The organism is Devosia sp. Z11_6, assembly GCF_058133665.1.
Window position 1 is genome coordinate 1 of sequence record NZ_JBYUNQ010000009.1, and the last position, 57,671, is coordinate 57,671.

The 57,671-nt window shown below is 61.2% G+C and carries 50 protein-coding genes and 1 pseudogene (1 of these 51 running past the window's edge); 15 read left to right on the forward strand and 36 right to left on the reverse strand.

Annotation, left to right across the window (positions count from 1 at the left end; all coding sequences use genetic code 11):
* A pseudogene (locus AC3YMN_RS18195) lies at window positions 1-218 on the reverse strand (integrase); the annotation flags it as partial.
* Window positions 219-526: 308 nt separating this feature from the next.
* Here AC3YMN_RS18195 and AC3YMN_RS18200 point away from each other — a divergent pair.
* The gene (locus tag AC3YMN_RS18200; RefSeq protein WP_489891122.1) at window positions 527-1,102 is read left to right on the forward strand and encodes a DUF1349 domain-containing protein; all 576 of its coding nucleotides are present in this window, start codon (window positions 527-529) and stop codon (window positions 1,100-1,102) included.
* A gap of 416 nt (window positions 1,103-1,518) precedes the next feature.
* Entirely contained in the window at window positions 1,519-2,946 is a 1,428-nt protein-coding gene (locus AC3YMN_RS18205; RefSeq protein WP_489891123.1) for an aspartate ammonia-lyase, read from the forward strand.
* A 283-nt stretch (window positions 2,947-3,229) separates the two neighbouring features.
* Here AC3YMN_RS18205 and AC3YMN_RS18210 read toward each other — a convergent pair whose 3' ends face one another.
* Together AC3YMN_RS18210 and AC3YMN_RS18215 are read right to left on the reverse strand one after the other, a co-directional pair.
* On the reverse strand, window positions 3,230-6,256 hold the full coding sequence (locus AC3YMN_RS18210) for a trifunctional glycosyltransferase/class I SAM-dependent methyltransferase/polysaccharide deacetylase (protein ID WP_489891124.1): 3,027 nt from the start codon (window positions 6,254-6,256) through the stop codon (window positions 3,230-3,232).
* On the reverse strand, window positions 6,253-8,049 hold the full coding sequence (locus AC3YMN_RS18215) for an ABC transporter ATP-binding protein (RefSeq protein ID WP_489891125.1): 1,797 nt from the start codon (window positions 8,047-8,049) through the stop codon (window positions 6,253-6,255). The genes AC3YMN_RS18210 and AC3YMN_RS18215 overlap by 4 nt, the downstream gene beginning before the upstream one ends.
* 296 nt (window positions 8,050-8,345) lie before the next feature.
* On the opposite strand from AC3YMN_RS18215, the gene AC3YMN_RS18220 reads away from it, so the two are divergent.
* The 6 genes from AC3YMN_RS18220 to mazG all read left to right on the forward strand — a co-directional run bounded on the left by AC3YMN_RS18220 (window position 8,346) and on the right by mazG (window position 14,550).
* The gene (locus tag AC3YMN_RS18220; RefSeq protein WP_489891126.1) at window positions 8,346-9,494 is read left to right on the forward strand and encodes a glycosyltransferase family 2 protein; all 1,149 of its coding nucleotides are present in this window, start codon (window positions 8,346-8,348) and stop codon (window positions 9,492-9,494) included.
* 797 nt (window positions 9,495-10,291) lie between these two features.
* Window positions 10,292-10,846, forward strand: coding sequence for a DUF992 domain-containing protein (locus AC3YMN_RS18225; protein WP_489891127.1), 555 nt, complete (start codon window positions 10,292-10,294; stop codon window positions 10,844-10,846).
* A gap of 230 nt (window positions 10,847-11,076) precedes the next feature.
* Window positions 11,077-11,664: a TetR/AcrR family transcriptional regulator gene (locus AC3YMN_RS18230; RefSeq protein WP_489891128.1), complete on the forward strand. Its 588-nt coding sequence runs from the start codon at window positions 11,077-11,079 to the stop codon at window positions 11,662-11,664.
* A gap of 170 nt (window positions 11,665-11,834) precedes the next feature.
* The gene (locus tag AC3YMN_RS18235) at window positions 11,835-12,851 is read left to right on the forward strand and encodes a transposase (protein ID WP_489891129.1); all 1,017 of its coding nucleotides are present in this window, start codon (window positions 11,835-11,837) and stop codon (window positions 12,849-12,851) included.
* Complete coding sequence (locus AC3YMN_RS18240) at window positions 12,838-13,209, forward strand: transposase (RefSeq protein ID WP_489891130.1); 372 nt, start codon at window positions 12,838-12,840, stop codon at window positions 13,207-13,209. Before AC3YMN_RS18235 ends, AC3YMN_RS18240 begins: the two co-directional genes overlap by 14 nt.
* 531 nt (window positions 13,210-13,740) lie before the next feature.
* On the forward strand, window positions 13,741-14,550 hold the full coding sequence (mazG, locus tag AC3YMN_RS18245; RefSeq protein WP_489891131.1) for a nucleoside triphosphate pyrophosphohydrolase: 810 nt from the start codon (window positions 13,741-13,743) through the stop codon (window positions 14,548-14,550).
* On the opposite strand, the gene hflX is transcribed toward mazG, so the two are convergent.
* The 7 genes from hflX to dusB all read right to left on the reverse strand — a co-directional run bounded on the left by hflX (window position 14,547) and on the right by dusB (window position 23,774).
* Window positions 14,547-15,923, reverse strand: coding sequence for a GTPase HflX (gene hflX, locus AC3YMN_RS18250; protein ID WP_489891132.1), 1,377 nt, complete (start codon window positions 15,921-15,923; stop codon window positions 14,547-14,549). The two genes, mazG and hflX, sit on opposite strands and share 4 nt — an antisense overlap.
* A 3-nt stretch (window positions 15,924-15,926) precedes the next feature.
* Window positions 15,927-16,178, reverse strand: coding sequence for an RNA chaperone Hfq (hfq, locus tag AC3YMN_RS18255; protein WP_046138466.1), 252 nt, complete (start codon window positions 16,176-16,178; stop codon window positions 15,927-15,929).
* 181 nt (window positions 16,179-16,359) lie between these two features.
* Entirely contained in the window at window positions 16,360-17,739 is a 1,380-nt protein-coding gene (ntrX, locus tag AC3YMN_RS18260) for a nitrogen assimilation response regulator NtrX (protein WP_127753137.1), read from the reverse strand.
* Entirely contained in the window at window positions 17,739-20,072 is a 2,334-nt protein-coding gene (locus AC3YMN_RS18265) for a sensor histidine kinase NtrY-like (protein WP_489891133.1), read from the reverse strand. Before AC3YMN_RS18265 ends, ntrX begins: the two co-directional genes overlap by 1 nt.
* A gap of 155 nt (window positions 20,073-20,227) precedes the next feature.
* Window positions 20,228-21,676, reverse strand: coding sequence for a nitrogen regulation protein NR(I) (gene ntrC / locus AC3YMN_RS18270; RefSeq protein WP_127753139.1), 1,449 nt, complete (start codon window positions 21,674-21,676; stop codon window positions 20,228-20,230).
* Window positions 21,673-22,794: a two-component system sensor histidine kinase NtrB gene (locus AC3YMN_RS18275; RefSeq protein WP_127753140.1), complete on the reverse strand. Its 1,122-nt coding sequence runs from the start codon at window positions 22,792-22,794 to the stop codon at window positions 21,673-21,675. The genes ntrC and AC3YMN_RS18275 overlap by 4 nt, the downstream gene beginning before the upstream one ends.
* Window positions 22,791-23,774: a tRNA dihydrouridine synthase DusB gene (gene dusB / locus AC3YMN_RS18280; RefSeq protein WP_489891212.1), complete on the reverse strand. Its 984-nt coding sequence runs from the start codon at window positions 23,772-23,774 to the stop codon at window positions 22,791-22,793. Before dusB ends, AC3YMN_RS18275 begins: the two co-directional genes overlap by 4 nt.
* A gap of 195 nt (window positions 23,775-23,969) precedes the next feature.
* Here dusB and AC3YMN_RS18285 point away from each other — a divergent pair, with 195 nt between their 5' ends.
* Both AC3YMN_RS18285 and AC3YMN_RS18290 read left to right on the forward strand, forming a co-directional pair.
* Window positions 23,970-25,163, forward strand: a complete 1,194-nt coding sequence (locus AC3YMN_RS18285) for a bifunctional 2-C-methyl-D-erythritol 4-phosphate cytidylyltransferase/2-C-methyl-D-erythritol 2,4-cyclodiphosphate synthase (RefSeq protein ID WP_489891134.1) — start codon at window positions 23,970-23,972, stop codon at window positions 25,161-25,163.
* Complete coding sequence (locus AC3YMN_RS18290; RefSeq protein ID WP_489891135.1) at window positions 25,163-25,666, forward strand: CinA family protein; 504 nt, start codon at window positions 25,163-25,165, stop codon at window positions 25,664-25,666. Before AC3YMN_RS18285 ends, AC3YMN_RS18290 begins: the two co-directional genes overlap by 1 nt.
* Here the strand turns inward: AC3YMN_RS18290 and AC3YMN_RS18295 are convergent.
* The 13 genes from AC3YMN_RS18295 to aspS all read right to left on the reverse strand — a co-directional run bounded on the left by AC3YMN_RS18295 (window position 25,654) and on the right by aspS (window position 41,113).
* Entirely contained in the window at window positions 25,654-26,094 is a 441-nt protein-coding gene (locus AC3YMN_RS18295; protein ID WP_127753144.1) for a type II toxin-antitoxin system RatA family toxin, read from the reverse strand. The two genes, AC3YMN_RS18290 and AC3YMN_RS18295, sit on opposite strands and share 13 nt — an antisense overlap.
* Window positions 26,094-27,047, reverse strand: a complete 954-nt coding sequence (gene lipA, locus AC3YMN_RS18300; protein WP_489891136.1) for a lipoyl synthase — start codon at window positions 27,045-27,047, stop codon at window positions 26,094-26,096. The genes AC3YMN_RS18295 and lipA overlap by 1 nt, the downstream gene beginning before the upstream one ends.
* A gap of 89 nt (window positions 27,048-27,136) precedes the next feature.
* Window positions 27,137-28,183 carry a Gfo/Idh/MocA family protein gene (locus AC3YMN_RS18305; RefSeq protein WP_489891137.1) on the reverse strand — a complete coding sequence of 349 codons (1,047 nt, stop codon included), beginning with the start codon at window positions 28,181-28,183 and terminating at the stop codon, window positions 27,137-27,139.
* A gap of 48 nt (window positions 28,184-28,231) precedes the next feature.
* Window positions 28,232-29,671, reverse strand: coding sequence for a dihydrolipoyl dehydrogenase (gene lpdA / locus AC3YMN_RS18310; RefSeq protein ID WP_489891138.1), 1,440 nt, complete (start codon window positions 29,669-29,671; stop codon window positions 28,232-28,234).
* A gap of 30 nt (window positions 29,672-29,701) precedes the next feature.
* Window positions 29,702-30,352, reverse strand: coding sequence for an SGNH/GDSL hydrolase family protein (locus AC3YMN_RS18315; protein WP_489891213.1), 651 nt, complete (start codon window positions 30,350-30,352; stop codon window positions 29,702-29,704).
* A 5-nt stretch (window positions 30,353-30,357) separates the two neighbouring features.
* Window positions 30,358-31,749, reverse strand: coding sequence for a pyruvate dehydrogenase complex dihydrolipoamide acetyltransferase (locus AC3YMN_RS18320; protein ID WP_489891139.1), 1,392 nt, complete (start codon window positions 31,747-31,749; stop codon window positions 30,358-30,360).
* Window positions 31,750-31,760: 11 nt separating this feature from the next.
* The gene (locus AC3YMN_RS18325) at window positions 31,761-33,158 is read right to left on the reverse strand and encodes a pyruvate dehydrogenase complex E1 component subunit beta (protein ID WP_489891140.1); all 1,398 of its coding nucleotides are present in this window, start codon (window positions 33,156-33,158) and stop codon (window positions 31,761-31,763) included.
* On the reverse strand, window positions 33,159-33,512 hold the full coding sequence (locus AC3YMN_RS18330) for a hypothetical protein (RefSeq protein ID WP_489891141.1): 354 nt from the start codon (window positions 33,510-33,512) through the stop codon (window positions 33,159-33,161). It lies immediately after the preceding gene.
* Window positions 33,513-33,519: 7 nt separating this feature from the next.
* Window positions 33,520-34,515, reverse strand: coding sequence for a pyruvate dehydrogenase (acetyl-transferring) E1 component subunit alpha (gene pdhA, locus AC3YMN_RS18335; RefSeq protein WP_248305332.1), 996 nt, complete (start codon window positions 34,513-34,515; stop codon window positions 33,520-33,522).
* A gap of 138 nt (window positions 34,516-34,653) precedes the next feature.
* Window positions 34,654-35,052: an FtsB family cell division protein gene (locus tag AC3YMN_RS18340; protein WP_172123381.1), complete on the reverse strand. Its 399-nt coding sequence runs from the start codon at window positions 35,050-35,052 to the stop codon at window positions 34,654-34,656.
* 167 nt (window positions 35,053-35,219) lie between these two features.
* Window positions 35,220-37,514 (reverse strand): NADP-dependent malic enzyme, encoded by a 2,295-nt coding sequence (locus AC3YMN_RS18345; protein WP_489891142.1) that lies wholly within the window; start codon window positions 37,512-37,514, stop codon window positions 35,220-35,222.
* A gap of 109 nt (window positions 37,515-37,623) precedes the next feature.
* On the reverse strand, window positions 37,624-39,198 hold the full coding sequence (locus AC3YMN_RS18350; RefSeq protein ID WP_489891143.1) for an EAL domain-containing protein: 1,575 nt from the start codon (window positions 39,196-39,198) through the stop codon (window positions 37,624-37,626).
* A 136-nt stretch (window positions 39,199-39,334) separates the two neighbouring features.
* Window positions 39,335-41,113: an aspartate--tRNA ligase gene (gene aspS / locus AC3YMN_RS18355; RefSeq protein ID WP_489891144.1), complete on the reverse strand. Its 1,779-nt coding sequence runs from the start codon at window positions 41,111-41,113 to the stop codon at window positions 39,335-39,337.
* Window positions 41,114-41,301: 188 nt separating this feature from the next.
* Here aspS and rnd point away from each other — a divergent pair, with 188 nt between their 5' ends.
* Window positions 41,302-42,474, forward strand: a complete 1,173-nt coding sequence (rnd, locus tag AC3YMN_RS18360) for a ribonuclease D (protein ID WP_489891145.1) — start codon at window positions 41,302-41,304, stop codon at window positions 42,472-42,474.
* Here rnd and AC3YMN_RS18365 read toward each other — a convergent pair whose 3' ends face one another.
* The 4 genes from AC3YMN_RS18365 to AC3YMN_RS18380 are packed head-to-tail and all read right to left on the reverse strand — an operon-like array spanning window position 42,475 to window position 47,998.
* Window positions 42,475-44,013 (reverse strand): Ppx/GppA phosphatase family protein, encoded by a 1,539-nt coding sequence (locus tag AC3YMN_RS18365; RefSeq protein WP_489891146.1) that lies wholly within the window; start codon window positions 44,011-44,013, stop codon window positions 42,475-42,477.
* The gene (locus AC3YMN_RS18370; protein WP_489891147.1) at window positions 44,010-46,181 is read right to left on the reverse strand and encodes an RNA degradosome polyphosphate kinase; all 2,172 of its coding nucleotides are present in this window, start codon (window positions 46,179-46,181) and stop codon (window positions 44,010-44,012) included. The genes AC3YMN_RS18365 and AC3YMN_RS18370 overlap by 4 nt, the downstream gene beginning before the upstream one ends.
* Complete coding sequence (locus AC3YMN_RS18375; protein ID WP_489891148.1) at window positions 46,174-46,923, reverse strand: P-loop NTPase family protein; 750 nt, start codon at window positions 46,921-46,923, stop codon at window positions 46,174-46,176. The genes AC3YMN_RS18370 and AC3YMN_RS18375 overlap by 8 nt, the downstream gene beginning before the upstream one ends.
* Complete coding sequence (locus tag AC3YMN_RS18380) at window positions 46,907-47,998, reverse strand: AI-2E family transporter (RefSeq protein WP_127753159.1); 1,092 nt, start codon at window positions 47,996-47,998, stop codon at window positions 46,907-46,909. Before AC3YMN_RS18380 ends, AC3YMN_RS18375 begins: the two co-directional genes overlap by 17 nt.
* A gap of 134 nt (window positions 47,999-48,132) precedes the next feature.
* Here AC3YMN_RS18380 and purM point away from each other — a divergent pair, with 134 nt between their 5' ends.
* Window positions 48,133-49,209 carry a phosphoribosylformylglycinamidine cyclo-ligase gene (purM, locus tag AC3YMN_RS18385; RefSeq protein ID WP_489891149.1) on the forward strand — a complete coding sequence of 359 codons (1,077 nt, stop codon included), beginning with the start codon at window positions 48,133-48,135 and terminating at the stop codon, window positions 49,207-49,209.
* Window positions 49,206-49,820 (forward strand): phosphoribosylglycinamide formyltransferase, encoded by a 615-nt coding sequence (gene purN / locus AC3YMN_RS18390; protein WP_489891150.1) that lies wholly within the window; start codon window positions 49,206-49,208, stop codon window positions 49,818-49,820. The genes purM and purN overlap by 4 nt, the downstream gene beginning before the upstream one ends.
* Here the strand turns inward: purN and AC3YMN_RS18395 are convergent.
* Window positions 49,798-50,709, reverse strand: coding sequence for a 5'-methylthioadenosine/S-adenosylhomocysteine nucleosidase (locus AC3YMN_RS18395; RefSeq protein ID WP_489891151.1), 912 nt, complete (start codon window positions 50,707-50,709; stop codon window positions 49,798-49,800). The genes purN and AC3YMN_RS18395 overlap by 23 nt on opposite strands.
* A gap of 173 nt (window positions 50,710-50,882) precedes the next feature.
* Here AC3YMN_RS18395 and AC3YMN_RS18400 point away from each other — a divergent pair, with 173 nt between their 5' ends.
* Both AC3YMN_RS18400 and AC3YMN_RS18405 read left to right on the forward strand, forming a co-directional pair.
* Complete coding sequence (locus tag AC3YMN_RS18400; RefSeq protein ID WP_489891152.1) at window positions 50,883-51,800, forward strand: DMT family transporter; 918 nt, start codon at window positions 50,883-50,885, stop codon at window positions 51,798-51,800.
* A 25-nt stretch (window positions 51,801-51,825) separates the two neighbouring features.
* Window positions 51,826-52,026 (forward strand): hypothetical protein, encoded by a 201-nt coding sequence (locus tag AC3YMN_RS18405; RefSeq protein WP_127753164.1) that lies wholly within the window; start codon window positions 51,826-51,828, stop codon window positions 52,024-52,026.
* Between the two features lie 17 nt (window positions 52,027-52,043).
* Here the strand turns inward: AC3YMN_RS18405 and AC3YMN_RS18410 are convergent, their stop codons facing one another.
* The 8 genes from AC3YMN_RS18410 to AC3YMN_RS18445 all read right to left on the reverse strand — a co-directional run.
* A complete protein-coding gene (locus tag AC3YMN_RS18410; RefSeq protein WP_127753165.1) occupies window positions 52,044-52,577 on the reverse strand; it encodes a YqhA family protein in 534 nt (177 codons plus the stop codon).
* The gene (gene gatB / locus AC3YMN_RS18415) at window positions 52,574-54,076 is read right to left on the reverse strand and encodes an Asp-tRNA(Asn)/Glu-tRNA(Gln) amidotransferase subunit GatB (RefSeq protein ID WP_489891153.1); all 1,503 of its coding nucleotides are present in this window, start codon (window positions 54,074-54,076) and stop codon (window positions 52,574-52,576) included. Before gatB ends, AC3YMN_RS18410 begins: the two co-directional genes overlap by 4 nt.
* 106 nt (window positions 54,077-54,182) lie before the next feature.
* The gene (locus AC3YMN_RS18420; protein ID WP_489891154.1) at window positions 54,183-54,695 is read right to left on the reverse strand and encodes a GNAT family N-acetyltransferase; all 513 of its coding nucleotides are present in this window, start codon (window positions 54,693-54,695) and stop codon (window positions 54,183-54,185) included.
* Window positions 54,696-54,706: 11 nt separating this feature from the next.
* Window positions 54,707-55,015 (reverse strand): chorismate mutase, encoded by a 309-nt coding sequence (locus AC3YMN_RS18425; RefSeq protein ID WP_172123395.1) that lies wholly within the window; start codon window positions 55,013-55,015, stop codon window positions 54,707-54,709.
* A gap of 75 nt (window positions 55,016-55,090) precedes the next feature.
* Window positions 55,091-55,408, reverse strand: coding sequence for a hypothetical protein (locus AC3YMN_RS18430; protein ID WP_489891155.1), 318 nt, complete (start codon window positions 55,406-55,408; stop codon window positions 55,091-55,093).
* Between the two features lie 100 nt (window positions 55,409-55,508).
* On the reverse strand, window positions 55,509-56,993 hold the full coding sequence (gene gatA / locus AC3YMN_RS18435; protein WP_489891156.1) for an Asp-tRNA(Asn)/Glu-tRNA(Gln) amidotransferase subunit GatA: 1,485 nt from the start codon (window positions 56,991-56,993) through the stop codon (window positions 55,509-55,511).
* Complete coding sequence (locus tag AC3YMN_RS18440) at window positions 56,990-57,463, reverse strand: hypothetical protein (RefSeq protein WP_489891157.1); 474 nt, start codon at window positions 57,461-57,463, stop codon at window positions 56,990-56,992. Before AC3YMN_RS18440 ends, gatA begins: the two co-directional genes overlap by 4 nt.
* Window positions 57,460-57,671, reverse strand: partial view of a GNAT family N-acetyltransferase gene (locus AC3YMN_RS18445; RefSeq protein ID WP_489891158.1) — the 3' portion only. It continues 271 nt past the right edge of the window; only the last 212 of its 483 coding nucleotides appear in the window; its start codon lies beyond the right edge, outside the window; its stop codon occupies window positions 57,460-57,462. The genes AC3YMN_RS18440 and AC3YMN_RS18445 overlap by 4 nt, the downstream gene beginning before the upstream one ends.

The following is a 57,671-nucleotide window of genomic DNA, read 5'->3' on the forward strand; positions in this document are numbered from 1 at the left end:
AGGGTGCCGATCTTGATCTTCACCAGGTCGCAGCCTCGAAGCTTGCTGTCGATCGCGAGGTCAAACAGTGCCCGGTCCCTCATCCGACCTTCTCGGTCAAGAAAGAACCGGTTTGACCAAATCTGCCTGACCTTCAAGGCGCGCTTGGCGCCAACTTGCCTGCCCGCATTCCAGGCGGGCCTACCTGCAGCAGCAGGATCATATTGTGAGACACCCATTACATTTCTCCTTCGGCCGAACCGGCCGTGAGAGAAACGGTTGTGGCGATGTCACCAGCGGCAAGTGCCGACCCTCTTCCGGTCATCCGGAGGCTATAATGTGCATCCACGAAAGCCGCCTCCCGCGTTCAGTTAACGACAGCAAATGGGAAATATGTTGCGTTGATCATGTTGTCTGTGCCGGCATGGGCAATGGCGTCCATTGCCCGTTGAAGTCGCTCAGCTGGGATCCTTCCTTAGGGCGATGCCGGCCCCGTCACCGAAGCAGGCTGGGTTCTTGAGATCGTTTCTAACAATAAGGAGCAGTCGTGTTTGAATCCTGCATATGGCATAATGAGCCGCGACAGTGGTCGCTAAACGAACACGCACTGACTGTTCGCTCCGATGGAAAAACGGACTTCTGGCGCGACACCTACTACGGCTTTACTCGAGATAGCGGCCATTTCTTCGGCCAACCCTGGCAGGGTGACTTCACCGCATCGTTGCGAGTCCAAGGGCGCTACGAAGAGCTCTACGATCAAGCGGGGATGATGGTTCGTATTGACGAGAACAACTGGATAAAAGCAGGTGTCGAAATGTCTGATGGCGCTGCATGCATCGGCAGTGTGATGACGGTCGACCGGTCCGACTGGTCCACCTCGCATTATGCAGCCGACCCTTTAGATTTCTATTTGCGCGTCACTGTGCAAGCCGGCGTTCTGCGTTTGCAATCATCCGCAGACGGCCTCCGCTGGCCGTTATTGCGACTATGTCCTTTTCCCGAGGCGCCCACTTATTCGGTGGGCCCGATGCTGTGCACGCCAGAGCGCAGTGGACTGGAAGCGACGTTCTCGAACTTCGAGATCGGCCCGCCCAATGGCAAAGCGCTTCACGATCTGACGTAGCGCACTATTTCCCTGATCTGCGTCCGCCTATTGGTTCTGTGTCCAAAAGCCGCCGGTCCGCAAACCACCCCATTTCTTACGAGCGGCAAAGAAAGCTGAAGAGCAGGGTAGGGGCCCGGGAGCGGTGGTCGAGTTTAGCGGCATCAGCCGGTAAGCCGCCGTTCCGACTGCGTTGATGCCGCGGGCCGGTATGGGGGCCGACAAGTGACCGGCAGCTTACGTGACCGATCAAACCCGCCGTTCGCATGGCGACGTGCCCCGCTGCTGTTGCTTACTGTTCCTGCTATCCTCATTTATACAGCTGACGTGGCTGGGAGCTGATCTGCATGCGCAGTGTCACCGTCTCGGAACAAAACAGCCGGAGAGCCAAGTGTCGGGGAGAGCGGCAGGCGGCGGCCAAGCCTACAGGAAAATGTATGAGCAAGCGCGTCGAGCACGATTCGATCGGGGAACTGCCCCTTCCAGCCGATTCCCTTTATGGTATCCACACGGCGCGGGCGCTGACCAACTTTCCCATCACGGGCGTGAGGCTGTCGCACTTCCCTGAGCTACCGCGCGCACTGGCCATGGTGAAGAAGGCGGCGGCGCTGGCAAACGCCCAGGTGGGAGCGCTGGCACCCGAGCTCGCCGAAATCATCGCCGCTGTCTGCGACGAGATCATCGACGGGAAGCACCACGAGCACTTCGTCGTCGACATGATCCAGGGCGGGGCCGGCACGTCGACCAACATGAATGCCAATGAGGTGATCGCCAATCTTGGGCTTGACCGGCTTGGCCGCGCGCGTGGTGACTATCGGCATCTGCATCCCAATGACCACGTCAACTGTTCGCAGTCGACCAACGACGTTTACCCGACCGCCGCACGGCTTGCCATTCTGCTCGCCTCCCGACCGCTGATGGGCGTGCAGCGCCACCTCAGCGAGGCTTTCGCCGAGCGGGGCCGTGCCTTTGCCGGGATAGTGAAGGTTGGCCGCACCCAGCTGATGGATGCGGTTCCCATGACCTTGGGTATGGAGTTCTCCGCCTTCGCGGCGACAATCAATGAGGATATCGAGCGCCTGGGTCAGGTTTCAGACCTACTGCGCGAAACAAATCTTGGCGGCACTGCAGTGGGAACTGGCATCAATGCTCCGGCGGGCTACCGGGAGGCCGCAGTGTCTCAACTATCCGACATATTTGGCATGCCGCTGATCCCGGCAACCGACTTGGTAGAGGCCTCTTCGGACCTCGGTGCTTTCGTGACCTTCTCGGGGGTGCTGAAGCGCATTGCGGTCAAGCTCTCGAAGATCTGCAACGACCTGCGGCTGCTCGGCAGCGGACCGCGGGCTGGGATCGGCGAGATCATCCTGCCGGCAGTGCAGGCCGGATCATCCATCATGCCGGGCAAAGTCAATCCGGTGATCCCCGAGGTCGTTAACCAGACAGCCTACCAGGTGATCGGAAACGACCTCACGGTGACCCTCGCCGCTGAAGCAGGGCAGCTTCAGCTCAACGTGATGGAGCCGGTTGTTATCTTCAACATCCTCCAGTCGATCCGTATGCTGGAAGCCGCCATGACGGTGCTGACAGAGCGATGCGTGACAGGGATCGTTGCCGACGAGACGCGAATTGCGAGCCTTTTGAGCAACAGCCTCGTTGCGGTAACAGCTTTAGTGCCTCGTATCGGCTACGAGAACGCGGTCGCCGTTGCGAAGGCGGCCCAGGGGAGCGGACACTCAGTCGAGGCGACGGCGGTCGCGCTAGGTTTTCTAACTCACGAGGAGTTCGCCGCCCTAATGCGGCTCGAACCTCTCACAGAGTCCGCGGCTAGAGCTGACAACAAGCGAAAGGAGGAGAAAAGCTAGACGATCTGTCAGGCAGCCCCGTTTCGAGTGCACTTGGGGCCGTTAGCAGAATGACGGCTTTGAGCAAGTCGAGTACCTATAGCGGTCAGTTTGATGCCTGGCGCTCCAACTGCCGGTATGGCTCGGAAAGCCGACTGACTGCTCTTTCTGAGTTACGGGGGTAGTCACCATGGACGTGTAAAGCGAGATGCGTTTGCACCAGAGCGGCCGCTAGCCTGAACGCATCAACTTCAAGAGCGGACTCCTTCTTGATGATTGTAGGAAGCCGAGGCCAACGCTTAGCTCAGAGGCATATTACCGTTGCACTCGCATCCGACCTGTTGGGTTCCAGTGATAGAACCGAAGCAAATTGTTCCAGGTCCCAAGATCCATCGACCTCGATGCGGGGTAAAATAAAGTTGGGCCTTGAGATTCTGGCAGTGGTATTCTCGCAGGAATATCCAAGCTGATAACCTGCCATCTTGCATATTTGTATGAACCTGTCGTCGATCGCACCATAGGGTGCGGCGATAGAGTTGATCTCGACCTGCAGGCGATCCATCAGAACTTCTCGCGATTTGACCGCCTCGTACAACAGGTTCTTGCTGGAGAGATGGACGGCTGAGGTATGGCTCGCGAGATGGCTGCCAAAACGCATTCCCTCGTTGTGGAGGCGAGTGATGGTGTCCCAATCCATCAGCGCGGCGCCAGGGCCGAAGCGGGCATCCCACGCCGCTTCCTTTCCGACAAGATCTGTGGGCACGAAGACCTCGGCAGTAAAGTCGTTGCCTTGCAGAATCGGCCAAGCGGTCGTGGCTGTGTCGAGATAGGCGTCATCGAAGGTAATAAGGACTGGCCGTCCGTTGAGCGACCTGCCTGAGCGGCGCAAGCCAATTAGATGCTCGGACGAAATCGCATGATAGCCATTCGTGCGCAGGAGCCTCATCTGCTTTTCGAACTCACCAGGTCCCACCCGCCATTGCCTGAGTTCTTCCGGTCCTTCCGTGGCGATCCGGTGGTAAGCAAGGATCGGCAGAGTCCAGGTGCGGTGGTGCTCAACTTCACGCCGTCTTAGGATGGCGCCGCCCCAAACAATGTTCCGTTTCAGTGACGTCTCGAGAGTGCAGCCAAGGTCCGCTCGACGCAACTGGGGTTCAAGGTGAACACTGCCGGCCCCGCAGCGCTGGAAAACATCGACGCGATAGAGTTCGGTTACCAGGGAGCGCGCCAGTTGCAGTCCTGGGGTGGCCAAGAATTGCTGGTGCAGCACCTTGGCACCAAAATTTTGGTCCCAATCGAAGCCGGTTGCTGTCATGTCGTCTTTGAGCAGGAAGTGGTTGGCCATTATCAGCTGCCCGCCCGGTGCCAGGGCATCGCGGAGCTTGCCCGCTACTGCAGCGATCCCGGCGACACCGTCTAGATAGTACAAGACCTCCGAGCAGAAGATAACGTCCTGGGAATGGGGCAGAGGATCAATGATGAGGTCAAGGGTTCTGAACTCGACATTCTCAAGGCCTTCGCAGCGTTGCCTGGCCCTCGTGATCGCCGTGGGCGAGATGTCGGCGGCTATTAGAGATGTCACCCTCGAGGCAAGTTGGACTGTGAAGTGACCCTCAGCACAGGCCAGTTCGAGGGCATGCTGGATTGTTCCTTTGGGCAGCAGATCAAGTGAATACTGATACTTTTGCTGCTCATAGTCGGAAGCGTATTGCCATGGATCGGGGGAGGAAAACACGTCCTCCCAGACATCAACTGCAGAAGCTGGCGGCTTGCGCAAAGGTGCCCCGGCAGTCGTTGATGGAGGGGCGAGCGCCATTCCGCTTGCGCTCCCCCCCTCTTTCATAATTACAGATCGTGTCACGGGTCGTGAGCAGCCCAGGTACAGGTCCAAAGCCGCTCTTCTGAGGACGGCACCTCCTCTCGCTCGCAATCCGAGGTGTCGTGTGGATCGCGTGCGCCAAGCATAGCTGCCGGCCGATGCCGCTTCGCGTAGCAATCCACCTGCGAATCCCAGCCAGAATTTCGGTTGGTCCCAGACATGGCTGTGCTGGATGAAGTGCCGAACGCCAAGCTTTTCAATCGCGCTTTCGGCGACAACTTTGTCCGTGATCCCGCCGAAACTACCAACCTTCACGGTGCCGACGTGGCGCGAGTTTGCCATGAGGTCGACGATCACCAGGTCCCTATCGCTTGGAATTTGGATTGTTCTGAGCGCGCTCAAATCCATTGCCAGGCGGCAAGTCAGGTCAAGGTGTCGCGGCTCTTTGGTGCCACGCAACCCGAGTATGCAGCATTCAACTGCATACAGAATTGCCGTGTCGAAACCCGCGCAATTCAGCTTTGGCCACAGCCGCTCTACCATGGCAAGCAGCTGCGGCTTTATCGTTCCCCAATGAGCAGCGAGCATGGCGGAGGGCTGGCGTGACCCCACGATTATTCCATTGGCGATGATCTCCCCCAAAGCGTTGATTCCCGGATTGACCACGGATTGGCTAGCCACTTCCGCCAGCAAAGCTGTTCCATCTCTACCGGCGCCCACTTCCGCCGCCGCGCACCAACATGCGAAGTAAAAGGCCTGCGCCGGCAGACCATCCGGCGCCAGCCCGATGGCGAACTCTGTAGCAGGCCGACGCACGCGCGGGTCGGCGGCGTGGCCCTGCCGAAGTACCTTGAGGCCGTCGCGGAGCATGCGCGCATTGTCAAACGACAGGGAGTGGTCACTGGCGACATAGATCGCCAGGGCCTCCGGGACCATCCGGATGCGAATTCCAGTTCGGGCGGCCCGCTGCCACAGATCCCAGTCCTCGCAGACTTCGAGTGCTGGATCGAAACCGCCCAGATCGGAAAGCACTCGGGTGCGGGCGGCAACGCAGTGGATAGAAACCGGGCAGTATCGCGCGACGCAAGAAAACCCCAGCCTCTCGAACGAGGCATCGAGGTTGCGCAGCAGGAGTTCGCCCGCCTGGGTGACGCGGTCATAGCCGCAATAAACGAGATCGGCCCCGTCCCGGGCTGCAGCCATCATCCGTTCGACGTAATGAGGAAGGACGCGATCATCGGCATCAAGAAAGCAGACCCATTCGGTCCAAGTGGCGGAAAGGCCGGCATTGCGTGCGCCACACACACCAAGATGCTGACTCCGGATGATCTTGATCCTGGTTTCCGAAGCCGCAAGTTCGGACACAATGGCCAATGTTGCGTCAGTGGAGCCATCATCGACCACCAAGGCGTTCCAGTCGGACCGGCCCTGGCTCACCAGGCTTTTAAGTGTATCCCTGATGGTCCCGGCAGCATTGTATGCCGGAATAACAAAAGTCAGGGCGCCGCTCAAAGCCTTACCCTTCCGTCGGCAGGGTTGAGGGCCTGCAGCTGCACCATTTCGGTGAACATGCCGCCGCAGGCAATCAGTTCGTTGTAGGTGCCCCGCTCGATGATGCGGCTCTTGTCAACGAGGAGAATCTGATCGGCATTGCGCACCGTGGATAGCCGATGGGCCACAGCGACGATCGTCGTCGTCCTCGACAGCTCGCCCAGAGCATGCTGGATGAGCCTTTCCGAATGGCTGTCGAGCGCGTTTGTCCCCTCGTCGATCACCAGGATCTCGGGCTGTCGAACCAGCGCGCGGGCCAGGGCGATACGCTGGCGTTGCCCCCCAGAAAGGCGCATGCCGCGCTCCCCGATTTCGGTGGCGTAGCCTTTTGGCAGGTTGGCAATGAATTCATCGGCATGGGCAAGCCGCGCTGCCTCGACAATTTCGTCCAAGCTCGCATCCAGTTTTCCGTAGCGGATGTTGTCCGCAATACTGCCTTCGAACAGGAAGATGTCCTGCGTTACGGCCGCGATGCGGGCATGCCAATCCCGCGCCCTGATGTGGCGCATCGGCACGCCATCAATCAGAACATCGCCTTTGTCGGGCAGCATGCTTCGCAGGAGGAGGTTGACGAGAGTGCTCTTGCCGGACCCCGAAGGACCGACCAGGGCGGTTGTCGTGTTCTTCAAAAGAGTAAAGTCGATGTCGGCTACAGCCGGCGAGTTCCTGCCCGCATATCCCGCACTCACGTCGCGAAAGACTATGGAATGCTCAAGAGAGTTAAATCTATGCGCCCCCTCGGGCAGTCTTGACGCCACGCACTCGCTCCTAACGTCGTCCAGTTCAAGAGCTGCGCTGCCGAATTCGAGTATTTCCGCCCGAGCTGCGACAATGGACTGAACCCGCGGTTGCATTCGATAAAGCACCAGCAGGAATACCGCCATGGTGGGGAATCCGGTGCCAAGCCACGAAAGCCCGACGATCCAGACCCCGAACGCGGTGGCAACCAGGGTCTCGAACAGCAAAGGCACGGCGTTGGCAAGCAGCCGCGCCCGGAGAAAGTAGTGCCGCACCCCCGAAGAGGTCTCAGCGTGACGCTCGTCCTCGTATGCTTCACGACCAAAGATCTGAATTGTTCGTAGGCCGCCGAGGGATTCCCAGGCTCGATCGGTGTAGGCCGTGTTTGTTGCCACCGCGCCTTCGCCGATCGCCCTGGCGCGGCGGGTCACCAAATGCATCACACACACGATCAAGCCGATAAAAGGAGCGACATAGAGCGTTGTGCGCCATGACAGGGTTAGGAGCACAGCGACGAAAATGAGGATTGCACACGCGTCGACGATCATCCGGTAAAAGGCGCCAAGAGCGCGCGACAGGCGCCAGCTTTCCGAAAGCAGCGCATTGGCGAGCCGTCCGGACTGCTGTGTTTCCAGATAGGCCGGTGCGGCCAGCAACATTGCCATGAACAGCTCACAGCGCAGGCGGTGACTGTTGTCGGCATCCACCCGGGCGATGTAGGCCCCGTTCCAGTAGGAAAGCGCATTTTTGGCGCCAATACTGATTACAACCAGCAGGACGAGTACCGAAACTTGCCAATTCGCCGGAATCTGGTTCAAGGCGGGGTGCAGAAAGGATAACCCGGCCGGCAATGTCTGCTCCGAGCTCAGAAGCTCCAGGATCGGCAGAAATAGATAGATCCCCACGCCCTCAAGAAGCGATGACGCCAGTCCAAGACCAATGATTATGGCAAGGGCGTACCGTTGAGTGGCCAGTAACGGCCAGAGCGCTCGCAAGATTGCGACGTCATCTTTCATCGAGCTTGCCGCGCGGAGAGGCGATTGGCGCGTGGAAAGGCGGCTTCCGGACAGTGCCGCGGATCCGACGCTCCGACCCACCGGCACGGTGCCGAGGGTGCCTGTTGCGGTTTTGGAGCGCCCGCGCCGTGCAGGGCAGAACCCTTTTCGCCGACTCCCATAGCCCCAATCTTTTGGTTAATTGATGCTTACCAGGGAAAACCTATCATGAGCTCTGCGGTAGGCGTCTGTATGGAAATTGATTTAGCGAGGGTTTACCTCCGAGCCGCGTGAAATCTTCGACGAGACAGGGGCCCATGGACGATCTTTCACCATCCCGGCCAGATCCGCTGGTTTCCGTTGTGGTCCCCGCATTTAACGCGGCTGAGTATATCGAGCGTACGCTTCACTCTGCAGCACAGCAGACCTACCAACATCTCGAGATTATCGTCGTGAACGACGGTTCAACAGACGACACCCTCAGCATAGCCGAGATATTCACCCGCCGGGACGATCGCCTGCGGATCATCACGATCAGCAATGGCGGCGTTGCCCGGGCCCGCAATCTTGGTGTTGCTGCCGCCCGGGGAGCTTTTGTTGCTTTCCTTGATGCTGACGACCTATGGCATCCCGCAAAGCTGGCTGAGCAGGTTCGCGCCATGACTGATGGGGACGGCCGAATTTATGGTGCCAGCTACGTCCTGCACCGCAGGATAGACTGGGACGACAGAGTGCTTGGCAGCTCTCAGGCCGACATTTGCAGCGGGTCAATACTGGCTCGCCACCTAGTGGGCAAGTTCGTCGGGAATGGCAGCAGCCTCATGGCACGCCGTTCGGCAGTTCTCAGTGTTGGTGGCTTTGATCCGTCCTACGCGGATGCCGGAATAGGAGGCTGCGAAGACCTGGACATCGAGCTGAAACTCGCCGAGCGATTTCGGATCGTCGGAGTTCCCTCGTATCTCGTTGGTTACCGCTCCTACCCGGGCAATATGTCCAGCGATAGCAGAAGGATGGCTCGCTCAATCGTCGCAACAGTGGAGCGGCGTCTTGCGGCAAATCCCGACTTGCCTGACATCGTGCGTAAGAGTTGCCGCTTCTCGACCCACATGGTGGCGGCCAACATCCTGTTCAACAAAGGCCGCGATTTGGAAGCAACTCAGGCTGCCTTGCAGGTCTTCAGATACAGTCCGGTGGAGGGCTCAATCTTGTTCGCGCATTTGGCAAAGCGCTACCTGCATGTGCTGCTTGATAGCAGGGCCGGATCTGATATGTCGGCTGTTTCTTCGGCTGAAGCCCCTAAGCCGCGGTTTTTCGAGCTCGATCCTTCCGAACGGATTGATGAGGTTGCTGTCAGGGATAGAACAGGGCTTCGGCTAGCTGCTCTCGCGCTGATCGACAAAGGCCGCAAGAAACGTCTGGCCGCACTGGACCGGATCGACAACGCTCGAATATCAAAGCTTTCATGATTATGAGCAAACATCCATCGATGGCGTCCCGGCGGCCGAGTGATCGCATGGCACGGCGGTGCCGCAGAGCCGTCCACAAATATAAAAGCGCCGACCGCCGCCCCAATCGCGCCGGCCTTGTAACGGCGGAAGTCGGGCCGCTGCCGACCCCCATTGCGGACGTTCGCGAAGAACGTCGCTCCTCTTGGAAGCTGCCGTCAAACCTCTCAGCGGCACTACGCGACCAGTTGGCGCTCTGATCTCGCACCGGTTAGGTCCGCCTGGCGCTCGAGAGTAAGTACGGCGTGTGGACTATCTGAGCGGCGCCCTCATTTGCGTCTTAGCCAGCAAGGCCACTCCGCACCTCCCCCAAGGGTGGACTGAAGCCAGGGAAATACCGGAGAGCCCCGCTTCCCATGCCCGGGGGGCGGCCTGGAAGGTGTGGTCAATTTCAAGGCGAAATTCTGCTTCGCAGGGCATACGGCCCCGCATCACTCGGGCTTGTATTGGCCCTCCGTGAAGGTATTTAGTGCGAAGGACTGACCTGACCCTACTAAATGTCAGCCTTGAGCAACGCCTGGGCAATGGTGAGCCGGCAGTCCCCGCACGCTGACCAACCCGGCCGAGCCGGACGTGCGTGGAGGCCCTGCCTCAGTTACACCACGCCGAGGGACACGATCCCGTCAACTTCGAGGACTGCCCCCGCCACCCCGGCACCGGTGAAATCGTCACGATCTTGACTTTGGTCAGCGCCGCAGTGGGTGAGGAAATTAGAATGATCTCAGGCTCCGAGGTGCGGGGCTTCCAAGGAGATCACGATGCGCCAAAACTTTGAGATCCAACCCCGGTACACTGACGGCATCCAGGCAGACGCTTTCCGCCATGCGATCCAGCAACGGGTAGTAAAGTCGGGACTTCTTGCAGCGCTTACCCTCCCCATGATTTTTGGAACGTCAGGGGCCGCTTTCGCCGCCAGGCTGGAGGTCGGCTCTCTGGCCTGCACGGCCGGAGAGAGCGGCGGCATCATCGTAATGACGGAGCAAGCGCTGGACTGCGTATTCCAGCCGTCCGACGGCGGTGAACCCCAGGAATACGTTGGCGAGGTCCGTAAGTTCGGACTGGACGTTGGCGTAACGGGCGGGACCCAGATCCAGTGGCTTGTTCTCGCCGACGAGTCCGACTGGGATCCTTCGGCGCTGGGCGGTAACTACGTCGGTGTGTCAGCCGATGCGTCTCTCGGCATCGGTGTGGGCGTCAATGTCCTGCTCGGTGGCACCAACGGCTCCATCGTGCTGCAGCCGGTCAGCGTCCAGGAAGAAGTCGGCCTCGATATCGCCGTTGGCATCACCGACCTTCAGTTGACCCCCGTATAACTGTACCCGACGGCGCCAAAGGGCGGGCATTCTGGTTCCGCACCGCAATCGTGGGGCCATCAAAATGCGGGCGAGCCAAATGGCTCGCCAGACTTTTTCAGGCGCCCCACTGCTGTACCGAGTTGACAACCGTCCCGCACCCCCACCGGATCGCTACTAAGAGGAGCCGGAGTTGAACTCCGCTTTGTATAAGGAGTGTCACTCGGCTCATCAAGGACTTATCCCGATCCATGGCCGAAATCATCGAAACCCTTCGACGGAAATCGCGCGCAGATGGTCAGCGCAATCGAGCTCTCCTGCTTGAAGCTGCTAAGCGTGTGCTGAACGAAAAGGGTGCCGCCGTCAGTCTGAACGAGATCGCCCAAGCGGCCGGGGTGGGGAACGGGACGCTCTATCGGCACTTCCCGACCAGAGCCGCCCTAGTGGCGGCAGTGTGTCAGGAGGACGCGCGCGAACTTATCAACGCCGCTACCCATCTGGCTGCCACACGCGCGCCGCTAGAGGCGCTTTCAGCGTGGATGAATGCCTTTATCGGGTGTATTGCGACCAAACAGATCGTTGCGGAAGCCACTAATGCGCTGCTCTCCACATCACTGGACAGCACAAACTCTTCCTGCGCCGATGTCGGCGCGGCCCTCACGATGCTCTTCGATCGCGCTGTCGCCGAAGGGCAGATAAGGGGCGATGTTGACCCGTTGGACCTCGTGCGGGCTGTAACTGGCGTCGCGACGATCAACTCGCACCCTGACTGGAAGAACAACGCTAGGAGGCTGATTGGCGTGATTATAGCCGGGCTGAGGCAGAACTCATCCACTTGAGGCGGGCGCGTGAGACTCTCCGCGACCACCTACCATGTTCGCTTTGGTCATTCTGGTCCGCAGAAGCTACCGGACAGGAATCCACCCGTGGCGGTCGGTCTGCAGCCGACCCGAGGCTGTGTGAAAACCCCTGATTATGCTATGATCTGGCACTGCTTCGGGGGTGCCATATGGGACGTTTCGTTGAAGCTGTTGACCGTGACCAGGCGAGCTTTTTGCCAGCCTGTCTTGAAGACTATGTTGACCCTGACAACCCGGTCCGCATCATCGATGCCTTTGTCGATGAACTCGATCTTGCCGAACTCGGCTTTGCCCGCGTGCAGCCGGCAGCGACTGGCAGACCCGGCTACGCCCCCGGCACAATGCTCAAGCTCTATGTCTATCTGCATCAGTTGACCTCGAGCCGGAAACTCGAGCGCGAGGCTGGCCGCAATATCGAGCTGATGTGGCTAACCGGCAAGCTGGTGCCGGACTTCAAGACCATTGCCGATTTCCGCCGCGACAATGCCAGCGCGATCCAGATCGCATGTCAGCGCTTTGTTGCCATCTGCCGCGCTCTTGGTCTGGTCGGGGGCGGTATGGTCGCAATCGATGGTTCACGCTTGCGGGCAGTGAACACGCACGAAAAGAATTACACCGAGGGCAAGCTGCCACGTCGCCAGGCCCATGTTGAGGAGAGCATCACACGCTATCTCGCCGAGCTAGAGGAAGCCGACCGTGCAGAGACCGGACCTGCCACACCCCGGATCGAGCACCTGACCGAACGATTGGCCTTGTTGCGCGGGCGACTTGGGGAACTCGAGGAGATCGGCCGACAACTGCAAGCCGCTCCCGAGGAGCAAATATCGCTTTCTGATCCGGATGCCCGCGCCATGGCGACCGGCAGCGACCATCGCGGCGTCGTCGTCTACAACGTCCAGGCGGCGGTCGATGCCAAGCACCATATCGTCGTCGCCAATGCGGTGACCAACCGCGGCCATGACCGCTCGCATCTGCTGGAGATGGCCAAGGCTGCACAGGCCCAGACGGGCGCTGCCGGGATGATCGCCCTGGCCGATCGAGGATACTATGAGGGCGAGCAGATCCGCTCCTGCGCCGGAAGCTGGCATCATCCCGATGGTGCCCAAGCCCAATACCTCACCGGCTCAGGCGCGAGGTTTTTGGGGCAAGGCCATGTTCGTGCATGAGCCCGAGACCGACACCTATCGGTGCCCCGCCGGCCAGCAGTTGCAGAAGCGCTTCGCCCGAGTGGAGGGCGGCAAGCTCATCAGGGTCTACTTCAACCAGAAGGCCTGTAGCGCATGCCGCTCGCGTCCCCTGTGCACGGCCGGCAAGGAGAAGCGCATCCGGCGATGGGAGCATGAGGCGGTGCTCGATGCGATGGAGCGCAGGTTCGAAGCGATGGATAACGCGGACGCTTTACGTTCGAGGGCAAAAGGAGGCCGGTTTGCAACCGGCATCTCGGCGAGCAACTTTTCCTTGACCGCCCAACGCATCAGGATGCGCAAATGCGCATCCACAGAGTGGATTGTATTCGGAGCATAGTTTTGGTCGCGCAGGGATTGCAGGAACGCGTCATATTCCGCTTGGCCAATCCTTGCAGGATCAACGTTTTGCTTGTCGCTCCATAACGCCAGAAGATCGATGGCGTGGCTTTTCGCCTTGATTTCTCCTGACGCAACAGCATGGCGCCACCGGGCCAACAGCATATCTCAATCCATGAATCATCTCGATGACCATGGATTAGCCGCTGGATGAATTTCGATCTACCCGGAGATATCAATCCTCGCACCAGATGCGGGCGATATGTACGGTCACTGACAGCTTTGTATGTAAAAGGACAGCATATGACGTAAAGTACACTGACCGCGTATAACGCATGCATCTTGCTGTCCTTCAGACACGTCTTAGTTCCATAATATATGTTATGCGAATTGCGGATGTGCGGGAGACTGTGGCTACTGATGGCTTGGCGAACCCGCCTCACCCGCTCTAATTGGCTGTTACCGTGCTGGGCTACTGGCAAGCCCTGGGCATTGCTAAGCTGTCGTCGCTGATTCCAATCAAGGTTCCTCCATGCAACCCTCGCGCGAAATTTCACGGCTGATCGAGATCATGGCGGCGCTGCGCGATCCGGTGACGGGTTGCCCCTGGGATCTGGAGCAGACCTTTGCCACCATCCGGCACTACACGATCGAGGAGGCCTATGAGGTCGCCGACGCTGTTGAGCGCGAGGACTTTGCTGATCTGCGCGAAGAACTGGGTGATCTGCTGCTGCAGCCGATCTACCAGGCGCAGCTGGCCAAGGAAGCTGGCCACTTCGATATCGGCGATGTGATCTATGCCATCACCAGCAAGCTGATCCGCCGGCATCCGCATGTCTTCGGGGATCTCGATGCCAATGATGCGGAAGCGGCCCAGAGCCGCTGGGAAGCCATCAAGGTCGAGGAACGCGCCGCCAAGGCGGCTCGCAAGGGCGAGCAGAAGCCTTCCGTGCTCGATGATGTCCCCTCGACGCTGCCAGCGCTTGCCCGGGCGGAGAAGCTGACCAAGCGTGCAGCTCAGGTTGGCTTTGACTGGCCCGACTATGCGGCGGTCAAGGAGAAGCTGCTGGAAGAGCTGGCTGAAGTCGACAGCGCGCGTGAAATGCAGGACCAAGCCGCGGTGCAGGAGGAAATCGGCGACCTGCTGTTCGCCGCCGCCAATCTGGCCCGCCAAGCCGGTGTTGATCCAGAAGCGGCGCTGCGGGACGCCAACAGCAAGTTCAGCCGGCGCTTTCACTATGTGGAGGCGCGGTGCCGCGAGGACGGCGTTGCTGTCAAGGACGCTGGGCTTGAGCGCCTTGACAGCTATTGGAACGAGATCCGTGCCGCGGACAAAGCCTAGGCTTCGACGCTTTCGATCCGGCCATTGAAGCGCTCGAGGAAGGCCGCTTTCTGGCGCGGTTCGACGCGCACCACATAGCCCGAGCCCTGCTCATTGGGTTCGTCGCGCGAGATGATCTCGGAATGGGCATGCAGCCAGCCGATATCGCTGCCGGCGCTGTGGGGCACATGCACATGATAGGTGCGGCTCTTGTCGGCGAGCGCGGTCTCGACCGCGAGCTTTAGCTCGTCGAGTCCCTGCCCGGTTTTGGCGGAAACCTGTACCACTGCCGCGACCTTGCCGGCCGGGCTGACCGAGGCGAGCAGCGGATCATCGCCTTCAGCGACGGGTGCCAGCAGATCGATCTTGTTCCACACTTCGATGACGGGCGTGGTTTCGGGTGAAACGCCCAAGTCACCCAGGACCTTGAGCACATCGAGCGCCTGCGCCAGATGGTCATTATTGGCGATGTCGCGCACGTGGAGAATGACGTCGGCATCCACCACTTCTTCAAGCGTGGCGCGGAAAGCAGCAACGAGGTCGGTGGGTAGATCGGCAACGAAGCCGACAGTGTCGCTGATCATCACCTCGCGCCCATGCGGCAGCTGCAGCTTGCGCACCGTGGTGTCGAGGGTAGCAAACAGGAGGTTCTCGGCGAACACCCCTGCCCCGGTCAGAGCATTGAACAGGCTCGACTTACCGGCATTGGTATAGCCCACCAGCGCGACAATGGGGAACGGGGTGTCGTCGCGCTGCCGCCGCTGCTGAGCGCGCGTCTTCTTGACCTTTTCCAGCCTGTCCTCGAGCAGCACAATACGGTCGGTCAGCTGCCGCCGATCACTTTCGATCTGAGTTTCGCCCGGGCCGCCCATGAAGCCCAGGCCGCCGCTGCCGCGCTGACGCTCAAGGTGGGTCCAGGAGCGCACCAGACGGCTCTTCTGGTAGTTGAGGTGGGCCAGCTCCACCTGCAGCACGCCTTCGCGGGTTGCCGCACGCTCGCCGAAAATCTCCAGGATCAGCGCGGTGCGGTCGAGCACCTTGGCGCCGGTTTCTTTTTCGAGATTGCGCTGCTGGATCGGCGTCAGCGCCGCATCCACCAGCAACAAGTCGATATCCTCGTTCTTGACGCGCTGCGCCAGGGTTTCCACGTGGCCGCCGCCGAGAAAAGTGGCCGGCTTGATCTCGCGAACCTTGAGCACCTCTGAGAATACGATGTCGAGCCGAATGGCTCCAGCGAGCCCCTCGAACTCGGACTTGCGCGATTCGATGGTATGGGCGGAGGAACTGCCGCGCACATCGGGGCAAATCAGGCCGGCGCGCGTGGGTACCTCGCGCCGGTCGATAAAGGCCTGGGGTCCGCCCGGCAGGTCGTCTAGCTCGTCGTGATCGGTCATGGATTAGTCGCTGTCTTGGTTCTGCTCCGGATCGAAAAGCTGGATTGGGGCTCCGGGCATGATCGTCGATATCGCGTGCTTGTAAACGAGCTGCGACTGCGCATCGCGCCGCAGCAGCAGGCAGAAATTGTCAAACCAGGTGATTACTCCCTGGAGTTTGACGCCGTTCACCAGGAATATGGTCACCGGTACCTTCTGCTTGCGCACGTGATTGAGAAAGGAATCTTGCAGATTCTGCTGCTTTTCACTGGGCATTCAGGCCTCTTTTATGCGGCAGTCTTGTTGCGCGACGCCTCTGATTGAGCGTCTGTATGGTCCCCGGAAGCACCGCGTTGTTCCGGTTTATGGGGTCGTCGTTTGGTCCGGCACTATGGCACGCCTGCTTTTTGCTGCCTACCCGCGGCGGCTGCATGGCTCGGCTACGTTTTCCTCGGTCTTAGAGTCCCAGCGACTTGATCTTGCGATGCAAAGCACTGCGCTCCATACCGACGAACTCCGCAGTCTTGGAGATGTTCCCGCCGAAACGCTCGATTTGCGCCAGCAGATACTGCCGCTCGAACACTTCGCGCGCATCGCGCAGCGGCAGGCTCATCAGATGTGCCGACGAGTCGGTGTCCCCTACGGTTGGCAGCACCTCGCCGATATCAGACGGCAGCATGGCTGCGCTGATTGTGCCGTCTTCGGGCTGCTGGTCCTTCATCAGAATCAGGAGCCGTTCGATCGAGTTGCGCAACTGGCGGGCATTGCCGGGCCATTCCTGTGCCTGGAGCACCGCCATGGCGTCGTCGCCGACGGCCAGGCGCTGAAGATTGTGCATGCGGCAGACCTGCTCAATGAACACGTTGACCAGCGGCGGCACGTCTTCGCGCCGCTCCTTAAGGGGCGTGATTGGCAGGGGCACGATGGAAAGCCGATGGAACAGGTCGCTGCGGAATTCTCCCGACTCGATCTGCGCGGCAACGTTCTGCGAGCTCGAGGCGATGATGCGAACATCGATCGGCACCGCCTGGGTTCCGCCGACACGATTAAAGCGGTTCTCGACCAGCGTACGGAGCAAGGCTGCCTGGGTGGCTTGCGGCAACGTGGTGACCTCAGAGAGGTACAGCGTGCCGCCATGAGCTTTCTCGAGCGCTCCGACCTCAACCTTGAGCACGCCGGACTTGTCGCGGGTTTCGCGCCCAAACAGCACCACCGGCACTTCTTCCGGGGCGTAGAGCGAGGCGTTGATCTCCACAAACGGCGAATCGGCGCGAGGGCTGCGTTGATGGAGCAGGCGCGCGACGAGCCCCTTGCCAACGCCTGAAGGGCCGGAAATGAAGATGCGCGAATTGGTGGGCGCCGATTTCTCGATCAGGCCGCGCACCTGCTGGAGCGCGGGGGAGCTGCCCACCATTTCGCTCTTGGTGGCCGATCGCTCCTTGAGCTCGGCAACCTCGTTGCGCAGGCGCGTCGCTTCCATCGCTCGCTGGGTGATATGGAGCAGCCGGTCGATCTTGAACGGCTTTTCGATATAGTCATAGGCGCCGCGGCGGATGGCCGAAACGGCGGTTTCGACATTGCCGTGGCCCGAAATCATTACCACCGGCATTTCGGGGTGCTGGGACTGGAAGACATCGAGCAATTGCAAGCCGTCGAGCCGCGAGCCCTGCATCCAGATGTCGAGGAAGACGAGGCTTGGCCGCCGGCGGGCGATCTCGTTGAGACCGCTATCGGCGTCATGAGCCTGGCGAGCTTCAAAGCCCTCGTCCTCAAGGATGCCCGCAATGAGTTCGCGGATGTCGTCTTCGTCGTCGATGATCAGAATGTCGAGTGCCATTAGGTGTGAACAGCCGCTTGCATGAGCGGTTCCTCCTGTTGGGATGGCCATTGTTCCTGCCGCGAGGAACCGGCGTTATCCGAAAAGCTGTGGGGCGAGTGGAGGGGCAGCGTGAAGGTCACGCAAGCCCCTACCCGGCCGCTGGAATCTGGTTCGGCGTCGACCAGCTCGACGATACCGCCATGCTGTTCGACAATCTTGGCAACGATGGCGAGGCCCAGCCCCGTGCCCTTTTCGCGCGTTGTCATATAGGGCTCGAGGAGCCGCTGCCGGTTGTCCTTAGGCCAGCCCTTGCCGTTGTCTGAAACGGTGACCCGGGCGAAATTGCCTTCAAGTTGCGCCGCGACCGTGATGGTGGGCTCCCAATCGGGACCAGTCGGCACCGACTCGAAAGCTTCCACCGCGTTCTTGATGAGGTTGGTGAGCGTTTGGGAGATCAGGCGGCTGTCAAAGAAGGCAATGATGGCCTTTTCGGGCAGATGCGTGATGATGTTGAGATCCGGCAAGCGGACGCTTTCCAGGAACACGGCCTGGCGCACGGTATCTGACAGATCGGCCGGTTCGGGCGCCGCTTCTGGCATGCGCGCGAAGGCCGAGAACTCGTCGACCATCCGACCGATATCGCCAACCTGCCGCACGATGGTGTTGATGCACTTGTCGAACACATCGCGATCATCTTCGAGCTTGGCGCCATAGCGGCGGCGCAGGCGCTCGGCGGAAAGTTGGATGGGGGTCAGGGGGTTCTTGATCTCGTGGGCAACGCGGCGCGCCACGTCGGCCCAGGCGCTGGTGCGCTGAGCCGATTCGAGATCGGTGATATCGTCAAAGGTCAGAACATAGCCCTTGGATTCGGCGATGGAGCCTTCGCGGGTGAGCTGGACCTGATAGGTGCGCCGGTCCGTTTCGTTGCCGAGCTGAATTTGATCGCGAACCTGGCCGCGACGCGCCGAACGGGCTCGCTCCAGGATGGGTGCGAGCTGGCTCATCACATCCTCGATGCGCTTGCCCATCAGGCTGATTTCATCGGTGTCGAGCATCTCGCAGGCGCGGGCATTCACGAGAGTTACCGCGCCAAATGAGTCGAGGCCAATGATGCCGGCGGAGACGCCCTCCACCACCGCTTCGGTGAACTGCCGACGCTTCTCGTTCATCTCGTTGGCCGTCAGCAGCGCTTCGCGCTGAGAGCGCAGCTGCTGGGTCATGCGGTTAAAGCCAGTGGAGAGATCGCGCAGATCGCCCCTGCCCTCCTGCACGGGCACCTGAACGTCCAACTCGCCGCGGCTGACGCGGGAGGAGGCGATCATCAGGTTGCGGATGGGGTCGACGAACCGGTTGGCGAGCGCAATGCCGGTCCAGAGGGCGGCGAGGAGCAGCACCACCGCAAGACCGATATACATTATGGTAAAGGTGATCTGCAGCACCAGCCGGTTGGAGGCGTATTCCCGGTACTCGGTGATGTTCTCGTCGGTGAGCCGCATATATTCGAGCACCTCGGCGTCAACCGGCCGGGCGACGAACAGGAAAGTGTCGTCATAGCCGCGCAGCTTGACGATGGAGCCGACCAGATTGGTCTTGCCCGGGGCAATTGAAGTCGGAGCCCCCTCCCCCACGCCTTGGGTGATTCCCTCGGGTAGCTTGGGATAAGCGCCTTGGACGGCAATCTGGGCACGCATCAGCGTTTCACCGTCGCCGGTGATCAGCGAGGTGAAAGGGAGCGAGCGGGTAATGGCCAAGGCAGTCAGGATGCGTCGGAAGCGGTCTTCGTCCTCCTCGAAGGTGCCATGGGCCTGCTCAAGTTCAGCCGCCACCCAGATGATGTCGTCGCGCAGCACCTGGGCATGCTCGAGCATGTAGGAGCGGGCGACGAGGCGCGAGCTTTCTACCATGGCTCGGGTTCGCTCGGAGAACCACTGGTCGAGCCCCTGGTTGAGCGCCAGCGAAGCCACGACGGCAACGATCACTGCGGGAACCGCCGCCACAAAGGCGAACATGCCGACCATCTGGATCTGCATGCCGGCGCCTGCCTGACGGCGCAGGCGCGCCTGCACCAGCAAGGTCGCCTCGGTCACCACCAGCGCGATCACCAGCAGCACGAGGATGCCAGTGACGATCCAGATTGCGGTCCACACCTCCGGGGATGGCTCGATCCGCGTGATGCCAGACAGAATCAGGAAGGACAGCGAGGACATCAGCACCGATGCCACTACGACCACAAAGCCCAGAACGCGGAGCGGTCCATTGCCAGCGGCGGCAAACAGCGAGCGCGACTTTGCTGCAGCCTTCGCTGGCCGCCCCGCCTTGTATCGGATGATCCTGCTTGTCGCTTCGGTCAAATCGTGGTCCGGGCCCGTTGCTGCCGTGGGGAGGCGGAGCCTGACCCAATTCGCTCCTTCCTTCAAGATAATTGTTGCCGAAATGTGACACCCGCGGCCGCGGCGCGGCCGTGCTTCCGCTGCGTGGAGCGGTTTTGGTCTCTAATCGACCCGGATCAGCCGTTGCGTCGGCTGTGTTTTACAATTTCGATGCTGTGAGTGCGGATCTTCTTGCGTAGCGTGTTGCGGTTCAGGCCCAGCAGGTCCGCGGCCTTGATCTGATTGCCGCCGCAGGCGTTGAGCGCCATGGCGATTAGCGGGGCTTCCACCTTGTCGATCACCCGCTGATAGAGCCCGGCCGGAGGCAGATTGGGCTCGTACTCGCGCAGCAGTTGCCCCACATGGGTTTCCACCGCCATGGAGACGTCGACAGGACCGCTGGGGGCTGACGAGGGGGAGCGATCAATGATGTTCAGTTCGTTCTGGACGATCTCGGCGGAAATATTCTCGTCGACATAAAGGGCGGAAAGCCGGCGAACCAGGTTTTCCAGCTCGCGCACATTGCCGGGCCAGGCATAGTTCTGCATGAGCCGAATGGCTTCGGGCGTGATGGTCTTGGGCGGCTCGCCTTCCCGTTGGGCCGAGCGCAGGAAGTGGGCTGCGAGGTCACCGACATCCTCCACCCGCTCGCGCAACGGCGGCAGCCGAAGCGGCACGACATTGAGGCGATAAAACAAATCCTCGCGGAACAGTCCTTGCCGGATCATCTGGCTGAGGTCGCGGTGAGTGGCGGCGACGATGCGCACATTGGTCTTGATGGCGCTGCGACCACCGACCATCGTGTACTCTCCCTCCTGCAGCACGCGCAGAAGCCGGGTTTGCGCGTCCATCGGCATGTCGCCGATTTCATCGAGAAAGAGCGTGCCCCCTTCGGCCTGCTCGAAGCGGCCAGAAGAGCGCGCATTGGCACCGGTGAACGCCCCTTTTTCATGGCCGAACAATTCGGCCTCAATCAGGTCGCGGGGAATGGCGGCCATGTTGATGGCTACAAACGGGCCATTGCGGCGCTTGCCGAAGTCGTGGAGCGCGCGCGCCACCAGTTCCTTGCCGGTGCCGCTTTCGCCGTTGATCATGACGGTAAGGTCAGTCTGCATCAGCCGGGCAAGAGCGCGATAGATGTCCTGCATCGCGGTGGAGCGGCCCACCAGCGGCATGGTTTCGCCTGGATCTTCCGCCTTGCGTTCGGCGGGTGTGGGCTTTTTGGCATCGGCCAATCCGCGTGCGACAACCGACAGGACTTCGGTGATGTCGAACGGCTTGGGTAGGTATTCGTAGGCACCAACCTCGGAGGCGCGGATTGCCGTCATGAAGGTGTTCTGGGCCGACATCACGATCATGGGCAGGTCCGGCCGGATCTTCTTGATCTTGGGCATGACCTCAAAGGCATTGCCGTCGGGCATGGCCACATCAGTGATGAGGATGTCCCCTTCCCCGCGGCTGACCCAGTTCCACATGGTGGATATATTGCCCGTGGGACGAACCTCGTAGCCCGCACGGGTCAAGGCCTGGTTGAGCACCATGCGAATGGCGGCATCATCATCGGCAAGCAGAACAACGTGACTCATGGAGCCGAAACCTCTTCGGATGGCGCTTGAGAAACGCCACTGGCGACCGGAAGGAGAATGCGGAAGCGCGTGCGGCCGGGGCGGCTCTCGCAATCGATGACACCACCATGATCACCGACGATCTTGGCAACAAGGGCAAGGCCAAGGCCCGAGCCATTGGTCTTGGTGGTCACGAATGGATCAAACAGGAACGGCAGAATATCGGGAGGGACTCCCGGGCCATTGTCTTCGATCACGATCTCGAGTGGCAGCGAGATACGTTCGGAAACGCCGGTGACGCTGATGCGAATGCCGGGGCGAAACGCCGTTGTGAGCCTTATCTCGGGTTTTTGCGTGCGCTCCAGTGCCTCGGAGGCATTCTTGACCAGGTTGATGAACACCTGGATCAGCTGGTCGCGATTGCCGAGCACTGGAGGCAGGGACGGATCGTATTCCTCAGAAAAGGCAATGCCGCGGGCAACACCATTGCGCGCGAGCAGCTTCACCCGATCAAGGATGACGTGAATGTTGATAGCGTCTCGTTCCATCGGCCGCTCGTCGCCAAAGACCTCGACGCGGTCGATCAGGTTGACGATGCGGTCGGTTTCCTCACGGATGAGTCGGGCGAGCGGAATTTCCTCGCTGGCAACGGATTGTTCCAGAAGCTGCGCGGCACCTCGGATCCCTGAAAGCGGGTTCTTGATCTCATGGGCGAGCATGGAGGCCAGGCCGGTGACCGAACGGGCGGCACCGCGCGAAACCATCTGCCGGTCGATCTTGTCGGCCATGGTGCGCTCCTGGATGAGGATCGCGATGCGGCCATCGGTGTCGGAAATCGGGCTGGCAAACACGTCGGCAATGCGCTCGTCACCGAAGCGCGATGAACCCACCCGCACGCGATATTCCGTCATCGGTGCCCGCCGGGTAGCAACGGTATCTACGAGCCCGATAATGGGCGAGCCGAAGGCAATGAGATCATCAAGCTTTTGGCGGCTGAGAACGCTGAGCGAAGCGCCGAAAAACGCCTCGGCGGCGTAATTGACGAAGGTGATCTGGCGGTCTTCCGCGCAGACGATGATGGGCTGTGGCAACGCCTGCAGCACGGCGGTGGACGGGAACTCATCAAGCGTCGCGTTCAAGCGGCAACCCTCCAGTCGGCGGCATAAAGGCGAGAGATCATGCTGAGCACCTCAGGCGGCGACTCACAGTTGAGCAGCGCGGTGCGAGTGGCTTTGTCGAAGGAAAGACCGGCCGCTTCTGCGTACCAGTCGAGGTGCTTGCGTGCGGCGCGAAGGCCAACAGCGGTGCCATATTCAAGCAGGATCGCTTCGTAATGAGCCGCGACGAGTTCGGCCAGCGCAGTGCCCCTCGGTGCCGGAGCGGGCGCTTCGCCAGCAAGCTCGGCGCCGATTTGACCCACAGCCCAGGGGCGGCCTTGGGCCCCCCGGCCCAGCATCACCGCTGCAGCGCCAGACAGGCGCAGCGCCTCGCGCGCCGTGGCGAGATCGATGATGTCGCCATTGACCACAACGGGCACTGAGACGGCCTCAACCACGGCGCGCACGCGCTCCCAGCGGGCCTGGCCCTTGTAGAATTGCTGGCGAGTGCGCCCATGCACCGTGATCATCTGCGCTCCGGCCTCAACTGCACGGCGGGCGATTTCGGGCGCATTGAGGGAGTCGTCGTCCCACCCCAGACGCATTTTCACCGTGACCGGCAGCGGAGTGGCGGTCACAACAGCATCCACCAGGGCAATGGCCTGATCGGGCACCCGCATCAAGGCTGAACCGGAATACCCATTGGTCACCCGCTTGGCGGGACAGCCGAAATTGATGTCGATGATATCGGCGCCAGCCTCATAGGCCGCGCGCGCCCCAGCGGCCATCCACTCCGCTTCGCAGCCGGCCAGCTGTACCATATGCGGCAGGGAGCCGGCGGGCTTGCCAAGCTTGCGCACCATGTCCTGGTGTCCCGTGGTGAGGGCGGCGCTCGCGATCATCTCCGACACCACCATGCCGGCACCGAAGCGCTCGGCAAGGGTGCGGAACGGGCGGTCGGTTATGCCCGCCATCGGGGCCAGCAAGGCATTGTTCGGAAGCTGATGCTTTCCGATGCTCAACGCGCAGGCAAACTTACTCACCAACTGCCCCGGATTTATTCACTTCGTGGGATTTGCCTGCACAATAATCAATTCCACCGAGCACGCAACAGTCAAACGCTGCGCTGAGGGAGAGGCCTGCCTGCACTTGCCGCATGGCTGCAGCGCGGTTAGACCAGCGCGATGTGACGGTTTGTTGTCCCAGGTTCCCTGCTTATGCGTTCTCGATCCATTGCCGTCATCGTTGTTGCTGCGGGGCGCGGCGAACGGGCCGCTGCAGGCGGCGTTTCCGAGCCCAAACAGTATCGTATGCTGGCGGGCGAGGCGGTGCTGTCGCGCACCCTCAAGGCATTTCTGGGGCTGCCCGAAGTTCAATATGTGCTGCCCGTTATTCATGCCGAGCATGCCAATCGCTTTGCGGCTCTAGAATTGCAGCATGAGAATCTATTGCCCCCGGTGTCTGGCGGCGCTACCCGGCAGGCTTCAGTGCTGGAGGGGCTAAAAAGCCTCGCCAAGCTGCGGCCGGACTACGTCTTGATCCAGGACGCTGCTCGCCCACTGGTGGAAGGTGACGTGGTCGCCGGGGTGATCGATGCGCTTGCCGAACTGGAAGGCGCCCTGCCCGCCGTAGGAGTAACGGACACCATCAAGCGCTCGCCGGATGGCGCCCTGGTCACGGCGACCGAGGATCGCTCGACCTTGTTTGCGGCGCAGACCCCACAGGGTTTCCGCTTTCCGCAATTGTTCTCGGCGCATATGCGCGCTTCGATGGTGCGGCGCACCTTCACCGACGATGCCGAGATCGCCGAATGGGCCGGCCTACGGGTAGGGCTGGTGCCGGGCACGCATCGCAATATCAAGATTACCCACCCAAATGATTTCCAGCTAGCCGAGCGCCTGCTGGGAGGAGCTGAGATGATCACAGAAACCCGTGTTGGCACCGGCTTTGACGTGCACCCCTTCGAGCCGGGCGACGCTGTCTGGCTGGGCGGCGTGCGTATTCCGCACACCGCCAAGCTCAAGGGTCACTCCGACGCGGACGTGGCGCTGCATGCCCTTACCGACGCGCTGCTGGGTGCCATAGGCGAAGGGGATATCGGCATTCATTTTCCGCCCAGCGACGACCGATGGAAAGGCGTGAGTTCCGTCGTGTTCCTGCGGCACGCCGGTGACCTCGTGAACAAAGCGGGCGGCCGGATCGTTAATGTCGACGTCACGATAGTTTGCGAGCGGCCGCGGATTGCCGAACATGTTCCCGCCATGCAAGCTGTGATCGGCGAAGCGCTTGGAATTGCGACGACGAGAATCGCGATCAAGGCGACGACGAACGAGCGGCTCGGTTTTATCGGGCGGGAGGAAGGAATGGTCGCCATGGCCAGCGCCAGCATTGAACTGCCGAGGCTCGATTGATGACCCTCAAACCAGAGCCTGGTCGGGCGGAGCGCGTCATCGCGCTGTTGGCTGCTGCTGGCAAGACAATCGTCACCGCCGAAAGCTGTACCGGGGGGATGATCGGGGCGGCCATTACCGATGTTCCCGGCTCATCATCGGCCTTTTACGGCGGCTATGTCACCTACGCGAACGCGGCCAAGTCGCGCATGATCCAGGTGCAGCCCCGCTTGATCCGGGATTATGGCGCAGTGTCCAACCAGGTTGCGCGCGCCATGGCGGACGGCGCGCGCAACACGGCGCGGGCTGACTACGCCCTGTCAGTCACTGGTATTGCCGGTCCGGACGGAGGCAGCGAGAAAAAACCGGTGGGCCTGGTTTATGTAGCGATGTCGTCAGAACTCGCGACCGTCGTGATCGAGCACCGGTTCGGCGATCTGGGTCGCGACGGTATCCGCCGCGCCAGCGTCGATGCAGCGCTCGACTTGGCGCTTCAGGTGCTAGGGGACGTTCAAAGCCCGTAGCGCCGGTCCGCTTCCTCGCCAAAGGCGCGCATGATCTCTTCCTGCTTGGCGGCAAAGGCGGGCTCGGCCACGGCGGCAATGAAGGGATTGGAGATCTTGAAGTCGATCTCGAAGCGCACACGGGTCCCCTCCCCTTCCGGCTCGAAGCGCCAGCGACTGTCGAGATGGCTAAAGGGACCGTCCACCGCCTTGGCATCGATTACCAATGCTTCAGGATCCAGCTTCACCCGGCTCGTATAGGCCTGTGTGATGGGACCAAAGGACAGGGTCATGCGGGCGAGCCGGGTACTCTCGGGTGCGGCCGGGTCGGGCTGCACCACCATGTTACGGCAGTTGGGCACGAAACGCGGATAGTCTTCCAGATCGGCGACGATTTCGAACATGCGTTGGGGCAGATGCGGCACATGCCGCTCAAAAGTACGTTTCATCAATAACCAAGCTTCTGGAGCCGTGCAGTGCGAAGGCGTGCGAAATCTTCGCCCGCATGGTGGGACGAGCGCGTCAGCGGGCTAGAGGACACCAGGGAGAAGCCCTTAGCCGTCGCCACGGTGGCGTAGGACTTGAACTCCTCGGGGGTTACGAACCGCTGCAGCGGATAGTGCTTCTTGGTGGGCTGCAGATACTGGCCGATTGTGAGGAAATCCACATCGGCTGAGCGCAGATCGTCCATCAGCTGGAGCACTTCGTTGCGCTCTTCACCCAGCCCGACCATGATCCCCGACTTGGTGAACATGGTGGGATCGAGCTCCTTGACCTTCTGCAGCAGGCGAATGGAGTGAAAGTAGCGCGCGCCCGGACGCACCTTGAGATATTTGGAGGGCACCGTTTCCAGATTGTGGTTGAACACATCCGGCTTGGCGGCAACCACGATCTCCAATGCCCCGTCCTTGCGCAGGAAATCGGGCGTCAGGATCTCGATCGTGGTGGTTGGATTGCTGGCGCGGATCGCCAGGATCACGTCGGCAAAGTGCCGCGCGCCACCATCGGCCAGATCATCGCGGTCCACCGAAGTGATCACCACATGCTCCAGGCCGAGCTTCTGCACGGCCTTGGCGACATTCTCCGGTTCATTGGGATCAAGCGGCCCCGGCAGGCCTGTGCGCACATTGCAAAAGGCGCAGGCGCGGGTGCAGATCTCGCCCATGATCATCATGGTCGCGTGCTTCTTGCTCCAGCACTCGCCGATGTTGGGGCAGCCCGCTTCCTCGCACACCGTAACGAGATTGTTCTCGCGCACGATCTGCTGGGTTTCCTTGTAGACCGGCGAGCCCGGCGCACGGACGCGGATCCAGTCGGGCTTGCGCAGGACGGCGTTGTCGGGCCGGTGCTCCTTTTCAGGATGGCGGGGCCGGAGGAGCGAATTGTCGATGAGCGTAACCAAGATGAGGTCCTGACTGGCACGGTGTGCCTGCTATATCGCTCCCTTACGGGGCCGGTTCAACCCAGCCTCTCGTTGCATGACGGAGAAGTTCAAACCCTCTCCATCACCTCGGCGATTTCGACCCATGCGCCATCGCGAAATGCCGAAAGGATCGTCGCCTGGACGAGGGCTAGGGAATAAAGGTTGTCCTCGCCCGAACTGAAGCGAGCCGGGACCGACCCGGTCTCGATCACCTTGGCGACCGCAGCTAGGGTTCCCCTGCGGTCGGGGTATTCCACCGGGGCCAGTTCAACCTGCGTGGGCTCAGCATCGCGCTCGCGGGTTTGCAGCCGATCCGGACCCGCCTTGCCCATGAAGTGATCCCGCGAGGTCCACCAGATTTCGCCTTCCGAGCAGTCGATGGTCCATTCCCCGGCCCAGGGCGTGGCCGGACCATTGCTCATCCAGGAGCCCCGATAAGAGACAATCACGCCTTTCTCGAACTCTATTGTCGCAACGCCTGTCGGGTGATGCCCAAAGGGGCTGCCCGCCGGGTTCCAGGTGCGGCAGGACACGCGCTCGGGATTGTCGTTGAGCACCATGCGCATCAGGTCAAAATGGTGGATCGACATATCCGCCAGCAGCGGATCGGGCATGTCCCAATAGCGGTAGCCCTGGGATGGCGCGTGGCGGCGGAAGTCGATTGAGACGAGGTTGATGGGCCCGAACTTTTGCGCGCCGATCATTTCGGCTGCGGCAATGGGGGCCGGCTGGAATCGATAGTTCTGGCTGACCATCAAGATACGGTTGCGCGCTTTGGCGAGCGCCACCAGCTCCTTGGCCTGCGCGATAGTTGAGGCAAAGGGCTTTTCGACGATGACGTTGAAATCGAGCTCAAGAGCCTGCTTGACGACGGGATAATGCGCTTCGGTGCGCAAGGTGGCGATCACCAGATCGGCCTCTACGCTTCGCGCCGCCTCTTCGAGGCTGAGAAAGCACTTGTTCTGGGGGACCCCCAGTTCAGCTTGGACGCGCGCAATCGCCTCCGGATTGGCATCCACATAGGCCACCATCTCGACCGTGGGGACCTGGGGAATAACTTCCTTGGTCCAGTCAAAGCCCCAGAACCCGAGGCCGACCTGAATGGCTTTGACCATCTGGCTTGTTCCCTGTGTTTGTCCGCAGCGCGCTCGGTGCCGGCGCGCCTAGACGTTCAACGCCCGCCCATAGGCATCCAGAACGCTTTCCTTCATCGTCTCGCTCAGCGTAGGGTGCGGGAAGATGGTGTGGATCAGCTCTTCCTCGGTGGTTTCGAGGTTCATGGCGATCACAAAGCCCTGGATCAATTCGGTCACTTCAGCCCCGATCATGTGGGCACCGAGCAACTCGCCGGTCTTGGCGTCGAAGATGGTTTTGACGAGGCCATCGGGTTCGCCCAGCGCAATGGCCTTGCCATTGCCCACGAATGGGAAGCGCCCAACCTTGATCTCGCGGCCGCTTTCCTTGGCCTTGGCTTCGGTGAGACCCACGCTGGCCACCTGCGGCTCGCAATAGGTGCAACCCGGGACCTTTAGCTTTTCCAGTGGATGCGCATGCATACCGGCGATCTTTTCCACGGTGATCACCGCTTCATGCTCGGCTTTGTGCGCCAGCATGGGCGGACCGGCGACATCGCCGATGGCCCAGATACCGTCCACATTGGTCTTGCCGAAGCTATCGATCACGATGGCGCCGCGCTCGGTTTTCACACCAACGGTCTCAAGCCCGATATTCTCGATATTGCACTGCACACCGATGGCCGAGATCAGCTTTTCGCCACGGATCTCCTGCTTTTCGCCGCCCTTGAGCTCGACATGAGCAACAATGCCGTCCGCTGTCTTGTCGACCTTGGCCACCTTGGCTTCGGTCAGGATCTTGATGCCGCGCTTTTCGAGGCGCTTGCGCGCAAGGCCCGAAATTTCGGCATCCTCCACCGGCAAGATCTGCGGCAGCAACTCGATAATCGTCACTTCCGCCCCCATGGAGCGGTAGAAGGATGCAAACTCGACGCCAATCGCGCCCGAGCCCATCACCACCAGCGACTTGGGCATGCTCGCCGGTTTCATGGCTTCGAAATAGGTCCAGATGCGTTCCCCATCTGGCTCGATGCCGGGCAGCACGCGAGGACGCGCGCCGGTGGCGATGATGATGTTCTTGGCCTTGTAGGTGCCCTCGCCCAGCGCGTTCTTGGGCACCGGGCCCTGCGGCTGCACGATCGCCTTCTTGGTCGGCGCAACCCGGATTTCACCCGGTTTGCTGAGGACGGCTTCGCCCCAGATGATGTCGACCTTGTTCTTCTTCATCAGGAACTGCACGCCATTGTTCATCTGCGCGGCAATGGCGCGCGAACGCTTGACGATGGCATCCATGTCAAAGCCGTAGTCATTGGCCTTGAGCCCATAATTGCTGGCATGCTCCATATGGCCATAGACCTCGGCCGTGCGCAGCAGAGCCTTGGTGGGGATGCAGCCCCAGTTGGAACAGATGCCGGCCATGTGCTCGCGCTCGACAATGGCAACTTTCATGCCCAGCTGTGCCCCGCGAATGGCGGCCACATAGCCGCCAGGGCCGGCGCCGATCACGAGTAAGTCGTATTGGTCAGCCATTTTGGCCTCCGAATGGTCGATAGAAGCGGCTCAAAGAGCCAGCATGGATGCGACGACAGGCACAAGGCCCTCGCCGATTGCGCGGGTATTGGCCGCGTCCAAATGAATTCCGTCGAGCGGATCAGGCTTGGCAACGGTGCTGGCGTCAAAAAAGCCGGTGTTCAATTCCTGCGCCCGACGCTGGTAGTGCGCTGCGAACTCGCCGGATTCACGCACCGCATGCTCGATGCCGCCAAAGCTGCGGATCATGTCGGCATTGTCGGTGGCGCAGGCGAGCGGGGGCGCCACCAAAAGGATTTGCGGCACCGGCTCGCCCAGCATGGCGAAGTGGCCACGCGTCAGCTGTACCAGCCGGCGCATACCAAAGGACGCGGTCAGCGCGCTGCCGCACACTGCCGGCTTCAGATCATTGGTGCCCAGCATGATGATCAGGAGATCAAGCGGAGCATGGCTCGCGAGCAGCGTCGGCAGGATGCGGGCGCCATTGCGATCGGCGTCAGCGGTCCAGTCGTCAAAGGCCGTGGTGCGACCACCGAGGCCTTCGGCGATCACCCGCACCTGACCGCCTAGGCCAGCCTCAAGGACGCTGGGCCAGCGGTGCTCAAAGACATGGCGCGGGCCGCCCGTGAGCGGGTTGGCGCCATAGGTCAGGCTGTCACCATAAGCCAGGATGGTTTTCATCGCGCTCACGCCAACATCATCACGGGAGTTTCGATCAGGCCCTTGAACACGCCCAGGAGTTCTGCGCCCAAGGCACCGTCGACGGCCCGGTGATCGCAGGAGAGCGTTACCGTCATGAACTGGCCGGTCTTGACCTGACCCTTTTCGGCATAAACGCGCTCTTCGCCGGCACCAACCGCCAGGATCGTGCCATGGGGCGGGTTGATCACCGCCGCGAAGTGCTTGATGCCGTACATGCCCATATTGGACACCGAAGTGGCGCCGCCCTGATACTCATGCGGGGCGAGCTTCTTGTTGCGGGCTCGCGTCGCGAGATCCTTGACCTCTTCGGAGATCTGACGGAGCGACTTGGTGTCGGCTGACTTAACGACTGGCGTGAACAGCCCGCCGGGCACCGCCACGGCGACCGCAACGTCCGAGCGCTTGTGATAGAGAATGGAGTCGCCCGCCCAGGTGGCGTTTGCCGCTGGCACGCGCTGCAGGGCCAAGGCCCAAGCCTTCATCACGAAGTCATTGACAGAAAGCTTGAACTCGGGCTTGCCGTCCTTTGATTTTGGCGCACCGGCATTGATCTGCTCGCGCGCTTCCATCAGCGCGTCGATCCGGCAATCAAGCGTCAGGTAGAAGTGCGGAATGGTCTGCTTGGACTCGGTGAGGCGCTGGGCCACCACCTTGCGCATGCCGTCGTTCGGCACGATCTCGTAGCTGCCTTCCTCGTACATGGCCATGACCTGGCTCTTGCTGAGGCCTGCGGGAGCGGCGGCGCCAGCGGTCGATGCCGGTGCTGCAGCGGCGGCCGGAGCCGTCTTGGGCTGAGTTTTGCCGGAGCGAAGCGCTTCGATATCGGCCTTGATCACGCGGCCCTTGGGGCCGGAGCCCGCAACGGTCGCCAGATCAATGCCGCTTTCACGCGCCAGGCGCCGGGCAAGCGGCGACGCGAACACCTTACCATTGCCGTTGTTGGCCGAGGGTGCCGCTGTTGCTGGCGCCGGCGCCTGCGGCTGAGCGTCCACCGGTGCCGACGAAGTCGTCGAGGTGCCCTTGTCATACATCAGCGTGCCGGCATCGCCCTTGGCCGGCCCCTCGGCAGCAGGTGGTGCTTCCGCTTTCGGCGGTGCAGCAGGAGCGGGAGCGGATGTAGCATCGGCGCTTTCGCCTTCCTGCAGCAGCACGGCGATAACGGCATTGACCTTCACGCCGTCGGTGCCTTCGGCCACAAGGATCTTGCCGATCTTGCCCTCGTCCACGGCCTCCACTTCCATGGTGGCCTTGTCGGTCTCGATTTCGGCGATCACGTCACCGGAGGAAACGGTGTCGCCTTCCTTGACGTGCCATTTGGCAAGCTTGCCCTCTTCCATCGTGGGAGAGAGCGCCGGCATGGTGATATCGATCGGCATCGGAACTCTCCTTAGGAGCGGTAGGTCACGGCATTAACAGCCGCGATCACTTCATCGACATTGGGCAGCGCCAGCTTCTCGAGATTGGCGGCATAAGGCATCGGCACGTCCTTGCCCGTCACGCGCACCACCGGCGCATCAAGGTAGTCGAAGGCCTGTTCCATCACCCGCGCCGACAACTCGGCACCAATGCCGCCCTGCGGCCAGCCTTCTTCCACCGTCACCAGGCGACCAGTCTTTTTGACCGATTCAATGACGGTGTCGCTATCCATCGGGCGCAGCGTACGCAGGTCGATCAGTTCCACATCAACGCCAGCGGCGACCAGCTTCTCGGTTGCCTGCGTGGCGTAGCGCATGCCCATGGAGAAGGACACGATGGTCACGTCAGCACCCTTGCGGGCGATGCGGGCCTTGCCGATGGGCAGCAGGAAATCGTCCATCTTGGGCACAAGGCCGCTCGAGCCGTACAGAATCTCGTTCTCGAGGAAGATCACGGGATTGGGCGAGCGGATGGCCGATTTCAGCAGACCTTTGGCATCGGCGGCACTATAGGGCGCCACGACGGTCAGGCCCGGAACATGGCTGTACCATGCCGAAAAGTCCTGGCTGTGTTGGGCACCGACACGCGCTGCCGGACCATTGGGGCCACGGAACACCATGGGAGCGGTCACCTGTCCGCCCGACATATAAAGCTGCTTGGCGGCGGAGTTGATGATCTGGTCAATCGCCTGCATGGCGAAGTTGAAGGTCATGAACTCGACAATCGGCTTGAGGCCGGCGAAAGCGGCGCCGACTGCCAGCCCAGCAAACCCGTGCTCGGTGATCGGCGTGTCAACGACGCGCTCGGGACCGAACTCTTCGAGCAGGTTCTGGGTGATTTTGTAGGCACCCTGGTACTGGGCGACTTCCTCGCCAATGATGAAGACGTCCTTGTCGCGCCGCAGCTCCTCGGCCATGGCCTCGTTGAGTGCCTGGCGGACCGTCATCTCAACCATCTCAACGCCTTCAGGCAGGTCGGGATCGCTCTGAGCGGCAAACTTGGGTGCTTCGGCAGCGCCTGGTGCTTTGGCTTCAGCCGGAACCGAGGTGGTCTCGGCAACGGGTGACTGGCCCTGAGGATCGGACGATGAAGCCTGGGCAGCGTTTTCCTTGGCTTCGCCAAGTTCTTCGTCTTCGCCTAGCACCAGGGCAATGGGCGTGTTGACCTTAACGCCTTCAGTGCCTTCCTCGATCATCAGCGACTGAACGGTGCCGCTATCAACAGCTTCCACTTCCATGGTCGCCTTGTCGGTCTCGATTTCGGCCAGAACGTCGCCGGGCGAGACTTTGTCGCCGACCTTCACGAGCCACTTGGAAAGCTTGCCTTCTTCCATGGTCGGAGAAAGTGCAGGCATGAGAATTTGAGGCATTTAGCTCTCCAGCGAAAGCGCAGCGGGCCCAATGGCCGGCAGGCTGGCAAGGGAAAAAGACAGGGCAGCTATTCCGGTGGGGACAGCGCGTGTGTTTGCCGCCCAACCACTCAGCATCAAGCCCAGAACAACAAAGACCAAAAAGGCAATCACGGCACGCTTATACACCCGCAGATGCGGCAGGGCTCGGGCCCCGCCACGCACTTCCAGCGCACTAAACTTCCACCATCCGAAGGGGAACAGTGACGCCAGCCCGGGCTGGGCGGCGAGCCGCACCATTGCCATTGCCTGCACCACTGCAACGATCAGTGTCAGCAGCGCAAACAAGGCAACAACGCCCAGAAGGATGCTCATTCGAGCCTCAGGCCGAAACGGTGACGTCGGTCCAGAGCTCGGCGGCATCCGGCTCGGGATCATTGGTCGCAAAATCGGCGGCCTCGCTGACGATGGCGCGAATTTCGCTCTCCAGCGTCTTGAGCGTTTCTTCCGTTGCCAAGCCGCCTTCCAGCAGGCGAGCACGGACCTGCTCGATGGGATCACGCTCCTGGCGGTACTTGGTGACCTCGTCCTTGCTGCGGTACTTCGCGGGATCCGACATCGAGTGGCCGCGATAGCGGTAGGTCAGCATTTCGAGGATGTAGGGCCCCTTCCCCGAGCGGGCATGCTCGATGGCGCGCTTGGCTGCATCGTAAACCAGCCGCACATCCATGCCATCCACCTGCTCGCCGGGGATGTCGAAGCTCAGGCCGCGCTTGGAAAGGTTCGTGGTGGCGGCAGCCCGTTCAAGCGAGGTGCCCATTGCGTATTTGTTGTTCTCGATGATGAACACCACCGGCAGGTTCCAGAGCTTGGCCATATTGAAGCTCTCATAGACCTGACCCTGATTGGCGGCGCCGTCGCCGAAATAGGCAAGGCTCACCGAATTATCGCCCCGGTACTTGGCAGCAAATGCCAGGCCAGCACCCAGTGACACCTGGGCGCCCACAATCCCGTTGCCACCGTAAAAGCGGTGCTCGTTGGAGAACATGTGCATCGAGCCGCCCTTGCCCTTAGACAAGCCCCCGCGGCGCCCGGTGAGCTCGGCCATGACACCCTTAGGGTCCAGCCCCATGACCAGCATGTGGCCGTGATCACGATAGCCGGTGATCTGCGCGTCCTTGCCCTTTTCGCTGGCCATGGTTACGCCGGTGACGACCGCTTCTTGGCCGATGTAAAGGTGGCAGAAGCCGCCGATCAGGCCCATGCCATACATCTGGCCGGCCTTTTCCTCAAAACGCCGGATCAACAGCATCTCGCGAAAGGCCTCGAGCTCCTGTTCTGCGCTGAACTGGGGAACATTGGATTGCGTCGTTGCCATGCCGGCTACACCCTTACGCGCCATATCAAGCGCTCCGCTATGAGGGGAAAAACACGCTTGGCCAAGTTGGCCACAGAACCGCAAGTTAACGCAAGCGGCCACGCTACGGCAAGCCCGCCAGGCTGCCGCCGGCACAGGCTACAAGGTTGTTTCTGCGTTCAAAATTCCGTTTAACCTATCCGCGGTTATTTCGTCGAATGAACCGGATAGTGGTTTACCTGTGCGCGGATCCACCATCACGATGATGTCCGCTTCGTTCGCCATGTTCAGCATTGCACGGGCGCGCTCAGTGACCAGGTCTGGGTCCAGGCGGCGCGTGTCCATAAGGGTCGCGCGGTGCTTATAGGCGTCGATTTCAGCCTGCAAAGCGGAGGATGTGTTCTTCAGGACGTCGATGTCGGCCAAGATCTGTGCGCGGCTTTCGATGCCGAACTGCCCGCCAATGGCAGAAAAGCCCAGATAGCCCTGGAACGCGAGCAACGCTGCGGTCAGGCCAAGTGGGCGCCAGAATGGGGGTCGCTTGAGACGAGTCGGCATAAGGGCCAGCTGCTGTTGAACAGCACGATCATGCGCCAGCAGGGCTTAATGACAGGTTGCGATGCCGGTGCAATTCCAAGGTGCGATGGGCCAGCGAGGGGAGCACCTCGCCCCCTCGCTAACCGTCGGCCTACAATCTTCCCCGCTGACTTGTTTCGACGGCGGAACTACTGATCCGATTCCGTCATCCCAATCGCCTCGGTCGCCGCGATCGCGGCCATGTTCACGATACCGCGGCTGGTGGTCGAAGGCGCCAGAATATGGGCCGGTGCCTTGGGCCCCATCAGGATGGGTCCAACGGAAAGCGCATTGTTCATTTCCTTGAGCAGCGTCATCGACAGATTGGCGGCGTCGAGATTGGGGAAGATCAACAGGTTGGCTTCGCCGCGCAGGATTGTGTCCGGGATATAGCGCTCGCGCAGCTCCTCATTGAGCGCCAAATCCCCCTGCATTTCGCCTTCAACGATCATCTCGGGCGCGACCGCCTTGAGCTTCTGGTAAGCCGCCCGCATTTTGAAGGCGCTGTCGCCGTCACGCGAACCGAAGTTTGAATAGCTGAGCAGCGCTACTCGCGCTTCGATATTAAAGCGCTTGAGGTGATTGCGAGCCTGGAGAGCAATCCCCACGATCTCGTCAGGTGTTGGGTCCATGTTGACATAGGTATCAGCCAGGAAGAATGCGCCGCGTGGCATGATCAGCATGGAGAGAGCCGAAACATCGCTCACCCCGTCCTGCAGGCCAATTACCGAACGGATGTCGCGGACATGCTTGATGAACCGGCCCTGCAAACCGCAGATCAGTGCGTCCGCCTCGCCCCGCTGGACTGCCAGTGCCCCGATCACCGTGGTGTTGGTGCGCACCACCTGACGGGCGGTGTCCGGCGTCACCCCGTCGCGACCCACCAGCGAATGGAAGAGCGAAACATAGTCGCGATAGCGCGGATCGTCTTCGGGGTTGATCACCTCGAAGTCGTCCCCGGGTCGAAGATTGAGGCCAAAGCGCTCGATGCGTGCTTCGATCACGGCCGGGCGCCCGATCAGGATGGGGCGCGCAATCCGGTCTTCCAGCAGCACCTGGGTAGCCCGCAAAACGCGTTCGTCCTCGCCGTCGGCAAAAGCAATGCGTTTGTTCTGGCCCTGGGCCCGATCAATGATCGGCTTCATTACGAGGCCCGAGCGGAACACAAAGCGATTGAGGCTATCGCGATAGGCTCCAAAGTCTTCGATAGGCCGCTTGGCCACGCCCGAATCCATTGCGGCACGCGCGACAGCCGGGGCAATGCGCAGGATCAGGCGCTGATCGAATGGGTTGGGAATGATGTGCTCGGGACCATACACGGCCGGTGCACCCGAAGGCGATACTTCGAGCCCCGGCTCATGGGCGAGCTTGGCAATGGCACGCACCGCCGCAAGCTTCATTTCCTCGTTGATGGTTGTCGCGCCCACGTCCAGCGCACCCCGGAAGATGAACGGGAAGCACAGCACGTTGTTGACTTGGTTGGGGTAGTCCGACCGGCCGGTGCAGACCATTGCATCGGGACGCGTAGCTTTTGCCACCTCGGGCATGATCTCGGGATTGGGATTGGCCAGCGCCAGGATAAGGGGCTTGGGCGCCATCTTCTCGAGCATCTCTGGGCGAAGCGCCCCAGCGGCGGAGAGCCCCAGGAACACGTCGGCGCCGTCGATGACTTCAGCCAGGCTTGTGGCGTCGCTGACGCGCCGGAATTGACCGCGCCACTTGTCGTTGACGTCGTTGCGCTTGTGGGTGACGAGGCCGTCCTTGTCCGCAACCCAGATGTTCTCGTGCTTGGCGCCGAGCGCCACCAGCACATTGAGGCAGGCAATGGCCGCGGCCCCTGCCCCCGACGTGCAGATCTTGACGTCCTCGATGCGCTTGCCAGCCAGTTCAAGGCCGTTGAGCACCGCAGCACCCACAATGATGGCAGTGCCGTGCTGGTCGTCGTGGAACACCGGAATGGGCATGCGCTCGCGGAGCGCCTCCTCAATCTCAAAGCAATCGGGCGCGCGGATATCTTCGAGGTTGATGCCGCCAAAGGTGGGCCAAAGCGGCGCCACGGCCTCGATGAACTTGCCCGGATTGATCTCGTCGATCTCGAGGTCAAAGACGTCGATGCCGGCAAACTTTTTGAACAGGACCGCCTTGCCTTCCATCACCGGCTTGGAAGCGAGTGCGCCGATATTGCCCAGGCCCAGCACTGCTGTGCCGTTGGAAATCACCGCCACCAGGTTCTGCCGGGAGGTATAGCGCGAGACCGCGTCGGGGTTCTGGGCGATTTCCTCGCAAGGCGCCGCAACGCCAGGAGAATAAGCGAGTGCCAGATCGCGCTGGTTGCCTAGGGGCTTGGTGGGCTGAATCTCAAGCTTGCCCGGCTTGGGATATTCGTGGAAGTGAAGTGCCGCTTCGCGCAAGGCGCGACGCTGCTCGTTGATGTCCGTCGACAATCCCGTCTCCTCCGAGGTGGATTCCCGGCCATCGGGGCCGGCTGGCGCGTTCGTGCCACCATTCAGCGCACTTGAAAAGGGCGAATGACCCCGATTGCGCCTAAGGCCCCTATGCGGCGTCGGCAACGAGGCCGGGAGTCCGGCTTGGCGGGATGGTCGCCTGGTGCAGGGCAAGGGCGAGTTCCTTGAATGCTTCGGCGCGCAGGGCTGGCGAAAAGATGAAACCCTGCGCCTGCAGCACGCCGTGTGCACGAAGGTAGAGTGCCTGGGCCTCCGTCTCGACGCCCTCGGCCACAATCTCGCACTCAAGGTCGCGAGCCATGGCGATCAAGCCGTCCAGCACGGGCACATTGGTGGTTCCCGGTTTGATCATGTCGATAAAGACGCGGTCGATCTTGATGACATCGACGCCCAGCGTCTGCAGATAAGCCAGATTGGAGTGTCCGGTGCCGGCGTCGTCCATGGCCAGGCGAGCGCCAAGGGCATGCAGCCCGGCAATAACGCTATGGGCCTGCTGGGAATTGACCAACGGTTTGCGCTCAGTGATTTCGAACACCAATTGCCGGAAATCGACGGCTGATCCCCCAAAAATCGCTTGGACATCTTCAACGATGGAGCCGTCGCGGAAATGTCCTTCAAACAGATTGATGGAGATCTTGAGCTCGGGCATGAGGGTGCAAAGCTCCCCGAGGTCGTATTTGACCTGCTGCATCAGCGACAAGGTCATGGGAATGGCCAAGCCCGATGATTCGGCATAATCGATGAAGGCGCCAGGGGAAACGATCTCTCCGCTGCGCTTTTGCCAGCGGCACAGCACCTCGCAGCCGACCAGTTCGCCGGTCCGCAAATTGATCACCGGCTGGTAACATGGCCGCATTTCGCCACGTGCGATCGCCCGCTCAAGCTCGAAGCCCGATACGCGCGAATGCCGCACCGAGTGGATGGCGAGTATCAAGAAGGCCGCGCTCATCAGGCAGGCAATGACGGTGAAGCTGACATCCAGATCGGCATAACCCGCCCGCACGGTCGCGAACGGCACTGCCGACTCAACCTTGATCGGCAATTGGCCGGCAAACCCCTGGCTGAAGATGAACTGGTCAGCGGATGTGCGCCCCTCGAACGGCTTGGGATCACCGATGGTCGCAACGGGGTTACCATCAGCCAGCAGGACCCGGATCATGCCGCCGGCAGGAATGGCCCGTTCCAGCCCTTCAGTCGTCGCTCCGATCAACGGCACAAAGACCGAGACGATGCGCTCGGACCCGGAAGAACGGCTGATCTGGAGGGCTGGCAGGGCAATATCGCCCATGCTCACGACGCGTATGGTTTCGCCCTCCTCGCCTGTCGGTAGCGCTGCGGACAAGGGCGAATAGCGGACGGTCCGACCGAAGGCAGCGCAGTACTGAACCGCGTCGCTGTTCTCGACCAGCACCTGCTTAAGGCTGAAGCTTGCTTCAATGGCGCGCTCGACACTGGCCAGGAAAGTCGGGGTGCAGGTCGAGCGGTTTTCCGCAGAAATGCGATCGAGACTAGCGAGCGCGTCGGCTACCCCGGTCTCGATGGAGCGGGTCACCGCCGCAACGGAACGGCCCGCTATGTCGGTCTCTTTGACCCGGACATAGGCATCCAGCAGATGGTCCACCGCTGCGATGGGCACAAAGGCCAGCATCGCACCAAGCAACATGAGTATATGGGGGTATTTCGTTCTCAAGGCGCGCCCGGCCCAAACTGGAGTGCCTTGAATATCAAGCCGCGCTTAATGGCTACTTAAGTCCAGCGCCGATAGCCGGGCAGTCTTGCGACTGCCCGGGTGAATGTCTTTATTTTTCCTGCACGTTGAGACGGATGCCGAGCTCGCGCAGCTGCTTGGCCGAAGCTGGGCTTGGTGCGCTCATCAGCAGATCTTCGGCCTGCTGGTTCATCGGGAACGCGGTGATCTCGCGCAGGTTCTGCGCGCCGCAGATCAGCATCACGATCCGGTCTACGCCGGCGGCCATGCCACCGTGGGGCGGCGCACCATACTGGAAGGCGCGATACAGCCCGCCAAAGCGATCTTCAACGTCCTGGCGCGAAAGTCCCACCAGCTCGAAGGCCTTGACCATGGTCTCCGGTTCCTGGTTCCGGATGGAGCCGGACGCGATTTCATAACCGTTGCAGACCGCATCATACTGGTAAGCCTTGAGCGACAACGGATCGGGCCCGTTAAGCCCTTCGAGCCCCCCCTGTGGCATGGAGAAAGGATTGTGGGCGAAGTCGAGCTTCTTTTCTTCCTCGCTCCATTCATAGAACGGAAAGTCCACAATCCAGCACAGGGCAAACTGCTCAGTGTCAACGAGGTTGAGCTCGGTGCCGACCCGCGTGCGCGCTTCGCCAGCAAAGCGATACATCTTCTCGGGGCGACCCAGCACAAAGAACACGGCGTCGCCATCCGCAAGGCCCAGCTGGGTCCGGATAGCCGCTGTGCGTTCTTCGCCGATATTCTTGGCGACCGGGCCCGAGCCCTGACCGTCCTTAAAGAAGATGTAGCCCAGACCGGGCTGACCCTGGCTCTGTGCCCAGGCGTTCATGCGATCGCAAAACGCGCGCGAGCCGCCGGTCGGCGCCGGGATGGCCCAGACCTCAACCTGGGGATCGGCTTCGATCTGGCCGGCAAAGACCTTGAAGCCCGATCCGGCGAAGTGCTCGGTGACGGACTGCATCTCAATGGGGTTGCGCAGATCGGGCTTGTCGGAGCCGTATTTGCGCAGCGCCACATCATAGGGAATGCGGGGGAATCTCTCGGTCACGCGCTTGCCGTCAGCAAACTCGGTGAAGATGCCGCGCAGCACGGGCTCCATCGTGTCCCAGACATCTTCCTGGGTCACAAAGCTCATCTCGAGGTCGAGCTGATAAAACTCGCCAGGCAAGCGATCCGCGCGCGGATCCTCGTCACGGAAGCAAGGCGCGATCTGGAAGTAGCGATCAAAGCCGGCCACCATCAGCAGCTGCTTGTACTGCTGGGGCGCCTGGGGCAAGGCGAAGAACTTGCCGGGGTGAATGCGGCTCGGCACCAGGAAATCGCGCGCGCCCTCGGGCGAGGAGGCTGTCAGGATGGGGGTCGAGAACTCGGTGAAGCCGATCCCCTCCATGGTGCGGCGCATATAGGAGATCACCTTGGTGCGCTTGACGATATTGGCGTGCAAGGTTTCACGGCGCAGATCGATGAAGCGATAGCGCAGCCGAACATCTTCTGGATAGTCGGGTTCGCCAAAGACCGGCAGCGGCAGTTCGCGCGCGGCGGAAAGCACTTCAATCTCGCGGATGAACACCTCGATATCGCCGGTGGGCAGATTCGGGTTCACGGCTGCGCCGTCGCGCAACTTAACTTCCCCGTCAATCCGGATCACCCACTCTGCGCGGACCTTCTCCGCGTCGGCAAAGGCCGGAGAATCAGGATCGATGACACATTGCGTCAGGCCGTAGTGGTCGCGCAGATCGATAAACAGCAAGCCGCCGTGATCACGCACCCGATGCACCCACCCGCTCAGGCGCACCGTGTCGCCGGCCTGTTGCGCAGTCAGGGCACCGCAATTGTGCGAACGATAGCGATGTGTGGTCATAGCAAACTCTGAAAAACTGGCCGGAAATTGGGGGGGAAAAGCGCATGGGCGCGGTTCGATGTCAAGAAGCACCGCCCGCCGTTCCGCGGATGGCTTCGCGGGGAGAACTCTGCGGTCGCATTCAGGTATGGAGTGGGCTAGGCTCACCTGCTAGAAACAATCGTGACTATTTCAAGACGGACCTCGGTATGAACCTTGTAGTTTCCACAGGCGTGCTGGCCGCTTTTTGCGAGCGGGCCGCCAAGTTCGATTTCGTCACTGTTGACACCGAGTTCCTGCGAGAGACTACTTACTGGCCCAAGCTGTGCCTTATTCAGGCCGCTACGGACGATGAAGCGGTTTTGATCGATCCACTGGCGCCTGACCTTGATCTGTCTCCTTTTTTCGAGCTGTTGGCCAACCCCGACGTTATCAAGGTGTTCCATGCTGCCCGGCAAGACATTGAGATTTTCGTCAAACTCACCGGCAAGGTCCCCAACAATATTTTCGACACGCAGATTGCGGCCAGCGTCTGCGGCTTCGGCGACTCGGTGTCCTATGACAACCTGGTGCGCTCGATCACCAATATCGAATTGGACAAGTCTTCGCGCTTCACCGACTGGGCAGCGCGTCCCCTGAGCGAGAAACAACAGGTTTACGCGCTCGCCGATGTGACACATCTGCGTGACGTTTATCGCGAGTTGCGCAAGCAGGTTGATGCCACTGGCCGCTGGGACTGGGTCGAGGACGAACTCGGGGTGCTGCGCAGCATCGACACCTATGTCGTTCAGCCTGAGCAGGCCTGGGAACGGCTCAAGATGAAGATCAACCGGCCGCGCGACCTCGCTGCGTTGCAGCGCCTGGCGGCGTGGCGGGAACGCCGGGCGCAGGATAGCGACCAGCCACGCAGCCGTGTGCTCAAGGACGATATGCTGTTTGATCTGGCCATGCAGCGTCCACTGACGCCAGACGCGTTTGAAAAGCTGCGCACGGTCCCACGTGGGTTTGGCCGGAGCGCCACCGCAGCTGAATTGATGGCGTTGCTCAAGGAAGTGGAAGCTCTGCCCAAGGCAGAGCTGCCTGCTGTGGCCGAACGCTACCGGGGCCCCTCCCCTAAAGGCGCTGTGGGCGATCTGATCAGGGTGCTGCTGAAATCAGTGGCCGACGAGCACGGCGTCGCCGCGCGGATCATCGCCACCTCAGACGAGATCGACGCCCTGGTGTTGGACGACGATGCCGATGTGCCGGCCCTCAAGGGTTGGCGGCGCAAGCTGTTTGGTGAAAAGGCGCTCGACATCAAGCATGGGCGGATCGGCCTCGTGGCAACCAACAAGGGCGTGCGGGAAATCGTGGTGCGGCCGCGCGCTGCTGCCGCCGAATAGCTATTGGACGCGCACGCGTGAGGTCTTGAACTCGGTCAGGCCGACAAACTGCTCAAAGCGGTTGCGCAGGTGTTCGGCATCCAGAAACGCCAGGTCGCGCGGCAATACCAGCTGCAATTCATTGCCGTCGGCAGCCAGGCCGATGCGCTGCAGGATTCCCGGCATGGCGGCAGTAATCGGGTAAGCCACCCGGAACAAGGCTCCGATCAGTCGTGCCCGGGCGGTGCCTTCGGGCCATGCCAAGCCAAGCAGTGGCTGCGTGATGCCCTTGGTCTTGAGCCCGTTATATCGAACCGCGATAACCGTGGCGAGGAACGCCCGTCCAGGGTGGTCCACACCGGTCAGACCGCCAAAGGCCACCGCATCTATGCTTTGCGAGCCCCGGTAGTCCGGATGAGCCCGCCAGCCGATATCGGCAAGAAGGCACGAGACGATCCGTAATCGCTTTTCAGTCTCGGTTTCTACGGTGCCGCTTACCGCGAAGAACTGGTCCGTGAACTCGATCAGGTCATTGGCATGGGACGGGGACCGCGACCGCAGCACGGATAGCTCTTCGGCGCCTTGAATCAGCGGATCAAGCGCACGCTCACGATTGTCGAGCATACCAAATAGATAGCCCTCGCGGACACCCAGCGCCGAAAACACCACCTCGCCAAATTGGCCGGCCTTTAGCACTTCACTGATCACGGCTGCGCCAAAGGGCACAAGCTCACGGCGGGAGGAACTGGCATTCTCGGCACCTGGATAGTGCTTGAGCGAGCCGTGCTCGACAATATCGGTGCACAGCTTGATCATGTCGTCCGCCGGCACCTTGTAGTGCTGCACCATCTGCAGGGGATAGTCGCGTTGGACCTGATGCAGCTTGGCCAGCGTTCGCCAGGTGCCACCAATGGCAGCAAAGCTCCCGCCGGGCTTCTGCTGGGCAAGCGCGGATTTCTTCAGGCGATCACGGACAAGAGCTGCCGCCTTGGTGGGCGAGCCGTCGCTGTCGTCTTGCAGGCGGATCACGCCAAGCTCGAACGACTCGCCTTCCCGGTCGGAGCCATCGATGATGCGCGACAGCTCAAGGCTGCCGCCCCCCAGATCGCCTACAATGCCGTCAAAATCTGGAATGCCTGCGACCACACCAAGGCCGGCGAAATGGGCTTCCTGCTCACCCGTCAGCACTTGCACAGGACTGTCGATGATGGCTTCAACGGCGGTGACGAATGCCTCCCGGTTCGCCGCATCGCGCACGGCAGATGTTGCGAGCACATAGACCTTGCCAACTCGCATCATGCGCGTGACCAGGGCAAAGCGTTTGATTGCCTCCAACGCCTGGGCGACATTGGCGTCAGCCAGGCGCCCCGACTTGGCAATGCCACGGCCGAGAGCGCAGGAGGCCTTTTCATTGTAGAGCGGCGTCAAGGCGCGGGCGTGACGTTCATAAACAACGAGTCGTACGGAGTTGGACCCGATGTCGAGCACTGCTACTGGCCGAGCGCCCTTGATCCTCCCCTGAGCGGTGGGATCGGCATCTACGCCCCAAAACTGGTTCAATCAAAATCCTCGTCGCCATCTTCCCGCCCCGCCGTGCCGCGACCCGACAACGATGGATTGGTCATGAAATAGTCGTGCGCGTTGAACGGTTCCTCGCCTTCTGCAAGGCGGATGCGGTGCGAACTGCCATCGGGCAGCACTTCCCAGCTCTGCTGGTTGTCGCGCATATAGGCAACTAGGATCCGGTCGACGATCTGCTTATGCACCGTCTGGTTGAGGATCGGCACCATGACTTCGACCCGGCCATCGAGGTTGCGCTGCATCAGGTCCGCCGAAGAAATATAGACCTTGGCGCGCGAGGACGGGATCGCTTCACCATTGCCAAAGCAGTAGATGCGGCTGTGCTCGAGAAAGCGGCCAACCACCGATTTTACCCGGATATTTTCCGAAAAACCGGGGATGCCCGGCCGTAAGCAACAAATCCCGCGAACGACCAGATCGATCTTCACCCCTGCCTGGCTCGCGTCATAAAGTGCGTCGATGATCTCGGGGTCCACCAGCGAGTTCATCTTGAGCAGAATGCTCGCGGGCTGTCCCGCCTGCGCGAAATCCACTTCCCGATTGATGTTGTCGAGCAAGGTTTGCCGTAAATTGACGGGCGAAACCGCAATGGTTTCCAGCTCCGTCGGCCTCGCGTAACCGGTGATGAAGTTGAACACCCGGGCCACGTCGCGCGTCACGGCAGGATCGATCGTGAAGTAGCTGAGGTCGGTGTAAACCTTGGCGGTGATCGGATGGTAGTTGCCGGTGCCGATATGGCAGTAGCTGACGAGCTTGCCCTTTTCACGGCGCACCACCTGGCTCATTTTGGCGTGGGTCTTGAGCTCGATAAAGCCGAACACCACCTGGGCACCTGCCCGCTCCAGGTCGCGCGCCCAGCGGATATTGGCCTCTTCATCAAAGCGTGCCTTCAATTCCACAAGGCACGTCACCGACTTGCCCGCTTCCGCCGCCATCACCAATGCCTTGATGATCGGACTATCGGCAGAGGTCCGGTAAAGAGTCTGCTTGATGGCGACCACTTCGGGGTCTCGCGCCGCTTGCATCAAGAACTGCGCCACCACATCGAAGCTCTCGAACGGGTGGTGGACCAAGATGTCCTTGGCGCGGATCGCGGCGAAGCTGTCGCCGTTGTAGTCGCGGATACGTTCGGGAAAGCGCGCGAGATAAGGGGTGAATTTGAGGTCGGGGCGGTTGATGTCACAAATCTTGCGAGCATCGGCGAGCCCGAGAAACCCCTGAACTTCAAAGATTTCGCTGTCCTTGACGCCGAGTTGCTCGCTGATCTGGCGCTTGAGCGCCCGCGGCATGGTTCGCTCGATTTCCAGCCGGATCACCAGACCGCGGCGGCGTTGGCGCAGTGCGGACTCGAACTCGACCACCAGGTCAGCCGCTTCGTCGTCGATTTCGATCTCGCTGTCCCGCACCAGCCTGAAGGCGCCGGAACCGACAACTTCGTGGCCAGGGAACATCTTGTGAAAGAACAGCTTGACCAGCGTGTCGATGGTCACGACCTCGCTGCGCCCATCCGATACCAGCCCCGTAGGCAGGTTGATGAAGCGATCAAGATTGCTGGGGATGCGCACCAGGGCTGTCAGCGGCACTTCGCTGTTGGGCCGCCGCAGCTCAAAGGCGAGCGCGAGGCCCAAATTGGGAATGAACGGGAACGGGTGGGCCGGATCGACCGCGATCGGGGTCAGAACCGGGAAGATCTCTTCGCGGAACAGCTTGGCGAGATAATTGACCTGTTCGCTGCTCAGGTCATTGGTTTCATGGATTACCACGTTCTGCGCGAACAACTCTTCGCGCAAGCTTTGCCAATGATCCTGCTGTTCGAGCTGAAGGTGCTGGGCCAAGGTGGAAATCTCGTCCAGCTGTTCGCTCGGCGATAAACCGTCAGCGCTTTGTTTGACGAGGCCAGCCCGCAACTGGCCCTTGAGACCTGCAACGCGGACCATGAAGAATTCATCGAGGTTGTTGGCTGAAATGGAGACGAAGCGCAGCCGTTCCAGCAGCGGATGGGCGGTGTTGGCGGCCTCTTCAAGCACGCGCATATTGAACTGGAGCCAGCTGACTTCGCGGTTGACGAACCGGGCCGGGCTTTTGCGCAGAGCTTCGGCTTCCGGCACGGCGGCGTCTGCTTCCCCAATCTGACCGATTTCATTCATCTTCCGGCCCACCCCAGTCCAATTCATCGCTCCCGGCGCCTTGTGCCGCCAACCGGCGATCTAGAGCCTCGGCAGCAACGCTGCGGGTGATGGCTGTACCCTTGGCGAGAGCCAGGCGATCCATCAACTCCACTAGACTAACGGCCTCGGCAGCCGATCTTTCCATGCGCGCCACGATAAAGGAAATCACCTTTGGCTCGACCACGATCTGTCGGTCACCAAACAGTTTCACCAACATCTGTGACAGCTGGATGTCATCGGTCAACTCCAGCGTAAATGCCGCAGCACGCCGCGCTCGGGAGCGGACATCGTCGGTTGCCAGCGGCCAGTGGGCGACCCCCTCACGTGCCGTCAGCAAAAGCGGGCGGCTGTCGCGTAAGGACTGGTTGAGGAGGTGAAACAAGGCGGCCTCAGGATAGCCGCGGCTGTCGACATCCTCGACTATCACTGGCTGCCGGCCGCCATCGCTGGCGAGACGCGCCAGCTCATCGGCTCCGGCAAACACCGCCCCGCTCCTTTCGGCAAAGATGCGCGCCAGGTGTGACTTGCCGGACTTGGCTGGACCGACCAGCAGCGTCATTGGGTCGGCCCAATCGGGAAAGCTCATGATCCGGCCATGCGCCAGTTCATTGCCGTCCCCCACCAGGAAGTCCTCGAGGCCATGGGATGGCGTATGCCCCAGATCCAGTGTCAGCTGCGCACCGGTATCGGGGATTTCGTCGTCCTCAGACAACATCGGCATCGCCATCGATGCTGCCTGCTTCGCCCTGGTAGAGAGCGCTTTCACGATATTTACGCACGCCATAGCGCACCAGCACGCTACCGATCGCGGCCATCGGCACGGCCAGCAGCAGGCCAACAAAGCCGAACAAAGCACCCAGGGCGAGCAGCGCGAACATCATCCAGACCGGGTTGATGTTGATCGTAGAGCCGACAAGCTTGGGATAGAGAATGTTGCCTTCAACAAACTGGCCGACCATGTAGATCATGAAGATGATAACGATGAACCACCAGTCAGGCCAGAATTGGACGATGGCGATGCCCATCGAGAGCACAAAGCCAATGGCGAAGCCCACAAAGGGAACGAAGCTGAACAGGCCACCGATCAGCCCGATCGCGAGGCCGAAGTTCAGCCCCACAAGGCTGAGTGCGGTCGCGTAAAAGGCGGCCAGGATGAGAACTACGCTGCCCTGCCCGCGAATGGCGCCACCCATGGCGCTGTCGATGTCGCGCAGGATGCCCTGGATTTCGCCCTTGTGGTCGCGCGGCAGCAGGCTTTCCAGCCCGCGCACCATGCCTTCCCAGTCGAGCAGCAGATAAAAGCACACGACCGGAGTGAAGATGATGATACCCACGGCGCTGATCAGTGTCGCGCCGCTTGAAAGCACTTCCCCGGTGAGGACACCCACAAGGCCCACCATGCGACCCATCAGGTCGGTCATGGTCGCTTCCACCTGCGCCGCGCGCTCAGGTCCCAGCCAGGCATTGAGTTCGGGCGCCCATTTACGCGCCAATGCCTCCAACTCGGCCGCATAGCCCGGCAGGCGCTGCACCAGCCCGCCAACCTGCTGCGCGACGAGCGGCACCAGCATGAATATCAGGCCCAGAAGTATGGCCACGACCGTAGCCAGCACCAGCGCCGTCGCCCAAGCGCGGTTGAAGTGCCATTTCTGCAGTTGGTTGACGATTGGGTTGAGCAGATAGGCCAGCGCAGCCCCGACAACGAAGGGCAGCAGGATGCCCCGGAACAACCAGAGCAACAGGATCAGCACGACGAATGATCCGATCCAGATCAGCACTTGATTTCGCAGTGTCATTGACTGGACCGGCCCTTGCGTCGGTTGGGTGGAGAAGCTATCAGGCCCTCTACCGGCCCCCTCCGGAAATGGCAACTGCCCTGGTCTCTAGCCTGCGGCATTGCGCACGGTTTCCCCAATTGGCACTGAGGCCCATGTCCGACCCCCAAAACCTGCCACCAAACGGTCTTTCATACAAGCAGGCCGGCGTCGACATCGATGCGGGCAACGCCCTTGTCGATGCGATCAAGCCCGCCGTACGCTCTACGCGGCGGGCGGGCGCCGATGGCGAGATCGGTGGGTTTGGGGGCCTGTTCGACCTCAAGGCTGCTGGCTTCACCGACCCCGTCCTGGTGGCGGCCAATGATGGCGTCGGCACCAAGCTGCGGATCGCCATTGAAGCTGGCAAGCACGACAGCATCGGCATCGATCTTGTTGCGATGTGCGTCAACGACATTGTCGTTCAGGGCGCCGAGCCGTTGTTCTTTCTGGATTACTTCGCCACCGGCGCGCTTGATGTTGAGCAGGGAACCGCGATCGTTGAGGGGATCGCCGAGGGCTGCCGCCAAGCCGGCTGTGCCCTGATCGGCGGGGAAACCGCGGAAATGCCGGGCATGTACCACGGCAAGGACTATGATTTGGCCGGCTTTGCCGTGGGCGCTGCCGAACGCGGGACCCTGCTGCCGCGAGCCGATCTCGCGCCAGGCGATACGCTGGTTGCGATAGCCTCCTCGGGCGTGCACTCGAACGGTTATTCGCTGGTGCGCAAGATCGTGGAGCTCTCGGGCAATGACTGGTTCATGGATGCGCCATTTGCGCCCGGTCAGTCCCTTGCCGATGCATTGCTGACCCCTACCCGCATCTATGTGAAGCCCATTCTCGCGGCGCTGAAAGCCGGGATCGGCATCAAGGCCCTGGCCCATATCACAGGCGGCGGCTTTATCGACAACATCCCCCGCGTCTTGCCCGATCATCTGGCGGCGCATGTGAATCTCGGAGCCATTACCGTGCCCAAGGTTTTTGGCTGGCTGGCCCACACGGGCGGTCTCGCTGAAGCCGAAATGCTGCGCACCTTCAACTGCGGCGTTGGCATGCTGATCGCGGTTGGCACAGACGAGGCCGCTACCCTGGTGGAGCACCTCAACGATGCTGGGGAAACGGCAGCAATCGTTGGCGAACTCGTGCAACGCACCGGCCAGGCGGTGACCTTCGAGGGCAGGCTCTCGCTGTGAGCCGCACGCGCACTGCCATTTTGATCTCGGGCCGTGGCTCCACCATGGCGGCGCTGATCGAGGCGGCAAAGGCTCCCGACTACCCCGCCGAAATTGTCGGCGTGGTCTCCAATCGGGCCGCGGCCGAAGGACTGGCCCTGGCTGCGGCTGAAGGGATCGCGACGGCGAGCCTTGCACAAAGCAAGTTTCCAAGCCGGGACATGTTCGAGGACGTTCTGACCCAGGTCCTTGAAAGCTGGGACACAGAGCTGGTCTGCCTTGCCGGCTTCATGCGCGTTTTGGGCGAAGATTTTGTCAATCGCTGGCACGGGCGCCTGATCAACATCCATCCTTCCCTGCTGCCGCTCTACAAGGGGTTGGACACGCATGCCCGGGCACTAGCCGATGGCGCCACCCGCCATGGCTGCACCGTTCATTTTGTCACCCCGGGCTTGGACGAAGGGCCCGCCATCTTGCAAGCTGAAGTGCCGGTGCTGCCGGGCGATACGCCCGACAGCCTTGCCGCGCGGGTGCTTGTCGAAGAGCACCGGCTTTATCCAGAGGCGGTGCGGCAGCTCGCCTCTGGAGAGTTCGGATCCTTGGGCAGCCTTACTCCGGCAGTGCTGCAATAAAGGCGGTTACGACGGCAGCCGAATTGTTGGACGCCAGGCCCATGAAGGTGCCCATCTGGTTTTCGCCTTCGCCGCCACCCGCCAGATCTGACAGCGAGCGGAACGCGATGAAGGGCACATCATTGGCATAGGCCACATGCGCTACGGCGGCGCTTTCCATGTCGAGCACCTGCGCCTCGAAGGTCCCAAAGGCATATTCACGCAGTTCTGCATTGTCCACAAAGGCCGCGCCCGAAACGCCATTGCCACCAACATGAATGCTCGGCGTGGTGGTGAGGCAGGCGTTTTCTGCCGAACAATCCTCCAGCTTGATCTCAGCTGCAACCTTCTCGGCGACCGCCAACAGCTCCGCATCGGCGGCAAACCAGAACTTTTCCTCGGGCTTGCCACCCTGGCGGGCGATATCCACGGTCTGCGGGAACATCATGCCGAATGAGGGATGGGGCGCGTCCATGAATGAGGGCGGCGTGAACTTCCCATCCACTTCGCGCGCCATGATGACCTCGAGATACTGGCCCCACTGCGCCGGCACAATCACATCCCCGATATGGCGCTCGGGATTAACGCCACCCGCTATTCCGGAAAACACGATGCTTTCGATGTTGAAGTGGTCCAGCGCCAGCTGCGAGGTCATCGCCGCATTGACCATGCTGACCCCGGTCAAGAACAGCACCACCGGCTTGCCCTCAATCACCCCGGTTGCAAAGGTGGTGCCATTGACCGTGTAATCCTTGCGTTCGCTGAGGGCTTCCTGCAGCGCAATCCATTCGGGGCCAAAGGCCGACATCACCGCGATGCGCGGCGTGGTATCCAGAGTTTCCGCCGCCAGGACCGCGGGCGCGGCGGTGGCGAGCAGAAGAGCAGAAACGGCAAGACCAAGTTTGTGCATAAGAGCCCTCAGAAGTTTACCGGTGAAGGCTAGCAGCCCTCTCAACGCATGCAACTGCAATGGCGCATAGGAGCCATCCGCTCATCACGTGCATTGATGCTTGCCATCGTCAAAATCGGTTCGACCTTTGCTGGCGACAGGCCTAGCGTCGCCGCTTCCTGGGAAAGAATCACATGTCGGCACGCTACTGGGCGCTCATCATTTTTATCGGAAGCATCTGGGGCACCTCGTTCCTGTTCAATGCTGTGCTGATCCGTGAACTGGGGCCAATCACCGTGGCCGCAGGCCGGGTGACCATCGCCGCGCTGGTCAGCTGGTTATTGTTTTTCGCCCTTCGCAAGCCCCTGCCCCGTGATCCGATGCTGTATCTCAAGCTCGGCCTCCTCGGCGTGTTCAGCTATGCGGTGCCGTTTACGCTTTTCCCCATCAGCCAGGCCCACATTCCGAGCGGGCTTGCTGCGATCATCAATGCCCTGCTCCCGGTGGTTACCGTACTGGTCTCGCATTATTGGCCCGGCGGCGAAAAAATAAAGCGCCACAAGGCTGCCGGCGTGGTTGCGGGGTTTACCGGTGCGGCATTGCTGGCTTCACCATCCCTGGCGGCCGGCAATGAGCATGGCGAGCTTTGGGCCATTGCCGTCTGCTTTGCCGCCGTGATGCTCTACGCCATCACGCTCAATGTCGCGCGAAGCTTCAAGGCGATCGAGCCCACGACCATCGCCACCATTGCCATCTCTGGCGCGGCGTTGACTTCAGTGCCAGTTGCGCTTTGGGTTGAAGGGGTGCCACACATCGAGCGGATCGAAACCTGGGCGGCCTGGATCGCCATCGGCGTTTTCTGCACCGCCTTGGCGTTCCAGCTGATGTATCGGCTGCTGCCGCGCGTTGGCACCACCAACTTCGCCTCCAACACCTTTGTCACCCCGGTCGTCGCGGTCTTGCTCGGGGTGTCGCTGCTGGGAGAATCCATTCTGCCCATTCACCTGCTGGGCATGGGCGTGGTGTTTTTAGGCTTGTTGCTGATCGACGGTCGCATTCTCAAAATCTGGCGCAAGCCAGTGTCCGGAACTGAGGTCGTATCCCCCCGTTGAGATAGGTCCCAACGAGGAGGCAGGCATGCCCATTCCACCCAATCCAGAGATCGATCCCGCGGAAACGCCCGAGATCGTGCCGCAGCCTGTTCCGCCGCCGCCGATGCCGGTGAGCTTCCCCACTCCAGACCCATCCGAAATTCCGGGCAACGTGCCGGTGGAAGATCCGCAGCCAGACTACCAGCCGGAACTTCCCCCCGAGCCAGGTCACGACATCAATCCGTGACTTAGCGACGGCCCCGTTTAGTCGTGGCCGTCGATCTTGCTGAGGAAATAGGTGAGCGCGCCGATCACGACCGCTGTTGCGGCACCCAGATAAACGATGTCCGGTCCGCTGCTCCAGGTCACCGCGCGCCCGAGAAAATAAACCGCCAGCACGGTGATGGCCACGCCCACCAGCTTTGACTTTAGATCATCGAGATTGCTGATCTTGAGCCAACGTGGCAAGGCCAGATCTTGGTTGAAGTAGAGCTGATAAAGGCCGAGCGAAACCACCTGCACCACCGTCGCGAGCAAGAAAAGATCAACCAGCTCGATGGCGTGCAGCAGTGCCTCGTCCTTGCTTACGGGATGGTCGGCGAAGAACAGCTCGCGGATGAAGTGCCAAGTTTCGGCGACGCCATAGATCATCAACGCCATTGAAGCCGCCATTGTGGCTAGCACCGGCAGGATGATGATGCGGCTGACCAGCGCGCCGATGACGCGCATCAGCCACGGCCCCATACCGTGATCCAGCAACTGCTTTGGGGCTTCCTTGTCTTCGGCGGGCTCGCTCACTCTTCGAGGCCGAGCTTGCGCTTCATCAATTCGTTCAGGGCCTGCGGGTTAGCCTTGCCGCCCGATGCCTTCATCGCCTGGCCAACGAACCAGCCAATCATGGTGGGCTTGGCCTGAACCTTGGCGACCTGATCGGGGTTGGCGGCGATGATCTCGTCGACGACCTTCTCGATGGCGCCGAGGTCGGTGACCTGCTTCATGTCGCGCCGCTCGACGATCTCGGCAGGTTCGCCCTCCGGCTCCTCAGCAATGATGATCTGCAGCAAATCCTTGGCGATCTTACTGGAGATCGTGCCGGCGGCCACAAGGTCAACAATCCCCGCGATCTGAGCTGGCTGCAGATGGGTTTCCCAAACCGCAAGCCCCTGGCTATTGGCATAGGCGGCAACATCGGCGTTGAGCAAATTGGCGACAGCCTTGCCGTCGCGCTTGCTACCCCCATGGGCCACAACGGCCTCGAAGTAATCGGCCGTCTCGCGATCCAGCGTCAACACCATGGCGTCGTAGGGCGTCACGCCATAGTCGCGGACAAAGCGGGCCTTCTTCTCGTCCGGCAGTTCGGGCAGGTTTTCCGCCAGCGCCGCCACGAAGGCGTCGTCAAACTCCAGCGGCAGCAGGTCGGGATCGGGGAAGTAGCGGTAGTCATGCGCTTCTTCCTTGGAACGCATGGACCGGGTTTCGCCGAGCTTAGGATCGAACAGGCGGGTTTCCTGGTCGATCGAGCCGCCGTCTTCAAGGATATCGATCTGCCGACGCGCTTCGTATTCGATGGCCTGACCGGCAAAGCGCACGGAGTTGACGTTCTTGATTTCGCAGCGCGTGCCGAACTCACCCCCGGGGCGTCGCACCGACACGTTGACGTCGGCACGCATGGAGCCCTGCTCCATATTGCCGTCGCAGGTGCCGAGATAACGCAGAATCGTGCGGAGTTTGGACAGATAAGCCTTAGCCTCGTCAGCCGAGCGCAGGTCCGGCTTGGAGACGATCTCCATCAGCGCCACGCCGGAGCGGTTGAGGTCCACAAAGCTCATGGATGGATGCTGGTCATGGATGGACTTGCCCGCGTCCTGCTCCAGGTGGAGCCGCTCGATGCCGATCTCGATGGTCTCGTCGCCCATGTCGAGCAGTACCTTGCCCTCGCCGACAATGGGGTCCTTGAACTGGCTGATCTGATAGCCCTGCGGCAGATCGGGATAAAAATAGTTCTTGCGGTCAAAAACGGACCGCTTGTTGATGACGGCCTTAAGCCCGAGGCCGGTCCGCACAGCCTGGCGCACGCATTCCTCGTTGATGGTCGGCAGCATGCCGGGCATGGCTGCGTCCACGAACGAAACATTGCTGTTGGGCGGATTGCCGAAGGCGGTCGAGGAGCCGGAAAACAGCTTGCTTTCGGAGGTCACCTGCGCATGCACTTCCATGCCGATGATCACTTCCCAGTCTCCAGTGGAGCCGGAAATAAAGCGCTTCGGATCGGGCGTACGGGTGTCGATAAGGGTCAAAGTGAGCTCTCTGAACGGCATGCGGGAACACGACCCAGTGCTTACTGACCAGCGGCGCGCGATGCAACGCCTCTTTGCCCGATCTGGTCAGTTCCGGCGGCCGAGCTCAATCCTCGTCGTCGAGATCGCCCGCGAATGGGTGTAATTTCTTTTCGAGATGAACGCTCATGAACGGCTCATGATGGGCGCGGCCATCGGGACGCATGGCGAGGATGCGGTAGCCCTGCCGTTCATAAAAGCGGACCGCGCGGATATGGTCTGCCGGGGTTTCGAGCTGCACCCGACTGGCGCCGAACAGTTCCAGCACCGACTCCATGCGCCGCAACAGCATGGAGCCGATGCCCTGGCCTTGGCTTTCCGGAGCCACAAACAGGAACGGGATATAAGCGCGCCGGGCGGAGCGCGAACACCAGCCGACAGGCATGCCATCCTGTTCGGCCACAATGATGCGCGCGAGCGTTTCGGCCACGGCGCGCCGAAGCCGGTGCTGCTCGGCGTCGCGCATGCCGGGTGTTTCGGTTAGCAGCGGCAAAATGCCCTTTGTCCAGGAGCGGTAGGCGATGTCGGCCAGAATGCGTGCGTCACCGGGTTCGGCATTGCGGATCAGGACACTGCGCATGACACACTCTCCTAAAGGGCGCGCCGCCGCGCCGTGATGATGCCCTTCTCGTAATTGATGTTCCAATCGATCAGGGTTCGCCACACAAGTTCGGCCTGATCCTCGTCAAGATCAAGAGCCAAACTACGCTCGCGCACCTTGGCGATCACTGCCTCGATGCGGACGGGGTCGCGCGCCTCGTGCGGGTCGGTCTTGATCTCGGCCATGCGGGTGACATAGCGATGCCGCTCCGCGAAGAGGTGCAGGAGCGCCTGGTCGATCCGGTCGATTTCGGCACGGACATCATCTTTGGTCTGGCAGTCGGCGGGCGCGGTGGTCACGGCAAAGGTCCATTGGTGCAAAACTCAGTGCTGGTTTGCACCGACCTGCCGGCAAAGGCAACCGCTGGTGCCCGCCTAGTGCCGGGTAACGTCGCTGAGCGCCGCGGCGATATGTTCCCATTCCTGCGCGACGCTGGCGGTGGCGCGGCGCTTGCCGGCCCGGCGGTACCAATAGTCGGCATTGCCCATATCGGCTTCGATCCAGTGCATCAGCGCATGCACCCAATCAAATGCCTGCACACCTTCCATGGCCTGAACGATGGTGTGGGCCTGCTCCCACTCGGGGCCGACACGGAACTCACCCTTCTTGAGCCACCACAACGCTTGCAGCGGCTTGCTCATGTCTTTGGGCGGCTCGGACCAATCGAGCGAGGTGAAGATATCCACGGACATATGACTTTCCGAAAAGAAACGGGCCGTCCCGAAGGACGGCCAAATACGCAAGGGCTGAAATAGACCCTTGCCGAAGCCGGTTCAAGAGACCGGCTCTGGCTCACCACCAGGGCTTCGGTGAGAAATCGGTCGCCGCGCTGCGCTCGATCACCCGAGCGGCTGCAAAGAGGGTTTCCTCGTCAAAGGGCTTGCCGACCAGTTGCAGCCCCAGCGGGAGCCCCTGCCCGTCCTTGCCCGCCGGCACCGCAATGCCCGGCAGGCCCGCCATGTTCACGGTCACGGTGAAGACGTCGTTGAGGTACATTTTCACCGGATCGGCGGCGAGGGTCTCGTCGCCAATGCCGAAGGACGCCGACGGCGTTGCCGGGGTAAGGATGGCGTCAACGCCGGCGGCGAAAGCGTCCTCGAAATCCTTCTTGATCAAGGTACGCACCTTTTGCGCCTTGACGTAATAGGCATCGAAATAGCCGGCGCTCAGCACATAGGTGCCGATCATGATGCGACGCTTCACCTCGCGGCCAAAGCCGGCGGCGCGCGTCAACTCATACATGTCGGTGATGTCCTTGCCGCTCACCCGCAGCCCGAATTTGACGCCGTCATAGCGCGCCAGGTTCGAGGACGCTTCGGCCGGAGCCACGATGTAATAAGCCGGCAGCGCGTATTTGGTATGCGGCAGCGAGATATCCTTTACCGTAGCGCCTTCAGCGCGCAGCCATGCCAGCCCCTGCTCCCAGAGCTTTTCAATCTCGGCGGGCATCCCTTCCATGCGGTATTCCTTGGGAACACCGATGCAAAGGCCCTTTACGCCACGCTCAACCGCCGCCGCGAAGTCTGGCACCGGCAGGTCGACACTGGTGGAATCCTTTGGATCAAAGCCCGCCATGGAGCGCAGCATCAGCGCTGAATCCTCCACAGTGCGAGCGATCGGGCCGGCCTGGTCGAGCGAGGAGGCAAAGGCGACGGTGCCCCAACGCGAGCAACGGCCATAGGTCGGCTTGATGCCCACTGTGCCGGTGAACGCCGCCGGCTGGCGGATCGAGCCGCCGGTATCAGTGGCGGTTGCCCCAGCGCAGAGCCATGCCGCCACAGCGGCGGCCGAACCACCCGAGGAGCCGCCGGGCACCAGCTGAGCATTGGAGCCTTCAGAGCGGAACGGGCTGACAACAGGGCCGTAGTAGGAGGTCTCGTTGGACGATCCCATGGCAAACTCGTCCATGTTGAGCTTGCCCAGCATCACGGCGCCATCGCGCCAGAGATTGCTGGTGACAGTCGACTCATAGCCTGGCTTGAACCCATCCAGAATATGGCTGGCGGCCTGAGTGTGGACGCCCTTGGTGGCGAACAGGTCCTTGATCCCGAGCGGAATGCCTTCGAGGGAGCCGCCCTCGCCCTTACCAAGCTTCTCGTCGCTGGCCTTGGCCATGGTAGTGGCCTGCTCGGCCGTCACCGCAACATAGGCGTTGAGCGCGCCATTGGCCGCCTCGATCGCGCCAAGATACGCGCCGGTCAGCTCGGTGGCGGAAAAGCTCTTGGCCTTCAACCCTTTGCTGGCTTCGGTAAGGCTCAATTTGGTCAGGTCGGTCAACGCGGTAACTCGCTTAGATTGGCGCAGCGGTGGAAAAGCGTCGCGCCAGGCGAAGCTCCCTCCGAGCTGGTTTCATTGGTTGCGGCCGCACTCATGGCAGCCTCATGGGAGGAGGCCACCTGCACGGTGTCGGATGTGAGGGGTGTCAGTGCCAACGTGTCGGGATAAATGGCACCCGGGTTTTCACAGACGGCTGACACGAAAAGGTGGGCATTGCCCGGCTTGGCTTTGATGTCAAAGAAGTGGCAGCTGGACTCAAGTGTCTGGATGCCATCGTCAAAGGTCATCACCTGAAACCCGAGGGTGGAGATGGCGTCCAGACCATCTTTTTCCAGCGCATCGCAGCCCGCGGGATCACTCACGTAAACCTTGGTGCGGTCGACGCTGGAAATCTCCTGCGCCTGGGTAGTCCCCGCGGCGAGGATGACGACGCTTGACAATACGGCGCCTTTGACGATCCGGATGCTCATGCTTCTGCTCCCTGCCGCAACGGCATGGCAAAAAAAGCCGACCACTCGCTGTCGGGATAATCAAGGAACGGGCCGCGCGGGGTGAAGCCGCTGCGCTGGTAGAGCCGCTGCGCTTCGGCAAAGCCGGGCCCCGTGCCTGTTTCCAGCATCAACTGGCTCAGCCCCTTTTGCCGCGCCAGATCGACAATGGCGCCAAGCAGCGCCGAGC

Bases quoted from the DNA above. Each gene is read 5' to 3' on its own strand.
- AC3YMN_RS18205 (WP_489891123.1), top strand. From the start codon at position 1,519: ATGAGCAAGCGCGTCGAGCACGATTCGATCGGGGAACTGCCCCTTCCA.
- AC3YMN_RS18215 (WP_489891125.1), bottom strand. From the start codon at position 8,049: ATGAAAGATGACGTCGCAATCTTGCGAGCGCTCTGGCCGTTACTGGCC.
- AC3YMN_RS18220 (WP_489891126.1), top strand. From the start codon at position 8,346: ATGGACGATCTTTCACCATCCCGGCCAGATCCGCTGGTTTCCGTTGTG.
- AC3YMN_RS18225 (WP_489891127.1), top strand. From the start codon at position 10,292: ATGCGCCAAAACTTTGAGATCCAACCCCGGTACACTGACGGCATCCAG.
- AC3YMN_RS18230 (WP_489891128.1), top strand. From the start codon at position 11,077: ATGGCCGAAATCATCGAAACCCTTCGACGGAAATCGCGCGCAGATGGT.
- AC3YMN_RS18235 (WP_489891129.1), top strand. From the start codon at position 11,835: ATGGGACGTTTCGTTGAAGCTGTTGACCGTGACCAGGCGAGCTTTTTG.
- AC3YMN_RS18240 (WP_489891130.1), top strand. From the start codon at position 12,838: ATGTTCGTGCATGAGCCCGAGACCGACACCTATCGGTGCCCCGCCGGC.
- mazG (WP_489891131.1), top strand. From the start codon at position 13,741: ATGCAACCCTCGCGCGAAATTTCACGGCTGATCGAGATCATGGCGGCG.
- hflX (WP_489891132.1), bottom strand. From the start codon at position 15,923: ATGACCGATCACGACGAGCTAGACGACCTGCCGGGCGGACCCCAGGCC.
- hfq (WP_046138466.1), bottom strand. From the start codon at position 16,178: ATGCCCAGTGAAAAGCAGCAGAATCTGCAAGATTCCTTTCTCAATCAC.
- ntrX (WP_127753137.1), bottom strand. From the start codon at position 17,739: ATGGCACTCGACATTCTGATCATCGACGACGAAGACGACATCCGCGAA.
- ntrC (WP_127753139.1), bottom strand. From the start codon at position 21,676: ATGAGTCACGTTGTTCTGCTTGCCGATGATGATGCCGCCATTCGCATG.
- AC3YMN_RS18285 (WP_489891134.1), top strand. From the start codon at position 23,970: ATGCGTTCTCGATCCATTGCCGTCATCGTTGTTGCTGCGGGGCGCGGC.
- AC3YMN_RS18290 (WP_489891135.1), top strand. From the start codon at position 25,163: ATGACCCTCAAACCAGAGCCTGGTCGGGCGGAGCGCGTCATCGCGCTG.
- AC3YMN_RS18295 (WP_127753144.1), bottom strand. From the start codon at position 26,094: ATGAAACGTACTTTTGAGCGGCATGTGCCGCATCTGCCCCAACGCATG.
- AC3YMN_RS18305 (WP_489891137.1), bottom strand. From the start codon at position 28,183: ATGGTCAAAGCCATTCAGGTCGGCCTCGGGTTCTGGGGCTTTGACTGG.
- lpdA (WP_489891138.1), bottom strand. From the start codon at position 29,671: ATGGCTGACCAATACGACTTACTCGTGATCGGCGCCGGCCCTGGCGGC.
- AC3YMN_RS18315 (WP_489891213.1), bottom strand. From the start codon at position 30,352: ATGAAAACCATCCTGGCTTATGGTGACAGCCTGACCTATGGCGCCAAC.
- AC3YMN_RS18320 (WP_489891139.1), bottom strand. From the start codon at position 31,749: ATGCCGATCGATATCACCATGCCGGCGCTCTCTCCCACGATGGAAGAG.
- AC3YMN_RS18325 (WP_489891140.1), bottom strand. From the start codon at position 33,158: ATGCCTCAAATTCTCATGCCTGCACTTTCTCCGACCATGGAAGAAGGC.
- AC3YMN_RS18330 (WP_489891141.1), bottom strand. From the start codon at position 33,512: ATGAGCATCCTTCTGGGCGTTGTTGCCTTGTTTGCGCTGCTGACACTG.
- pdhA (WP_248305332.1), bottom strand. From the start codon at position 34,515: ATGGCAACGACGCAATCCAATGTTCCCCAGTTCAGCGCAGAACAGGAG.
- AC3YMN_RS18340 (WP_172123381.1), bottom strand. From the start codon at position 35,052: ATGCCGACTCGTCTCAAGCGACCCCCATTCTGGCGCCCACTTGGCCTG.
- AC3YMN_RS18350 (WP_489891143.1), bottom strand. From the start codon at position 39,198: ATGTTGCTTGGTGCGATGCTGGCCTTTGTGCCCATCGCAGCGGTGGAC.
- aspS (WP_489891144.1), bottom strand. From the start codon at position 41,113: ATGACCACACATCGCTATCGTTCGCACAATTGCGGTGCCCTGACTGCG.
- rnd (WP_489891145.1), top strand. From the start codon at position 41,302: ATGAACCTTGTAGTTTCCACAGGCGTGCTGGCCGCTTTTTGCGAGCGG.
- AC3YMN_RS18370 (WP_489891147.1), bottom strand. From the start codon at position 46,181: ATGAATGAAATCGGTCAGATTGGGGAAGCAGACGCCGCCGTGCCGGAA.
- AC3YMN_RS18375 (WP_489891148.1), bottom strand. From the start codon at position 46,923: ATGCCGATGTTGTCTGAGGACGACGAAATCCCCGATACCGGTGCGCAG.
- AC3YMN_RS18380 (WP_127753159.1), bottom strand. From the start codon at position 47,998: ATGACACTGCGAAATCAAGTGCTGATCTGGATCGGATCATTCGTCGTG.
- purM (WP_489891149.1), top strand. From the start codon at position 48,133: ATGTCCGACCCCCAAAACCTGCCACCAAACGGTCTTTCATACAAGCAG.
- AC3YMN_RS18395 (WP_489891151.1), bottom strand. From the start codon at position 50,709: ATGCACAAACTTGGTCTTGCCGTTTCTGCTCTTCTGCTCGCCACCGCC.
- AC3YMN_RS18400 (WP_489891152.1), top strand. From the start codon at position 50,883: ATGTCGGCACGCTACTGGGCGCTCATCATTTTTATCGGAAGCATCTGG.
- AC3YMN_RS18405 (WP_127753164.1), top strand. From the start codon at position 51,826: ATGCCCATTCCACCCAATCCAGAGATCGATCCCGCGGAAACGCCCGAG.
- AC3YMN_RS18420 (WP_489891154.1), bottom strand. From the start codon at position 54,695: ATGCGCAGTGTCCTGATCCGCAATGCCGAACCCGGTGACGCACGCATT.
- AC3YMN_RS18430 (WP_489891155.1), bottom strand. From the start codon at position 55,408: ATGTCCGTGGATATCTTCACCTCGCTCGATTGGTCCGAGCCGCCCAAA.
- AC3YMN_RS18440 (WP_489891157.1), bottom strand. From the start codon at position 57,463: ATGAGCATCCGGATCGTCAAAGGCGCCGTATTGTCAAGCGTCGTCATC.